Raw genomic sequence first — 57,469 nt, 5'->3', positions numbered from 1 at the left:
GGTTCTTGGACAGGGCGATCCGCTCGTCCCGGATGCGCATGTCATCCTCGCCCACGCGGATGGTGGTGATGATGTAGTCCGCGTCCTTTACGGCCTCCACCGGGTCCAGCGTCAGCTTGAAGTTCAGCTCCGGCCGCAGCTTTTTTACCAGCTGCGCAGCCATTTTGCCGTAGATATTCAGCTTGCGCTCGTCGTTGTCCATGAATACGATCTCGTCAAAGCCCAGCTCCTCGCTGCTTTGGGCCAGGCTCTTGGCCAGGAACATGGAACGGACACCGCCGCCGCCGATTACCGCAATTTTCATAAAAATCCCTCGCTTTTCAAAGGTTAATAATCCGCTTCATTCATCCGGAAGATCTTGTTGATGGCATAGACCGTCACGATGCCCGCCACGATCAGGACAACGCCCATCATATTGGCGTAGCCGTAGTTGTTGTCCGTCATGGAGGTTTTATAGAGATACAGAGGCAGGTTCAGCGTCATGTCTCCGGGGCCTCCGTTTGTCGTCAAGTAAATAAGCTCGAATTCCCGCAGCATGCTGGTGGCTGCCAGGATAACGCTGGTGCCCAGCACGGTGCGGATCAAGGGCAGGCGGATACGGAAATTGATCTGCATTTCCGTGGCGCCGTCGATCCGGGCCGCTTCGATCACGTCCTCCGGGATGGCCAGAAGGCCCGCCAGGACCACAATGATGATCATGCCCGTGTACAAAAGCCAGCTCCAGGTGACCGTGATAAAGGCGGAGTTCTGCTCGAAAAACCAGTTTTTCTGGAAGGTGGTGCCGGTGATCTGGCTGATAAGGGAGTTGATGAGGCCGTACTTGGGGTTGAACACGTTGATGAAGATAACGCCCAGTGCCGCCGCTGAGATAACATTGGGGATCATATAGATCGTTCTGAGCGCTTTCCAGCCGCGGCATTTCTTGGCAAGCATAAAGGCAATGACCGTACCGATGCCCACGTGGACAACAGACTGAAGCAAGACCCAGATGCCCGTGTTTCGGATGGCGGTCAGCATGCGGGCATCGTGCAGAAATGCGTTGATGTAGTTGTCAAGCCCCACGAACTCAAATACGCCTCCGGCCTTCCAGTTGAAGAAAGAGCTGCCGAACACCATGACCAAGGGGATCAGGTAGATCAGAGCAAAAAGAAGAAGGCAGGGGAGCAAAAAGATCGCCAGCTTCCATTTTTTAACTTTCATGTCCCGTCGCTCCATTTCCGCAGCCCGGGACAGGCGCCGCGGCGCCCGTCCCCAGGTGTCCCGCGGCATGCTTCGGGGGAAACATGCCGCGGGAGCTGCCGCATTTTAATCAGTTGATTCTGTGATGTATCCGGGGAAAGATCAGTTCTTGGCAGCCGCGTCGGTCAGAGCCTGGGCAAACTGCTCGGGCGTGATCTGGCCCTGGGCCAGCAGGGGATACTGCACGCTGATTTCGTCGACGACGTTGGCATACCACAGGCTCTGGAAGTCGTTGATGCAGTGGGTGGCGGCGTCGCCGTTGGCGATGACCTCGTTGACCAGGGGCTTGACCTTGTCAGAGGTGACGCCCTCCATGGAGGGGATGTCGCCGGTCAGCTCCAGCATCAGGCGCTGGCTGTCCTCGCTGACCAGGAACTTGACGAAGGTCAGCGCAGCCTGCAGGTGCTCTTCATCCTTGGAGGCGATGTTGAAGCCGATCTTGCCGCTGTTGTACATGACGCCGCCGGGATACATGGCGGTGCCCACCTTGTCGGCGAAGCCCTCTTCCACCAGGGAGGTGTCATAGAAATCGCTGACCATCCAGGGGCCGTTGGCGATCATGGCAGTCTCTTCCATGAAGAAGTTGCTGGCCGCGTTCTCATAGGCGCCGCCCACGGCGTCGGGAGTGGTGTACTTCTGGAACATCTTCTGGATGTTGGCGGCGGCCTCAATGAACTCGGGGGTGTTGTAGTTCTTGGGCAGGTTGGTGTTCATGAACTTCTCGCCCTCGTCGGTCTGGCCGATCATGGCGCCCAGCATCAAGGAGGTGACCCAGCCGGAGTCGGCGGTATCCATGGACAGGGGGGTGATGCCGGCGGCCACCAGCTTGTCGCACTGGTCAAAGAACTCGTCCCAGGTCTCGGCGGGCTTTTCGATGCCGGCCTTGGCGAACAGGTCCTTGTTGTAGAAATAGCCGATCACCTGGCGGGTGTAGGGCACACCGTAAACGGCGCCGTCACGGGAGTTGACTTCCCAGCAGATGTCGCTGCCGGCGGCCTTCAGCTCGTCGTCCAGGTAGGGAGTGAGGTCCACCAGCTGGTCCTTCATGGAGTCGATCAGGTTATAGCCGCCGCAGTTGAACGCGTCGGGCAGGGAGTTGGAGCTGTACAGGACCTTCATCTTGTCCACGTAGTTCTGGTCGCCGGCGATCTCCTCCACGGTGACCTTGATCTGGTCGCCGTACTGCTCGTTGAACGCGGCCATGCGGTCTTCGAACCAGGGAGTGTTGCTGTTCACGCCCACCCACATGCTGGGGAAGGTGATCTCCACGACCTTGCTGTCGGACGCGCCGCTGTCAGTGCTGGGCTCGCTCTTCTTGCCGCCGCAGCCGCTCAGCACGCCGAGCATCATGATGCCCGCCAGTGCCAGAGCCATTAACTTCTTCATTTTCATTGCCGTTCCTCCTAGAAAATTTTATTATATGCCGGTGGGGGCCACCAGCACGTTTAACCCTTGACGGAGCCCTCCACCATACTGCTGGTGATCTGCTCCTGCAGCAGGATGTAGATGATGATGCTGGGCAGGATGACCATGGTCAGCGCGGCGAACATGGCCGTGTAGTTGAACGAGAACTGGGACGTGAAATAGTTCAGCGCCAGAGGCAGCGTCCGCACGGAGGTGCTCTTGGTCAAAATCAGCGCGAACATGAACTCGTTCCAGGATGTGAGGAACTGCAAAATGGCGCCGGTGGCCAGGCCCGGCTTTGCCAGCGGGAACACGATGACGAAGAACGTCCGGAAAAATCCCGCGCCGTCGATGCAGGCGGCTTCCTCCAGCTCCTTGGGGATGCTTTGGAAATAGCTCTTGAAGATAAACAGCGAGGTGGGCAGGCCCAGGGCCGCATAGACCAGGATGAGGCCGGTCCGGGTGTCGAACAGGCCGATGGCCGTCATGATCTTGTAAATGGGCATCAGCAGCGCCGCCGTGGGGATCAGCAGCGACACCGACAGCAGCAGCGTGACGAATGTGCTGCCCTTGAACTTGTGCCGGGCCAGCACGTAGGCCGCCATGGACACCACCACCACGTTCAAAAGGGTGCTCAGCACCGAGATGATGATGCTGTTGCCGTAGAATTTAAAGATGGGGGCCATGTCCAGGGCCGCCTTGTAGCCGGAGAGGCTGAAGGACGAGGGCAGCGCGAAGGCCGAGGACAGGATCTCCTTGTTGGACTTAAAGGAGGACATGATGATCCAGATCAGCGGCCCGATGGAGATCACCACAAAAAATCCAAGGAACAAAAACCGCAGGACCCTCCAGAATTTTGGCGTTGTCTTCATGACTCTTCCTCCCGTCTTATACAAGTCCCCCGCTCCAGCAGCTTATAGGGAAGCGTATATTCCATATTTTCCATCTGCTTTTTGTCGTCCATGTTGCAGAGGGTGTTCAGCGTCCACTCCACCATTTTGTCAATGGGCTGGTAAATGGTGGTGAGCTTTGGCACCACCTTTTCGGAAATGGTGATGCCGTCAAAGCCCAGGACGGAGATGTCCCGGGGGACCCGCAGCCCGTGCTCGTCCAGAGCCGAGATGGCGCCGATGGCCGTTTCGTCACTGAAGGCGAAAACCGCCGTGAATGTTCTGCCGCCGCGCAGGGCCTTGCACATGGAGCGGTAGCCGCCCTCGTAGGTCAGCTCCCCGAATTCCACCATCCGATCCTCATCATAGGGCAGGTTGTATTCCTTCAGCGCCTGCTGGCAGCCGATGAGCCGCTGGGCGCCGGAGCTGAAGTGGTGGGTGTAATCCGCCAGGATCAAAAAGTCCCGGTGGCCCAGCTGCAGGAGGTATTTCATCCCCTCGTAAGCCGCGGCCATGTCGTTGATATGAACGTAGTCGCACCGGCTTTCGTAGGCGGCGCCGCCCAGCATGACGATCTTGACGTTTTTGGCCCGGATGTACCGGAGCATATCCGGCTCGATGTCCTCGTCCAGGTAAATGACGCCGCGGATGTACAGGTCCTTGAAAAAGGTCTTGTAGCTGTCATCTCCCGGGGTGGTGGGCAGGATGACGACCTTGCATTTGTATTTTGGCATCTGCTGGATGATCTCCTTGAGCACCTCGCTGAAATACCCCAGCTTGAGGTGGGGCAGCAGCACGATGATGGTGCCCTGGTTGCGCTTCGTGGTCCGGACCGGGACGTATCCCAGCTGGCCCGCCGCCGCCTCGATCTTTTTGGACAGCTCGGCGCCCACCACGGTGCTCCCGGAGAAATACCGTGAAACAGTGGCCGGAGAGACCTGCGCCAGCTTTGCAACGTCACGAATGGTAGCGCTCATTTCATGTCCCTCCTCGCTCGTTCCTTTGGTTATTTCGCATGGTTTGGAGATTTCGCGGGCAGCCCGCTCTGGTCCTTTTGCTGTTTTTACAATACCCAGCTGGGAAATGTTCGTCAACTTTATTTCACGTGTTTCACAGTTGTTTCAAATGTTTCTTATGAAAAACACGTATATTTTTTTCGCAAAAAAGCCGCTAAGTTCTGAAAAATTCGGCTAAAATATCACATTTTCAGACGCTTGAAACGATTAACTTTCCACTATGCCCGTGAAAACCAACCCTCCGCGGGGCTTTCCAAAGCAGGCGGGCCGGAAACAAACGCGAAAACGCACCGGGCAGGTTTCCCTGCCCGGTGCGTTTTTTCGGTTGGATAACGGGGGCTATGGCCGGATGAGCACCACGGAAACATCGTTGACGTTGGTGCCGGTGGGGCCGGTGACGATCAGGCCGCCGACGGCCTCCAGGGCGTGATAGGCATCGTTGTCCGCCAGCACCCGGTGGATGCGGATGCCCCGGCGCTCCAGCGCCGCGGCGGTGGTGCCGTCCACAAAGCCGCCGGCGGCGTCTGTGGGACCGTCGGTGCCGTCGGAGCCCACGGAAAAGACGGCCGTGTTGGTAAGGCCTTGAATTCCGTCGGCCGCGGCCAGGGCCAGCTCCTGGTTGCGTCCGCCCTTCCCGGTCCCCCGCAGGTGGACCACCGTCTCGCCGCCCGCCAGAAAGGCCAGCGCCCGGCCGTCGCTTGCGTGGCTGCGGGCGATGGAGGCCAGGAAGCTGCCGGCCTCCCTGGCCTCGCAGCAGAGCCTGTCCGTCAAGACAAGGGGCTCGTAGCCCAGGCGTCCGCAGGCCGCGGCCGCGGCGGCGCACAGCTCCCGGACGCTGCCGGTGATCCGGGTCTCCACGTTGTCCAGCTCCTTGGGGGTCTCGGTCCGCAGCAGCTCCAGAGCCCGGTCCGACAGGCGGAGGCGGTATTTTTCCGCGATGTCCAGGGCCTGGCGGCAGGTGGAGCTGTCCGGACAGGCGGGACCGGAGGCGATCATGTCCAGCGGGTCGCCGAGGATATCGCTCAGCACCACGGAAAAGACCCGGGCCGGCGCGCACAGCCGGGCGAAGCGTCCGCCCTTCACGGCGGAGAGCCGCTTGCGGATCACATTCATCTCCACGATGTCGGCGCCGCTGGCCAGCAACTGCCCGGTGATGTCCTGCAGCTCCCCGCCGGGAAGGAGGGGCTGTTCAAACAGCGCGCTTCCACCGCCGGAGAGCAGGAACAGCACCGTGTCCTCCGCCGTCAGTGCGCGCACCAGGTCCAAAGCGGCGCCGGTGCCTCGGAAGGAATTTTCATCCGGCACCGGATGGCCGGCCTCATAGCAGGTGACGCCGGGAATGGGGGCTTTTACATGGCCGTATTTGGTGACGACAACGCCCGCGTGGAGCCGGTCCCCCAGGCAGGAAACGGCGGCATGGGCCATCTGCCACGCTGCTTTTCCCGCCGCCACCAGCACCACCCGGCCGGGGAAGCTGCGCCCCGCCAGCGCCCGCCGGACCGCCTCGTCCGGTTGGACCGCCCGGATGGCCTGGTCAATGATCTGCTGTGCGTCTTCCCGTAAACACTGTTCCATGAGAACGCCGCCTTTCTTTCATTGGGATTGCAAGGTGCGCCCCGCAGGCGCGCTTACGGATTGACCACATTCTGGGGCTCGCCCTCCAGGAAGGAGCGGACATTGGCCTCGGTGCAGTCCATGATGCGCTGGCGGCTCTCCTTGGCGCCCCAGGACATGTGGGGCGTGATGATGCAGTTTTTGGCCTTCAGCAGCGGGTTGTCGCCCCGGATGGGCTCCGTGGACACCACGTCCAGACCGGCGGCGGCCACCTTGCCGGAGTTCAGGGCGTCGGCCAGGTCCTGCTCCACCACCATCTGGCCCCGGCTGTTGTTGATGATGATAACGCCGTCCTTCATCTTGGCGATGTTCTCCTTATTGATGATGCCGGTGTTGAAGGGGAACAGGGGCATCTGGAGGCCCAGAATGTCGGACTGGGCGAACAGCTCGTCCAGCTCCACGTATTCCGCCACCTTCCGTCCGGCCTCTGTGGGGCGGGCGTCGTAGGTGATGACCCGCATGCCCAGGGCCCGGGCGATCTCGGCGGTGTGGACGCCGATGTTGCCGCAGCCCAGCAGGCCGTAGGTCTTTCCCGCCAGCTCCATCTGGGGATAGTCCCAATAGCACCAGTCCTGGCAGTTCTCCCACTTGCCCGCGTGGACGGTGTCGCTGTGGTGGCCCACGTGGTGGCAGACCTCCAGCAGCAGCGCGATGGCGAACTGGCTGACGGAGCGGGTGCCGTACACAGGCACGTTGGACACGGGGATGTTTTTCTCCCGGGCATAGGCCACGTCGATGACGTTATAGCCGGTGGCCAGCACCGAGATGTATTTCATGTTGGGGCAGGCGTCCATCACCCGCCGGCTGATGGGCGTTTTGTTGGTGAGGACCACCTGTGCGTCGCCGATGCGGGAGATGATCTCCGCCTCGTCCGTCAGGCTGGTGCGGTCATAGATCGTCACGTCGCCCAGTTGGGAAAGACCATCCCAGCTGAGATCGCCGGGGTTTTCCGTATAGCCATCCAAAATCACGATTTTCATATCTGCAGCCTCCTGTTCGTTTGTGTGGGCAGCTTACAAGCAACTCTATTATAATAGAATGGATGTTGTAATATTTAAAAAAATATCATATAATTTTTGTAAAAATAACAAGGCTGGTGAGGACTGTGTATATCAGCAGGCAGAACGCCCGGAGCATTGTGGATGAGATGAAGACCGCCATCCACCGGGACATCAACATCATGGACGAAAACGGCGTCATCCTCGCCAGCACCAACCCCGTCCGCCAGGGGCAGGTGCACCAGGGCGCGCTGCGGATCATCCGGGAGAACCTGCCCTCCCTGGTCATCCGGCGGGACGCGCCGGAGGAGGGGGTCCAGCAGGGCATCAACCTGCCGGTCACCATCGGTGGCAGGCTGGAGGGCGTGATCGGCATTACGGGGGACCCGGATGAGGTCTCCGCCTTCGGCGACGTTATCAAGCGGATGACGGAGATCCTGCTGGAAAACCTCCAGCGGCAGGAGCAGCAGGCGCTGCTGGAGCGGGCCAAGAGCCTGTTTGTGGAAAACTGGCTGTTTTCCGAGGAACCGGATTGGGGGGAGCTGGAGACCCGGGGCCGCCTGCTGGGGCTGGACATCAACGATTCCTACACCGTGGCCCTCCTGGGCCTTGCGGAGCCGGATATCGGGAAAAAGACCCGGACGGAGGAACTCAGCGAGATGCGCAGCGGCTTGATCCTGCGGATGATCCGGAGCCGCATCCAGGACCGGCCGGGCAACTTCTGCGCCGTGATCCGCAGCCGGATCATCGTGCTTTTGTGCGGCGCCGACCGGACGGAGGCGTTTGCGACGGTCAGCGGCATCTGCCGGGACATTGAGGGCTATTACGGCCTGCGGACCAACGCCGGCATCAGCGACAGCTCCATGGCGCCGGCGGACATCCGCCGCTGTTATCTGGAGGCGAAGACTGCCCAGACGGTGGCTGCCCACTCCACCGACAGGCGGGTGGTGTTTTACGACCAGGTCTCTCTGGAGTTCATCGTGCAGAGCATCCCTCCCGCCATCCGGCAGGACCTGCGCAGGCTGATCTTCTCCGCCTGCACGCCCCAGGAGGAGGCGGAGTTTGCCCAGACCATCCGGGCGTATTTTGCGTGGGACGGAGATATTCAAACCTGCGCGGAGCACCTGTTCATCCACCGGAACACGTTTCAGTACCGGATGGACCGCATCAAGCGCAAGACCGGCTATAACCTAAAGGCACCGAAAGACGCCCTACTGCTCTATCTGACGCTGTAATAGAGGGCTCTCCGCCGGGCACGAAAAAGCCGCCGGACCTTGATAGGTCCGGCACAAGGACAACGCATAAAGAGTCTGCAAATCAGCGGCATGCCGTTTACGGTTAGCCCCAAAAGAAAATCAAATAGGATAGTTCACGAGCATAACACAAGGCCGCCAGTGTAATCTGGCGGCCTTGTGTTTGATCTACCCGTTTTTAATGCTGAGCCATTTAGCCATCTGACGCAGTTCTTCCAATGCGCCCTATTGTCCGCGCAGACTGCGAAAATCATGATCGCTTGTGGTGTAGGCATCCGCGTAAATGGATGCCTACACCACTGCTTCCCCGCCAAAAATCAGCTAATTTAGGGAAAAGTCCAGCTTTTTGCCTGTATCCCTCAAAAGTTACTTCATGCAGCGATACAGGAAGGTGACGATCTGCGCGCGGGTGCAGTCGTTGTTGGGGCTGAAGGTGGCGGCGGTAGTACCGGCGGTAATACCGTTCTCCACGGCCCACAGGACTGCATTGGCGTAGTAAGCGTCAGCCGCCACATCGGTGAAGGGATTCACGCTGCCGGAGGCAGGAGACTTCTGAGAACGCCACAGGAAGGTGACGATCTGGGCGCGGGTGCATTTTGCGTTGGGCGTAAAGGTGGTGTCGCTGGTGCCCTTGGTGATGCCGTTCTCCACAGCCCACAGGACTGCATCGTGATAGTAGCTGCCCTCGGCCACGTCGGTGAAGGGCATCGCATGGCTCTTGGGAGCGGGGCTGCCGGCGGCGCGCCACAGGAAGGTGACGGCCTGGGCACGGGTGCAGGTGGCGTTGGGAGAGAAGTGGGTGGCGTCGGTGCCGCCGGTGATGCCCTCCTTGGCAGCCCACAGGACCGCGTCGTAGTAGTAAGCGTCGGCGGAGACATCCACGAAGAAGTTCAGCATGGAGTTGTCCTCCATGAAGGTGGCCTTGACCGTGACCTTGGAGTCGGGCATGGTGAAGGTGTACTTGCCGTTACCCTTGTCCTTGAGCTTCAGCTCGTTGCCGTTCTTATCCGTGACGGTTAGGGTCTCCAGCGTGTAGCCCTTGTCGGGTTCGACCGTCAGGGTAACAACATCGTCTTCTTCCGCACTGGTGTTGTTGGCGGTGACTTTGCCGTTGACGCTGTCCTTGATGATGACGGTCTCGGCCGGCGCGGCGGCTCCGCCGCCACCGCCGCCACCGCCGGAGGGCGCGGAGTACTTGCTCCAGCCGATGGCGAAGGGAGACAGGCTGGTGACAGTAAACTGGATACCGGTCTTGGTCGTCGCGGGAGTGATGCGCTCGGTATCGCCGATCCGGTGGCCGTTCATGTTGGTGGTGAACATGTGGATGACGGTAAAGGTATAGCTGCTGTCCGTGTTGCCCAGGTCAGAATACGGGATGAACACGGTGATGCCGCCTGCGGGGAAGTGGTTTTTATCAGCCTCGACCCATGTGATGCCGTCCTCAGTATACTTCAGCACAATGTCGAACAGAGCCGTCTGGCTGTTGGGGACGTTGCTGTCGATCTGCTTTACCTCTGTACGCAGAGCATTCTGCAGTTCGGCAACAGTGGTGTACTTGTCTTGCAGCTCCGTGGGAACGGTACTCAGTTCCTCCGTGAATGCCTGGAATTCCAGAGCGGTGGCAGCCAGGGCGATGTCCTGCTTCACATTGGCCACGGTGATGGTATAGCTGCCGTTGCCGTTGTTCCGGATGGTCAGCTTGTTTTCGGAGCCGCTGGTGCCGGTGGATGTCAGGCAGTCAATGCCGTTGACCTTCAGCTCTGTCAGATATTTACCGCTGTCGGGGGCCACAGTGAAGGTCACGGTGCCCCGGTCACGGATCTCATAGGCGGTGCCGTAGTCCGAAGGCGTCTTGATGATGTTGCTGATGGTGTAGCCTATGCCGTTGTCCGGGATGGCGCGCATGGTCGCAGGAGTCTCAAACTCCACGGTGACTAGGGCGTTTTCTTTCAGAGCGTCGATCGTCAGGGTATTGGACAGGTTTTCCTGTACCACACCGTTGATCTTCCACTCCTTGACCATGTTGTTCTCAGCGGGTCTGGCTGTGAAGACCAGCGCGGAATTGCCCCAGACGTCCGCGGACTGTCCGGGCGTCAAGATCAGGGGTTTGCCGTCGACCACGACATTCAAGGAGCCGCCGCTGCCGATCACCTGGTAGCTGACGCTGTATGCCGTCATCTTGGCAAAGATGGCGTTGACGGTATGGACAGAGGTCACATTGCTCAGTGTCAGCGTCGTCTTGTCGGCGCTGATGGAAACGCCGTCCGTGCCGTTGGTGACAGTCTGGCCGTCCACCTGCCATGCCTGGATGTAATAGTAAGCGCCGGTGTCGGGGACAGCGGTAAAGGTGACGCTGTCGTCGTAAGGAACCGCGGCGGGAGATGCATCGTATCCTTCCGCGCTGATCGTGCCGCCCGCACTTTCATTGACGCTGTATGCCACCTCGTATTTCTCAGGCACCACCACCGCTGTCACGGTGGTATCGCCCTTGATGGTTACAGTATGGGTGTTGGAACGGCTCATTGTCGTTTTGCCGTTCACCGTCCAGCCGACGACGATATAACCGTCCTCAGCATTTGCGGTAAAGGTGACGCTCGTGCCGCCGGTCACGCCGTCGGTCACATCGGGCTCCGCGGAAATTGTGCCGTGGGCGGGATCTGTTACGGTAACGCCGTAGGTTCCGCCCACCAGGATCGCTTCGATCTCGTATTCGGTCCCCTCAGCCGCACCGGCAGGAACTGTCCAGGTGAAGGTGCTGCCGGTTTGGCCGCTTTGGTTTTTGCCATTGACCGCCCAGCCGCCCACGACATAGCCGTCATCGGGCACGGCGGTAAAGGTGACCTTCGTGCCGCCGCGGATCGAAGCGGAGCTTCCGCTGTATCCCGCAGCTTTCACGGTGCCGTCTTCGGCGCTCCAGGAAACGCTGTATTTCACCGGCCGGAAGGTCACTGCGATCCGCGCGCCGCTGCCGTCGGCAACGTGAGTGTAGGTCGTTTCTCTCTCGCCGCTCACAGCTTTGCCGTTCACCAGCCAGCTTTCCACCTCGTAGCCCTCATCAGGCTCAGCCGTCAACTGGACGCTCACGCCGCCATTGAGCAGGATGCCGTTGCCGGTGATGCTCCGCAGGACATCGTTTTCGCCCACAAGCGCACTGACAAGTTTGCCGTTTTCACCGGCGGAAGCAATGACCTTGCTGCCAAGATAGGTAAACTGGACCGTGACATCGGCATCCGCGCTGATGTTTTCAAGCACGAGCTTATCGTCGGCGCCCATGGGATGTGTGGTCGTTCCGTCCATCTCGACCGTCCATTCCTTCACGCAGTAATCCTCGTCCGGCTCGGCGGTGAAGGAGATCGTGGAGCCTTCGTAGACCTCATCAAACTCATAGACAGAAAACGAGGCCATATCCTTGCGGCTCGCGGAGGCGCTCAAAGTACCGTTTTTGCCGCCCTCTGCATCTCCGTTGGTATCCACCACGGAGTAGACGATGGTGTACTCTTTAAGGGCCGTCCATGCGGGCGTGATGGTCTGGTCCGCCTGCACATTGGAAATGGTATAGAACTTGTCGTCGGTGGAGCTGCCGTCGCCGTCGGTATAGTCGGCGTTGATACCGCTGCTTACCTCGTAGCCCTCGCTGGGCTTGAGGGTGACAGTGACCGTGGTGTTATAGTCCACATAGCTGCCATCGGTGATCGTCGCGTTGGCTGTACCGTCCTTGGTGCCGGTGACGGTGACCGTACCGCCCGCGGCGGAGTTGATGGTCACTGTGGGCTTGGCCAGGAAGGAGGCAGTGACGCTGAGACCGTCAGCCGGAACAGCCACGGCGTTCGCTTCCACGCTGCCATTGGCCTTGCCGGTATTCACAGCAGCGTCGTTGATGTTCTCCACCACATAGTCGTGATCAGGCGTGGCGGTGACGGTGATGGTGGTATTCGGGTCTACATAGCCGCCGTTATTGACGTTGGCGTCTACCGTGCCATTCACCGTTCCCTTGACGCTGATCGTACCGCCGGTGATGGAAGAAGCATCCCACGAGACCGTGGGCTTTTTAGCCACGGTGACGGTAACTTCGGTATCCTTCGTCAAGGTCAGCGTGGCGGAAGCAGGATCAGAAGCGCTTTGCTCGGCGTTCGTCCATGCTGTCACATAGTACTTTCCGTCCACTTCCAGATGGAAGGAAACCGGCGTATTGACCGCGTAGCTGCCGCCATTTGTCAAGTCGCGCCCACCGCTGGACGCGCTGAGGGTAGCCTGGTCGTCCGCGGCCAGCCCGGTCACCTTCCACGTCAGCGCATAAGTCTGCGCCACAGAGACCACGGCACGGACATAGAGCGTGCCGGTGCTGCCCTTGCAGCAGGTGTAGGTGGTGCCGGTGCTGCCGGAGGCGGAGGACCAGTTTGTGCCATCGGTGGAATACTCCCAGGAATTTACGGTATTGAAGCTGGAATCGTTGAAGCTTACGGTATAGGTGATGGCCTTGCCCTGCTCCAGCGCAGAACCGGAGGAGATCTGCTTGCCGTCAGCGTCCGTCATGGTGATGGTGCCGGCATTGACAGGATTCCCGCTGCCGTCCACAAAGACGGGCGAAGCCACCGTAAAGGTCTGCTTCGGCGTAAATTCCACATAGACCGTGTAGCTGTTTTCCGCAAGGTCGCTCAATGTCAGCACGTTTTCGCGGTAGGCCTCGCCGCTTTCAGGCCAGGTGTAGGTTTTGGCGGTCTCACCGTTGACTGCGACCTTCCATTCCTTGACCATCCGACCCTCGCCCGGCTCAGCGGTAAAGATGACACTGGCGCCGTAAGCAAGGCTGGCACCGGTCTGCACCGCAGTCCCCTGGCTGGTCTTTGCCGTCAGGCTTCCGTCACCGCCCGCGCTGTAAGTCACGGTGCTGACCTGATTGGTGAACTCCACTTCCACCAAAAGTGCGCCGTTGGAAACGTGTTTGGTGGTGTGGAAAGAGCTGATGGCCAGCACCTGGGTATTGTCACGCATACGCCAAGCAGAAAGGCCATAAATCCCATGAGGATATAGCCCAATGCCGCGTGGCTTCCAACAAGGCTTGCCGCGCCGGAGGCGTGGTGCACTTCACCTCCGGGGATGCTCGCCGTCAATCCAGGCATAAACGAGCCGATTCCAACGACCAGGATCAGACAGGCCGCCATGCAGATCATATCCAATGCGCACTGTTTCCTCCTTTGCCGTTCCCGTTTGATTTCCGTCGTCCGCTTATGAATCAATCCAGCGCGTTCTTCATTCGTCCGCATAGGTAAATCCCTCCTGTTCCAGGATCGCTTTCAGACTTTGCTTTCCACGGTAGACCAGCTTTGTGATCTGCCCCTCGCTTTGATTCATAACCGTTGCCGCATGGCGGTAGCTCATACCCTCAAGGTAGACCAGATAAAGAGCTTCCCGGTATTCCACCTTCAATTTTTCAAGGGCGTCATAGAGCTGGCGGCTGCGCTCGCTGCGGGAAAGCTCCGTGTCAGCCGGCACGCCGCTCTGCGGCTCAAAGTCCAATTCGTCAAAGCGCAGAAAGCTGAGCCTGTGCTTTTTCCTGTGGCGCAAGGCGAGATTTCGCGCCGTTTTATACAGATACGCCTTAAACGCTCCCGCACCCGTGATCGGGCGCTCTTTTGCAAAAATCTGTGAAAACGCTTCGATCATCAAGTCCTCGGCTTCGTGCATATCTTTGAGATAGCCATTGATGTACAGCGTCAATGCATCGCCGTATTTTTCAACCAGCAGATCGGCGGCTTTTTGCTCTCCGTCAAGATACCGCCGGTATGCGGTTTCATCTGAGATCATGTTTGCCGTCTCCCTTCGTGTTTTTTATGCGGGGGATCAGAGGGCTTTTCCGTGTCCGCCGGGAACGCCCGAAGCGGGACGCGCCGGGAATGCGTCCCTCGGCACAGGATCGGCTGACACGCCGTTCCGCCACGCCCCAGCGAAATATAATTCGACATAATATATTATATACGAATATCCGAAGCTTCGCAAGCGCAGACGCGAAGGCGGGAAACGTCGGTGAAGAAACGGGAGCCAGAACGCGGCAAGCAAAGCTTGCTTTGGGAAAGACCTTCATGGAAGGCAGTCCGCGGAGATCCACTATACCGACATCGGTTATGTGGGCAACGCCGATGGCTCACAGCTCCGGCAGGAAAGCACAGCAGATGCCCCGGAAACAAAAAGGCCCCGGCAGGCATCGTAAATACGATGTTCTGCCGGGGTATCCCCAAAACGATTTGTTGCCCTTGTCAGCTGGGACCTTGATAGGTCCGGCGGCTTTTGCCGCTTGAGATGTGTCCGGTGTCACTGGTCCACGCTGAGAAGCTTCAGGTTTTCCACGAACTTTGCCGCCAGGGGGCTGGGCGTATAGGATTTCTGGCAGATCCAGCCGATGGAAATGGGCTGGTCAAAGCCCTCGATGGGGCGCTTTTCAATGCCCAGGGCCTTGTTGCTGGGGGCGATGACGCCGATGCCCAGGTCGTAGCCGCCGCAGGTGGTCATCACCTGGAGGCTCTGGTACAGGTCGCTGATGATGTTCACCTTCTGGGGATAAAAGTCCACCGCCAGAAACTCCTCGTGCAGGATGGAGGGGGCGTCGGCGTCCAGGGCGTACATGATGCAGGGGTAGGGCTCCAGGTCCTGAAAGGTGACGGAAGCCTTGACCGCCAGGGGATGGCTGTGGTGGATGAACACGGCGGGGGTGCTGGTGAACAGCTCGTGGAAGGCAAGGCCGCTGTCCTCAAACATACGGCTCATGAACTTGCGGTTGTGCTCTCCCACGAACAGCACGCCCAGCTCGCTCTCCCCGCTCACCACCTGCTGGATGACATCGGGGTTCTGCCCCAGGAGCAGCTTGTAGGTGTAAGAATCCATACTGCATGTTTGCTGCAGCATGGACAAAGCGTCGATGACAAAGCAGTAGTGCTGGCTGCTGACCCGCAGCTCCCCGTGGGTGCTGCGGATGTCCCGCTTGAAGTGCTGGGTGATCTGGTCCGCGTCCTTGAGGAGGCGGTTTCCCATTCGGACCAGCTCCTCTCCCTCCGCTGTCAGCGTGATGCCGGCGCTGGAGCGAACGAATATGGTGATCCCCAGCTCCTCCTCCACGGCGCGGACCATTTTGCTGATGCCGGGCTGGGTGACATAGAGGGACTGGGCGGCCTTGCTGAAGGAACCGCATTTCGCGATCATGGCGATGTATTTCAGCTGCAGCAGAGTCATAGCGTTGGACCTTCCTTTCCCTGGCTGCTTCTATCATAGCGGATTTCTTCCCAAAAATCACCCACTTTGGTAAAAAATTCAAAATACTCCGCCGCCGGACAGCATGAACGAAAAGTTATGCAGGCGAGAACGTTTGGTTATTGGACAAATGTCCATGAATCGCGTACAATAAGCACAGTAATCCTATGGAATAGATATGATTTTAGAAAGACGAGATTTTGGAGGGGAATTTATGAAAAAGAACATCAAGGCAACAGACGTTCTGTTTATCGGTCTGGCGTTCTTCGCCACCTACTTTGGCGCCGGCAACTTGATCTTCCCGCCGATGCTGGGCCTCAAGAGCGGCTCCAACTGGGCCGCGGGCATGATCGGCATGCTGGCCTCCGGCGTGGGCCTGCCCATCCTGGCCATCCTCATTTTGGGCAAATGCGGCTCCGTGCAGAAGATCTCCGAGCATGTACATAAAAAATTCTACACCGTGTTTATCGGCATGATCATGATCCTCTGCTGCTGCGTCTCCATTCCCAGAACAGCCGCCGTGGGCATTGAAATGGGCCTGCAGGGCGTCTGGGGCGGAGCACCCTACCTGGTTTCCGTTATCATTTACTTCTTGATCGCCTTTTTCTTCGCCAAGGACCGGGGCTCCGCCCTGGACAAGGTGGGCAAGATCCTGACCCCCGTCATGACGGTCATCCTGTTGATCCTGGTCATCAAGGGCGCCGTCAGCCCCATCGGCACGCCTGCCGAGCCGGCGGTGGACAACGCGTTTTTGAACAGCTTCCTGGGCGGTTACAGCACCGGCGACGTGCTGGTGTCCTTCTTGATGGCCACGGTGTTCTTCAGCACCATCCGCAACAAGGGCTATGAGGGCGAGCAGCTGAAAAAGGTGAACCTGGGCGCCGGCCTGGTGGCGGCGGCCTGCCTGGCCATTATCTACGGCGGCCTGCTGTTCATGGGCGCCTGCGTCAGCGGCGAGTTCTCCTCCGACATCGGCAACGCCGAGCTGCTTTTGACGGTCATCCGGCGCAGCGGCGGCCAGATCGCCATTTACGGCCTGTGCCTGTCCGTCATCCTGGCCTGCCTAACCACGGCCATCGGCCAGATCACCGCCGTGGCGGACTTCTTCGAGACCGAGACCCACGGCAAGCTGCCCTACAAGATCCTGGTCATCATCGTTCCCATCGTCACCACCGTGGTGGCCAGCTTCGGCCTGGACACCATCGTCAGTCTCACCTCCCCCTGGTTCTCCTTTACCTATCCCATCGCCCTGGTGCTGATGCTGCTGGGCATTTTTGAAAAGTTCATCCCCAATGACGGCGGCTTCAAGGGTGCCACTTATTTCACCGTGGTGTACGCTTTCCTGGACCTGCCCGCGGAGTACGGCGTGCACATCGGCGTGCTGGATAAGCTCCTGGGCCTGATCCCCCTGTACAATTATGGCTTTGGCTGGGTGGTTCCCGCCGTGGCCGGCTTCATCATCGGCCTCCTCGTCTATCCCCGTCTGGGCAAGGCGAACCAGTGAGCCGACGGAAGACAATATCTGATTAAAAAATGGAGGGGTTTTCTATGTCTGTGCAGAAAAGTGACGAGACCAAATATATCCACACCGGCAACGGCGAGCTGTGCTATGAGCTGAACAAGGCGCTGACGGTGCCGGAGACCTTCCCAATCTACCTTTCCTCCGCCTATATCTTCGACTCCATCGAGCCCATCGACAAGATCTGCGACGAGGGCGCCCCGGGCTACGCCTATTTCCGCCTGGGCAACCCCAACGCCGACGCGGTCTCCCGCATCCTGGCCGAGGGCGACGGGGCGGAAAAGGGCCTGGTGTTCGCCTCCGGTATGGCGGCCATCACCACCTCCATCCTGGCCGTGGTCAAGCCCGGCGACCACATCGTGGCCTCCCCCATCATCTACGGCGAGGCGTTTTACTTCTTGAAATACGAGCTCAAGCGCTGGGGGGTGGAGACCACCTTCATCGACTTCAACACCCAGGACGTGGCGGATTACATCCGGCCCAACACCACCCTGGTCTACGCCGAGACCATTGCCAATCCCTTGATGTCCGTGCCGGACATGCGGCACCTGGCGGACGTGGCCCACGCCAACGGCGCCAAGCTGTTCATTGACAACACCTTCGCCACCTCCATCATCGCAAAGCCCATAAAATTCGGCGCGGACCTGGTGCTGTACAGCGCCACGAAGTACCTGGGCGGCCATGACGATATCGTGGGCGGCGCGGCCCTGGGCTCCGAGGAACTCATCAAGAAGATCAGCTTCTACCTGGGCCTGTACGGCCCCAATCTGGGCGCCACGGAATCCTGGCTGCTGGCCCGCAGCCTGCGGACGCTGCCTCTGCGGGTGAAGAAGATGTCCGAAAACGCCATGGCTCTGGCGAAGTTCTTCGAGTCCCACCCCAAGGTGGAAAAGGTCTATTACCCCGGCCTGGACTCCTCTCCCAGCAAGGCGCTGGCGGACCGGCAGTTTGAGGGCAACGGCTACGGCGGCATGCTGTGCGTCAACTTCAAGGGCGGCATGGCGGAGATCAACAAGCTCATCCAGAACCTGCAGATCGTCCGCTTCGTGCCCACTCTGGCCGGCGTGGGCACCACGCTGACCTATCCCCCCAAGGCCTCCCACCGGGATCTGAACCCGGAGGAGCTGGCCGCCATCGGCATCACCATGGGCCAGATCCGCCTTTCCTCCGGCCTGGAGAACACGCAGGACCTGCTGGATGATTTTGAGCAGGCACTGGATAAGCTGTAAGCAATTGGAAAATAGCCTGCCCTTGGCTGAAAAGATCGGAGGTAAAAAACTATGAGCCAATTGAAACTGAAGCATCCCGAATTTGACCCTCAAAGCGTGAAGTTTGACACGGTGGAGGTCCACGGCGGCGAGCCCCGGGACATGTACGGCGCCCTGATCCCGCCTATTTACCAGACGTCCACCTTCTACTTTGACTCCACGGACGACGCCGTGGAGGCCTGTGCCGACTACGCTGAGAGCTTTGCTTACAGCCGCATCACCAACCCCTCCCAGGATTACCTGGAGCAGAAGCTGGCGGCGCTGGAGCACGGCAAGGGCGCCGTGGCTTACGCCTCCGGCATGGGCGCGGTGTCCGGCGCCCTGTTCGCTCTGCTGAAAAGCGGCGACCACGCCATTTTCACCAAGGCCAAGTACTCCGGCACGGAGGACATCACCACCGACTGGCTGCCCCGGTTCGGCATCGAGTACGACACCTTTGACGCCGCGGACCTCAGCCAGCTGGAGCCGCTGATCAAGCCCAACACGAAGCTCATCTACATTGAGACCCCCGCCAACCCTACCATGGTCCTGGTGGACATCCAGGCGGTGGTGGACATCGCCAAAAAGCACGGCTTGAAGGTGTTCGTGGACAACACCTTCGCCTCGCCCTACAACACGAATCCCCTGGATTTCGGCGTGGATGTGGTCATCCACAGCCTCACCAAGTACATCGGCGGACACGGCGACCTGCTGGGCGGTGCCGTGATCTCCAACGACGTGGATTTCCTCCGCCAGTGCCGCCTGGGCACGCTGATGCACTTCGGCTCCGTCATCGCCCCCTTCACCGCCTTTTTGGTGTGCCGGGGCATGAAGACCCTGGGCGTGAGAATGCGGCAGTACAATGAAAACGCGCTGAAGATCGCCCGGTGGCTGGAGAATAACCCCAAGATCGAGACCGTCCGCTATCCCATGCTGGAGTCCAATCCCCAGTATGAGATCGCCAAGCGCCAGATGCGCGGCGGCAGCGGCATGATCAGCTTTGACGTGGCCGGCGGCCTGGAGGCAGGCAAAAAGTTCATCAACAGCCTAAAGCTGTGCACCCTGGCGGTGTCCCTGGGCGACACGGAGACCCTGGTGGAGCAGGCGGCCGCCATGACCCACACCATGATCCCCAAGGAGACCCGGGAGGCCGCGGGCATCACCGACGGCATGATCCGCATGTCCGTGGGCCTGGAGGACCCGGACGACATCATTGCCGACCTCAAGCAGGCCCTGGGCGACTGAACATCACACCCCGGAGCGGGCGCGGACCCGCTTTCAAACGGAGGCGAAGAGGACACAATGGGGTGTCCTCTCCGCCTCCGCCGCGCTTGTTGCCCGCAGTGCGGCGCCGCTGCCAAAAAAATAAGGCACATGTTGCAGAAGCCACTATTTATTGACGCCGCTTTTTTGTATATTATGTATAAGAATACCAGCGCCGTAATCTGTGTATCACGGCGAAAAATACGAAAAGGAGGCAAAAATATGCTATACCAGACCACGGAAGCCCATGAGGCCCTGCGGGCCAAAGTTCGCGCTTTCGCAGAGGCCGAGATCAAACCCATCGCGTTCAAGCTGGACCAGGAAAATCTTTTCCCCACCGAGGCTGTGAAAAAGCTGGGAGAAATGGGCTTGATGGGCATTCCCTATGACCCCGAATACGGCGGCGCGGGACTGGATGTGCTCAGCTACGCCATCGCTGTGGAGGAGCTGGCCCGGGTGGACGGCGGTGCCGGCGTCATCCTGTCGGCCCACACGTCCCTGGGAACCTTCCCCATCGTCCAGTTCGGAACGGAGGAGCAGAAGAGGAAGTACCTGCCCGACCTGTGCTCCGGCCGGAAGGTGGGCGCCTTCGGCCTAACGGAGCCTAACGCCGGCTCCGACGCCGGCGGCACCGAGACCACCGCCGAGGACATGGGCGACCACTACCTCCTCAACGGCGAGAAGATCTTCATCACCAACGGCGGCGAGGCGGACACCTACGTGGTCTTTGCCGTCACCACGCCGGACATCGGCACCCGGGGCATCTCCGCTTTCATCGTGGAAAAGGGCTGGGAGGGCTTCACCTTCGGCGACCACTATGACAAAATGGGCATCCGCTCCTCCGCCACCTGCCAGCTGAAGTTCCACAACGTGAAGATCCCCAAGGAGAACCTGCTGGGCAAGGAGGGCCAGGGCTTCAAGATCGCCATGGCCACTCTGGACGGCGGCCGTATCGGCATTGCCGCCCAGGCGCTGGGCATCGCCCAGGGCGCCTACGAGGCCGCCGTGGAGTACTCCAAGGAGCGCGTCCAGTTTGGCCGGCCCATCTGCCAGCAGCAGTCCATCGCCTTTAAGATCGCCGACATGGCCACCAAGCTCCGCTGTGCCCGGCTGCTGGTGTACAGCGCCGCCGACCTCAAGCAGGCCCACGCCCCTTACGGCATGGAGTCCGCCATGGCCAAGCAGTACGCCTCCGACATCGCCCTGGAGGTCACCAACGACGCCCTCCAGATCTTCGGCGGCAGCGGCTACCTCAAGGGCATGGAGGTGGAGCGGTTCTACCGGGACGCCAAGATCACCACCATTTACGAGGGCACCAACGAGATCCAGCGGGTAGTCATCGCCTCCCACATCCTGGGCAAGGCCGGCAAGGCGGAAAGCGCCCCTGTCCAGAAGAAGGGCTCCGAGACCGGCGAGCGCAAAAAGCACATCTTCCAGGAGGGCTCCGCCCAGGAGCGGGTGGACGCCCTGGTGGCGGCGCTGAAGAAGGACGGCCACGACTTCACCGTGGGCATCCCCATGGACACCCCCATCTCCCAGGCGGAGCGGGTGGTCAGCGCCGGCAGGGGCATCGGCGCCAGAGAGAATATGAAGCTCATCGAGGACCTGGCCAAGGCCGCCGGCGCCGCCGTGGGCTCCAGCCGTCCCGTGGCCGAAACGCTGCAGTATGTTCCGCTGGAGCGCTATGTGGGCATGTCCGGCCAGAAGTTCAAGGGCAATTTGTACATCGCCTGCGGCATTTCCGGCGCGGGCCAGCACCTCAAGGGTATCAAGGACGCCTCCACCATCGTGGCCATCAACATCGACCCCGGCGCCCGCATCTTTAAAAACTGCGACTACGGCATCGTGGGCGACGTCATGGAGATCCTGCCGCTGCTCACCGCCGCTCTGGACACCGGCGAAAAGCTGCCGGCTCCGCCCATGAAGAAGATGAAGCGGGCCGCTCCCAAAAAGACCGCCCAACCCCGGAAGATCTACATCTGCAACGGCTGCGGCCACGAGTACGACCCCGCCGTGGGCGATCCGGAAAACGACATCAAGCCCGGCACTGCCTTCAAGGACCTGCCGGAGGGCTGGGTGTGCCCCCACTGCGGCGAGACGGCGGAGCAGTTCATCGAGATCGAAGTGTAAAAAAGCGGCCTGAAAAGGAGGTATTTGTATGCATAATGTCCGTAAAGTCACCGAGGGCCTGTATTGGGTAGGTGCCAACGACCACCGCCTGGCCCTGTTTGAAAATATCCATCCCCTGTACCACGGCGTCAGCTACAACGCCTATGTGCTGCTGGACGAAAAGACCGTCCTGTTCGATACGGCGGACTGGGCCGTGGGCCGGCAGTTCATCGAAAACATCCAGGCCGTGCTGGACGGCCGGCCTCTGGATTACCTGGTCATCAACCACGTGGAGCCGGACCACGCCGCCTCCATTGAGGAGATTTTGTTGCGCTGGCCGGAGGTGAAGGTCATCACCTCTCCCAAGGCGGTCATCCTGCTGCACCAGTTCGGCTTCTCCTTTGCCGAGGGGCAGATCGAGGAGGTCCGGGAGGGCGACACCCGGTGCTTCGGCAGCCACACCATCGCCTTTGTGGCCGCGCCCATGGTCCACTGGCCGGAGGCCATGGTGTCCTTCGACACCACCAACGGCGTCCTCTTCTCCGCCGACGCCTTCGGCTCCTTCCGGGCTCTGGACGGCAAACTCTTTGCCGACGAGTTCGACTTTGACGGCGAGTGGCTGGACGACGCCCGCCGGTATTACACCAACATCGTGGGCAAGTACGGCCCCCAGGTCCAGGCGCTGTTGAACAAGGCGGCCAAGCTGGTGGGTCTGGACAATATCAAGTATATCTGCCCCCTCCACGGTCCCGTGTGGAGGAAGGACCTGGGCTACATCATCGACAAGTATGTCCACTGGGCCACCTACGAGCCGGAGGAAAAGGGCGTCATGATCGTCTACGCCTCCATGTACGGCAACACGGAGCAGGCGGCGGAGGTGCTGGCGTCCAAGCTGGCGGACCGGGGCGTCACCAACACCCGGCTGTACGACGTGTCCAGCACCCATGTCAGCTATCTCATCAGCGACCTGTTCAAATACAGCCACCTGGTACTGGCCTCCGTCACCTATAACCTGGGCATCTTCCCGCCCATGCACAACTTCCTGGCGGACATGAAGGCGCTGAACCTCCAGAAGCGCACCTGCGCCATCGTGGAGAACGGCTCCTGGGCGCCCCGCTCCGGCGCGCTGATGCGCAAGGCACTGGAGGACTTGAAAAACATGACGATTCTGGATGACGGCGTCACCATGGCTTCCTCCCTGCAGCGGCAGAATCTGGCGGACATGGACGCTCTGGCGGATGCTTTGGCGGCCTCTGTCAAGGAATGACTTTTTGAAAAAGGAATGCGGGACGCAAAAGCGTCCCGCATTCCTTTTTTCACAGGTATTTGCCCGGATGGACGATTTTTCCCTCCAAAGCGGCGGCGGCCGCCGCGGCGGGACTTGCCAGGAAGGTCCTGGCCTGGGGACTGCCCATGCGGGAGCCGCTGCTGTTGAACATCGCCGTGGTGTGGCGCAAGGATGTGTTCATCACCCGGGAGGCCCGGCAGTTCATCCGCTTCATGAAGTCCCGCATTGCGTAGCAACGGGCCGGAATCAGCGGAAATGCCGCGGCGCCGGTTTTCGTTTTGCACAAAATTTTTGACCGCTATCGTCCGTTCTTTGCCCTTTTCTGAAAAATACTTTTTTTGCCTTGACATCTGTTTTCAGCGGTAGTATCTTTTTTCCAACAATTTCAAACCGTCTCTGGTCCTTTGACCGAGACAATGGTAGAGGCGCAGCGTACATCAGTACCCACCGCTTCCGGAGCAGGAACTCCGGGTGGGGAAAGGGTCCGCTGCCGAAGTGAAGGGCGCTTCCTGCGGCGCGCTTTGCTGGGCCGTCAGAGAACATCTGGCGGACTGTCACAGTATGTGGAGCGCTATCATTGGCCGAAGCCTTCTTCCGGGAGGCAATTTGTGTGTTTTCAACGCCAGCCATGGATGTTCCGCAACATCCATGGCTGTTATTTTTTCCCAAAGCAGAGAAAGGAAGAACGTTATGAACATGAAAAGAGTATTTGCCCTGCTGCTGACCCTGGCCATGGCGCTGAGCCTGGCCGCCTGCGGCGCCAAGAAGGAAGAGGCCCCCGCCGAAGCGGCCGAAGCTCCCGCCGAAGAACGCCGGCAGATCCGGGTGGGCATGGAGTGCGCCTACGCCCCCAACAACTGGCAGGAGGACACCGCCACGGACTTGAACGTGCCCATTGAGAACCTGCCCGGCTTCTACGCCGACGGCAACGATGTGCAGATCGCCCGCCACATCGCCGAGTATCTGGACGCCGACCTGGTGGTGGTGAAGCTGGCCTGGAGCGGCCTCATCGAGGCGCTGAACCAGGGCCAGATCGACATGATCATCGCCGGCATGGCGGACACCGAGGAGCGCCGCCAGTCCATCAACTTCAGTGAGCCCTATAAGACCACCGAGTACGGCCTCATGGTCAACGGCGACTCCGAGTACGCCGGCGCCACGTCCCTTTCCGACTTCGCCGGCGCCAGCGTCCTGGGCCAGAAGGACACCATGCTGGACACCGTCATCGACCAGATCGAGGGTGTCAACCACCTGCCCGCCGTGGACAGCGTGCCCAACCAGATCGCCCGCCTGGAGCAGCGGACCTGCGACGCCATTGTGGTGAACATGGAGAACACCCCCGGCTACCTTGCCACCAACCCCTCCTTCAAGGTCATCGAGTTCGCTGACGGCGAGGGCTTCACCCTGGGCTTCCGGGGCTCCTGCGTGGGCCTGCGGAAGGACGACACCGAGCTTCTGGACCAGGTGAACGCGGCTCTGGCGGAGCTCAGTGAGGAAGACCGGGCCGACATCCTGGCCGCCGCCAACGAGCGCCAGCCCAAGTGATGGCCATGAACAACACCCTCTCTTCCCTGTGTGCCATCCCCGGCGACGCCGCGGGATGGCTGCGGGGCCGGGTGTCCGCCCTGCGGCGCTTCGCCGGGGCGGACCACCCCTATGTCTATCTCTCCGGCAGCGCCTTGTCCCTGGCGGCGCTGCTGGTATACCTGTGCTCCCGGCGGTACGGCTTCTTTCTGAGCCGCACCGCTTTGGCCTGGGGCGCCCTGGCCCTGTGCGGCCTTTTCTGCCTGGTGTCTCTGGCGGCCCTCGTGAGCAAGCTGCGGCTGAAGCGCCGCTACCGCTCGCAGTCCCGCTTCTGCGCCCCCGCCGCCCGGCGGGCGGCCCGGTACGCCTCTTACGTTGTCTGGGCCGTGGCGGCCCTGGTGGCGGCGGACCGGCTCCATGTGCTGAGCCAGGTGGTTCGGGAGGTGACGGCCATGGACAGCAACCCCAGCCCCTTCTTCCAGGCCATGGTGTACATGTTCTACAACAGCCGCGCCCTGTTCCTGCGGGGCCTTTGGACTACGCTGCGGCTGGCCTTCTTCGGCACCATCTTCGGCTTTTTGCTGGCGGTGGGACTGGTGTTTCTCCGCATCCAGACGCCTAATAAGCGGGACCGGGACCATGTGAAGTTCGTGAAGATCCTGTGCAGTCGCTTCGCCGCCCTGTACGCCACCGTCATCCGGGGCACTCCCATGATGCTGCAGGCCTTTATCATCTATTACGCGGGCTTCAGCCTGTTCACCGCCCACACGGACCTCTCTGTCACGGAGATCAACAACGTCTGGAGCTTCTTCATCGCGGGCCTCACCACGGTGTCCTTAAACTCCGCCGCTTACCTGTCCGAGGTGCTGCGAGGCGGCGTGGAGTCCATCGACGCCGGCCAGACGGAGGCGGCCCGGTCCCTGGGCATGAGCCCCTGGATGACCATGATGAAGGTGGTGTTCCCACAGGCACTGAAAAACTCCATCCCCGCCATCGGCAATGAGATGATCATCAACATCAAGGACTCCTCCGTGCTCAACTGCATCGGCGTGGTGGAGCTGATGTACGCGGCCACCAGCGTCGCGGGCATCTACTATAAGAACCTGCCCAACTACGTCTCCGCCGCCATCATCTACCTCATCATGACCTGCTGCATCAGCGCCCTTTTGAATTACCTTTCCGCCCGCCTCAGCCTCAATACCTACCGGGGCGTGCCCAGTTCCAATTAAGGAGGTCAGACCATGGAACCGATTCTTTCCATCCGGGGACTGGAGAAGTCCTTCGGCCCCCTAAAGGTCCTCAAGGGCATCGACCTGGACGTGCAGAAGGGTGAGGTGGTGTGCATCATCGGCGCCTCCGGCTCCGGCAAATCCACCCTGCTGCGGTGCTTGAACCTGCTGGAGGAGCCGGACAGCGGCCACATCTGGTTCGGCGGCCAGGACTTGACGGACCTGTACGCCGACCTGGACTGCCTGCGCCAGCGCATCGGCATGGTGTTCCAGAGCTTCAACCTGTTCAACAACAAAAATGTGCTGGACAACTGCACCCTGGCCCCCATCTCCGTCAAGCACATCCCCCGCGCCCAGGCGGAGGAGACCGCCATCCGGCACTTGAAGGCCGTGGGCCTGGGGGACTTTGTCCACGCGGATTCCCGCCGCCTCTCCGGCGGCCAGAAGCAGCGGGTGGCCATCGCCCGGGCGCTGTGCATGGAGCCGGAGATCATGCTCTTTGACGAGCCCACCTCCGCCCTGGACCCGGAGATCGTGGGTGAGGTGCTGGATGTCATGAAGAACCTGGCCAAGGAGGGCATGACCATGGTGGTGGTCACCCACGAGATGGCCTTTGCCAAGGAGGTCAGTGACCGGGTGGTGTTCATGGACCAGGGCGTCATCCTGGAGCAGGGCGCTCCGGCGGAGGTGTTCGGCCATCCCAAGGAGGCCCGCACCCGGGAATTTTTGAGCCGCTATCTGGAGGACAAAGGCATATGAGAGACATTCTGGATTTTTTCGCCCACGAGGACGATTTCCCCGACCTGGACAGCGCCGGCGCCGCGGAGCGGCTGAGCCGGGCCGTCCAGTGCCGCACCGTCAATTACGCGGACCACAGCCTCACCGACTTCGGCGAGTTTGACAAGCTCCACGCCCTCATCCGGGACAGCTACCCCCACGTCATGGCCGCCGGCACCTTTGAGGTCATCGGCCACCACAGCCTGCTCATCACCCTGCCCGGCAGCGACCCGGCCCTGCGGCCGTGCCTGTTCATGTCCCACCAGGACGTGGTGCCGGTGGTGGAGGGCACAGAGGACGACTGGACCCACCCTGCCTTCTCCGGCGCCATTGCCGGCGGCTACATCTGGGGCCGGGGCACTCTGGACATCAAAAACCAGGTGTTCGGCTGTTTGGAGGCGGCGGAGTACCTGCTCTCCCACGGCAAGACCTTTGCCCGGACGGTGTATCTCTCCTTCGGCGACGACGAGGAGACGCTGAACCTGGGCGCCCGGGCCTTGGCGGAGACCCTGCAAGGCCGGGGCGTGACGCTGGAGTTCGTGCTGGACGAGGGCGGCGGCAAGATCGAAAGCGGCGCCCCCTACGGCGCGCCGGACACGTACCTCTCTCCCGTGGACCTCATGGAAAAGGGCTACGCGGACCTGGAGCTGTCCGTGAAGAGCCGGGGAGGACACTCCAGCCGGCCCTTCGGCGGCACCTCCCTGGGCCATTTGAGCCAGGCCATCGCCCGCATCGTGGAAAACCCCTTCCCGGTGAAGCTGACGCCGGTGATGGTGGGCGCCTTCCGGGCCCTGGCCCCTTACATCACCGAGGAGCCCCTAAAGTCCCTGGCGGAGGATGTGGAGGGCAACGCCGGCGCCATCGCGGCCATCTGTGCCCAGCGGCGGGAGCTGTTCCCCTTCGTCACCACCACCATCGCCCCCACCGTCATCCGGGGCAGCAGCGCCGCCTGCAACGTTATGCCCCAGGATATGAGTGCCGTGGTGAACTTCCGCATCGCCGAGGGGGAGACCGTGGAGGAGCTCCTGGCCCATGTCCGTGCCGCCATCGGCGACGAGACGGTGTCCTTGCGGTTCCTGCAGGCCAACGACCCCTCCGCCACCGCCCGCACCGACGGCTATGGCTACGCCAAGCTGACGGAGGCCATGGGCCGGTATTTCCGGGACGTGGTGTTTGTGCCCTCCCTCACCGCCGGCGCCACTGACGCCCACCACTATGAGATCATCTGCGACACCTGCCTGCGGTGCAGCCCCTTCATGGCCCCGCCGGAGGATGTGGCCCGGGGCGTCCACGGCACGGACGAACGGATCTCCCTGCGGTCCTACGCCCAGGGCATCCGGGTGCTCATCCATCTGATGGACATTGCCGCCATTGCCCCTTGAGCATTCGCAGCGCCTTCGGAGAAATCCTCCGAAGGCGTTTTTTCGACGGAGAAGGGGTTTGTTCCCGCTGGATTGCCAGAAATTTTCCCTTTCTGGCAAATTACAGGGACGCTCGACAGATTCCGGCAGAATATCTCTTTCATTTTGTGTATGATAGGAGCATCACATCCAACATCTTGTGCCATTTTCAGAAAGGATGGACTCCATATGCAAATCATTTCCAAAGAGTATTCCCTGCTGTTCAATGCCGTGACCGATGCGGAGGAGACCCTGGCGCAGCTGCGCCAAATGCTCATAGACGCCCAGCGCCGGGCGGAGGAACTTTATCTGGACCAAGGGGAAGACGGCACCGCCCTCCGGGAGCCCCACTGATTCATTGCCCACCGGCACCGCCGGCGGGCAATGTTTTCTCCGCTGACGCGTTGCATCCCGCTTTCCGGTGGGGTACAATATCCTTGCATGCCGCGCTGTTCCGGCGCGGCTGCGCATGCTATTTGATTTTATTTCATGTAAGGAGAACCACTATGCTGCACATTGGCTGTCACCTGTCCTCATCCAAGGGCTTTTTGGCCATGGGCCGGCAGGCCCTGGCGCTGGGGGCGGACACCTTTCAGTTTTTCACCCGGAATCCCCGGGGCAGCAAGGCCAAGGAGCTGGACCCGTCTGACGCGGCGGCTCTTATGGATCTTCTGGCGGAGCACCGCTTCGCCCCCATCATTGCCCACGCGCCCTATACCTTGAACCTGTGCGGGGCGGAGGAGAAGAACCGCGCCTTCGCCCGGGACACCATGGCGGATGACCTTGTCCGCCTGGAGCACCTGCCGGGCCAGTATTATAATTTCCATCCCGGCAGCCATGTGGGCCAGGGGACGGAAACGGGCATTGCCCTCATCGCCGATGCCCTCAACGCCATCCTGCGGCCGGACCAGACCACCACCGTCCTGCTGGAGACCATGGCCGGCAAGGGCAGCGAGGTGGGCGGACGGTTCGAGGAGCTGCGGGAGATCCTGGACCGGGTGGAGCTCAGCGGCAAAATGGGCGTGTGTCTGGATACCTGCCATGTCTCCGACGCCGGTTACGACATCTCCGGCGACCTGGACGGGGTGCTGACAGAGTTTGACCGGATCATCGGCCTGGACCGGCTGAAGGCCATTCATCTCAATGACAGTAAAAACCCCATCGGCGCCCGGAAGGACCGCCACGAGCGCATCGGCTTTGGCTGCATCGGCCTGGAGGCCTTGACCCGGGTGGTCCGGCACCCGGCTCTGCGGGACCTGCCCTTCTGCCTGGAGACCCCCAACGAGCTGCCGGGCTATGCCGGGGAGATCGCCCTCCTGCGCCGCCAGGCGGAATTGTAAAACAAAAAAACGCCTCTGCCGCGGCAGAGGCGTTTTTTTGCAGGTCACTTGTTCGCGTTCTCTTCCGAAGCGGCCAGACCGTCCAGCCACGCCCGGCCCACGGCGATCTGCCGCCGCACCTCCGTGGGAGCGGTGCCGCCGAAAGACACGCGGGCGTCCACGCAGGCGCGGATGCTGATGTCGCCCAGGGATTCCCTGGTGACGCGGCTGTCGATGGCTTGCAGGTCCTCCGTTGTCAGGTCCTGGAGGGCACAGCCCTTGTGCTCGCAGGCCTTCACCATGCGGCCCACGATGGAGTGGGCCTCCCGGAAGGGGGTGCCCTGCTTGGCAAGGTGCTCGGCAATGTCGGTGGCGTTCAAAAAACCCTTGTCCAGCTGCTTTTCGATCTGGTCCATGCGGAACTCCGTCTTGTCCAGCATTTTGGTAAAGATGTCGATGCAGGCCTTCCAGGTGTCCACGGCGTCGAACAGGCTCTCCTTGTCCTCCTGGAAATCCTTGTTGTAGGCCAGGGGCGTGCCCTTCATGACCGTCAGCAGCTGCATGAGGTCGCCGTACACCCGGCCCACCTTGCCCCGGATGAGCTCCGCCATGTCCGGGTTTTTCTTCTGGGGCATGATGCTGCTGCCGGTGCAGAAGCTGTCGTCAATGGCAATGTAGGAAAACTCTGAGGAGTTCCACCAGGCGAATTCCTCCGCCCAGCGGGACAGGTGCATCATGGAAATGGAGGCGTCACTGAGGAATTCCAGGCTGTAATCCCGGTCACTGACGGCGTCCATGGCGTTTTCACAGGGGGCGGCGAAGCCCAGCAGCTGGCTGGTGAAGTGGCGGTCGATGGGCATGGTGGTCCCCGCCAGGGCGCAGGCGCCCAGGGGGTTATAGTCCATCCGGGCCAGGGTCTGGGACAGCCGCTCAATGTCCCGGCGGAACATCTGGAAATAGGCCATGAACACGAAGCCCAACGTGATGGGCTGGGCGTGCTGGAGGTGGGTAAAGCCCACGGTGATCTTGTCGGCGTAGGCCTCCGCCTTGTCCAAAATGACGCGCTCCAGGCGGCAGAGACTGTTCAAAATCTCGCCGATCTCCTTTTTCAGGTACAGGCGGCCGTCCACCTGGCACTGGTCGTTGCGGCTGCGGGCGGTGTGCAGCTTTTTGCCCACGTCGCCGATGCGGGCGATGAGGCGGCTCTCCACACCCATGTGGATGTCCTCGTCTTCCACGGTGAAAACGATCTTCCCCGCGGCGATGTCCGCCCGGATGCCCTCAAGACCGGCAATGATCTGGTCCCGCTCCGCCTCCGTGACGATGCCCTGCTTGGCCAGCATCGTCACGTGGGCGATGCTGCCGTCAATATCCTCGTTGTACATCCGTTGGTCAAAAAAGATGGACGCGTTGAAATGTTTTACCAGGTCGTCCATGTCCTTTTCAAATCTGCCGCCCCATAAGCTTGCCATGGCTGTTCTTCTCCTTTATCGGTTCTCATTCCGGTGGAATGTGATCTGTCGATTTGACGTTTGCAGGCGGTTGATGCCTGATATGAATAATAATACGATATATACCGGAAAACGTCAATAATTTATTCATATTTTTTGAAATTTATGCATTGCGACGGGCGCGCCTCCGCAAACGCGGCCCTGGGCTGTGCATAAAACGAAGGAAGCGGGAGAACGCGCGGCGCGTCCTCCCGCTTCCTTCGTTAAGGGGGGAAAAGCAAACACTTACAGCTGGGCAAAGGCCTGCTGGAAGTCGGCGATGATGTCCTCGGGGTTCTCCAGGCCCACGGAGATGCGGACCAGGCCCTCGGGGATGCCCGCCTCCTTCAGCTCCTCGGGGGAGTAGGCGGAGTGGGTCATGGAAGCCGGGTGCTGTACCAGGGTCTCCGCGTCGCCCAGGGACACGGCGATGGTGGACAGCTTCAAAGAATTCACCAGCTTCATGCCGGCGGCCTTGCCGCCCTTGACCTCAATGGAGATCATGGCGCCGAAGTCCTTCATCTGCTTCTTGGCCACCTGGTGGTTGGGGTGGGACTCCAGGCCGGGGAAGTACACCTTCTCCACCTTGGGCTCGGCGGCCAGATACGCCGCCAGCTTCCGGGCGTTGTCGCAGTGGCGCTGCATCCGGATCTCAAAGGTCTTGAGGCCCCGCAGGATGAGGAATGCCTCCTGGGGACCCAGCACGGCGCCGGTCATGTCCTTGAGGCCGAACATCTTCACCTGGGTGATGAACTCCTTGGAGCCGGCCACAAAGCCCGCAACCACGTCTCCGTGGCCGTTGATGTACTTGGTGGCGCTGTGGACCACCACGTCGGCGCCCAGGGCCAGGGGCTGCTGGAGATAAGGGGTGGCGAAGGTGTTGTCCACCACCACCTTGATGTCCTGGTTGTAGGCGTGGGTCAGCTCCGCGATGGCCTGGATGTCGGCGATCTTCAGATTGGGGTTGGCGGGAGTCTCCAGGTACACGGCCACGGTGTTCTCCTTCAGAGCCTTGCGGACCTCCTCGGGGTCGGAGGAGTCCACAAAGGTGACCTCCACGCCGTAGCGGGTCATGCCGTGGCTCAGCAGGGCGAAGGTGCAGCCGTACAGGGTGCCGTCGGCCACGATGTGCTTGCCGGCACCGGCGAGGGTCCAGAGGGTGGCGGAGATGGCGCCCATGCCGGAGCCTGCGGCGGCGGCAGCCTCGGTGCCCTCCAGCCCCGCGACCTTTTCCTCGGCCAGAACGGTGGTGGGGTTGCCCAGACGGGTGTAGATGTAACCGTCGCTCTCGCCGGCGAAGCACCGGCCGCCCTCCTCGCAGGTGTCAAAATAGAAGGTGGAGGTCTGGTAGATGGGCATGCCCAGGGAGTGGTAGCCCCGGTCCTTCGTTTCACCGCCGTGGATGACCTTGGTGCCGAAGCCGTTTCCAATATTGTGAGACATGATGAAGACCCTCATCAAGCTCCAGATGCTGCTGCAATTCAAGCTGGAAAACGTCCGGGAGCTGGCGCCCTGCTGCACCACCACCAGCACCACGACCACGACGACCACCACCTCCACCACCTCTACCTCCACCACCACGACCAAGTGCCGCCGGGGCTGCTGCCTCATGGGGACCGGGCGGGGCTGCGTGGAAAACTGCAGAGATCCCTTCCGGGGCCGGGGCGTCTGCCTGCATGTCTTTCTTCCGTGGGAGGACAGCCGGGACCGTAATGTGCGATATACCGTGGGCAGCGAGCGGGATGGACTGTATTTCTGCGCCTCCGGCCGGGAGGTGCGTCCCACCTGCCCGGACCGGGCGGGAGAGCCGCTGCTGCTGCGGGGCACAGGCTGCCTGGTGTGCGGGCCTGCGGCGGCAGGGAAATTGAAGAGCCGGTGGCCTATTCGCTGTCTGTCCGGGAGGAGCCGGAGGGGCGCCTTTCCATCCGCATGCGCCTGCGGACATCCAAATTTTCCCATGACAGCGGGCCGGTGCGGATGCATGGCCTGCGGATGGGGGAGTGCCGGTGAGCCGCCGGGGGAACGCGCAAAAACAGGGCGCCGCTTTCGCGGCGCCCTGTTAAGTGCTTGCGGGCTTGGGGCGAACAGAGGCGCTGCCCTTTGTTCGCCCAGGGTATTATCGCTCACTGATCAGCCAGCTGTCCTGGAAAATCAGATCGTCTACATCCCGGTTGTCTTTCATCTTGATATCCTCCTTCGCAGTTGCTTACCTGCCAGTATATGCGCCGGAGGCGGAAAAATTGCACGGAAACGTGCGGCAGGAGAAAAAGTTTTCAAAAAGAAACGCGCACCGGAAGGCCCTTCCGGTGCGCTGGTGCGTTATTTGCGTCTGCGGCCGCCGCCCCGCTTGCCGTCGATGCTGCGGTTGAGGTCAGCCATCTTGCCCTCGGAGGAGGTCAAAAACTGCTTGAGCTTGTCCTCAAAGGATTGGTCCCCGGAGGGGGGCAGCGGCTGCTGGCGGGAGGCGAAAGCGGGCCGGCTCTGCTGGGGAGTGGGCCGGGCTGCGCCGCCGGCAGGCCGGGGGGACGCGGGCCGGGCACCGCCGTTCATGCCGGGACGGGGCCCCCGGGGGGCCGGGCGTTCCTGGGGCGGCAGCGCCTTTTTAATGGAAAGATTGATCTTTCCGTTCTCTGCGGACAGGACCAGCACCTTGACGGTCTGTCCCTCCTGCAGAAAGTCATGTACGTCGTTGACAAAGCTGTTGGCGATCTCCGAGATATGTACCAAACCGGACTTCCCACTGTCCAGGGCGACGAACGCGCCAAATTTGGTGATCGAAGTCACCTTGCCTTCTACAATGCTCCCAACCTGAGGCTCCATACGGTATTTTGTTTCTCCTTCCGGTGATTTTCCGCGGCCGTCGAGCCGGACGCGGCATGAAAATAAAAAGGGCCGGTGCTGGCGCAAGCGGGGGAGCGGAACGCCACCCTCGTCGCCCGGCACCGGTCAATTGCTCGTATCGTAAAACACACGCTCGCCAGGATAGACAAGTCCCAGCTCCTGCCGGGCGATCTCCTCCATCTTCTCCTGGGTCCCGCCCTGGGCGATGTCCGCCGACAGAGCGTCATTCTCCAGCTGCTTTTCCTGGACCTTTTCGGCCAGGGCGGCCTTTTCCGCCTGGGCGGCGCGGACCTGTCCCTGGAGGCTGAACAGCTGCCAGCCGATGCCGGCCAGAAGCAGAAGGACCAGCAGCTTGGTCAGAAGGCTGGCGCGGGCGTGCTGCTTTTTTGTTTTTGCTGCCTTTGCCACAGGACCTGCCTCCCTTGCCATGAAACACTTTGTGTCCATTTTTTATTATTGTATAGCATTTCCCCGCAAAATAAAAGAGATTTTTTCCGCGGAGCGCTATTTTTTTGCAAAAATTTTCGGCCCAGTGGAGGGGCAGGGACATCAGATGCAGAAAAAAGGCCACCGTATCCACCCAAAAATCCCACAGGGGACGCAGCAGCGGGGACAGCAGGCAAAAAAACAGCACCGCGCCTCCCAGGGCGCCCAGCACCACATACCCCCGCAGCAGGCCGTCCGCCCGGCGGAGGGTGAAGAAAAACAGCCCGGTGCCCACGGCCAGGCAGTACAGGGTGTCCCACAGGGCGGTGGAGCGGGGCAGCCGCAGCCGGAAAGAGCGCAGCAGGTCGTACAGCAGTCCCGCCGTCAGACCCAGCAGCACCGACTGGCCGAACAGGGCCAGCTGCCGGGAGATCTGGATCTCCATGGGCCTTATCCGAACAGCCGGCGGAGGAAGCCGCCCTGCTCCCGGCCGCCCTCTTCGTAGGTGACGGAGTCGATGCGGCCGTCCACATGGAGCTCGCCGCCGTCCAAAGAGAGCTTTCCGATGTGCAGGTCCTCGCCGGTGACCACCAGCACGCCGGCGGAGGTGGACATGACGATGCCGCTCTCGTCGAACCGCTCCACGTCCTCCACCCCGGAGACGGTGAGCTTTTCCCGGCCCACCAGCTCCAGCCGGTGGCCGGCGGCGGGCATATCAGTATAATCGTTCATTTCATCGTCCCTCCCCTGTCCCCATCATATGGGCGGGCGGGGCGAAATATTACCGGCCGACCTCCCGGTACAGCGTGACGGCGTCGGCCTGCTTCACGGTCTCCTGCACGGACACCACCTCCACGGTCAGCGTCCGCTGGCCGAAGGACAGGGTGATCCGGTCGCCCACCTTCACGTCGTAGCTGGCCCGGGCGGGCTTGCCGTTGACGCTGATGAGGCCGTTGTCACAGGCCTCGTTGGCCACGGTCCGCCGCTTGATGAGCCGGGAGACCTTCAAAAATTTATCCAAACGCATGAAATGACCTCCAAACAAGGACTGCCGGCACATCGTGCCGGCAGCTCCTTTTCATGATAGGCAAACGCCCGCTCTCACTTGGAGATGCTGTCCTTCAGAGCCTTGCCGGCCTTGAACACGGGCACCACGGAAGCGGGGATCTCAATGGACTCCTTAGTCTTGGGGTTGCGGCCGATGCGGGCGGCGCGCTTCTTCACCTCAAAGGAGCCAAAGCCCACCAGCTGGACCTTCTCGCCTTCCTTCAAGGCGGCGGTAATAGCGTCCAGGGTGGCGGAGACGACCGCCTCGGCCTCCTTCTTGGAGACATCCGCGGAGACGGCGACAGCATTGATGAGTTCGGCTTTGTTCATGGAACATATCCTCCTGAAATTTTAAAATTCCGATTTATTTCTTAACGCGAACGCGATTAAGACTTCTCTTTTGCTTTGGCGGCCTGCCACAGCGCCAGGAGCTCCGCCTCACCGCAGGCGGACAGGGGCTTGTCCGCCGCCTCCTCCACAAAGCGGAAGCGGCTGGAGAACTTGTCGCAGGAGCGGTGCAGGGCGTCCTCGGGGTCCACGCCGGCCATCTGGCCGATCTTGGCGGCCATAAACAGCACATCCCCCAGCTCCTCCCGGAGACCGTGGGGGCTGTCCGCCGCCCGGCCGGATTCCATGGCGGAGCGGAGCTCCCGGACCTCCTCCTCCAGCTTGTCCAGGGCGCGGAGGGGGTCGTCCCAGTCAAAGCCCGCCTTGGCGGCTTTTTTCTGGACCTTTTCCGCCCGCCACAGGGCGGGCAGGGTGTGGGGCACGGATTCAATGGCGTCGGACGTGGAGTCCTGGCCCTTTTCCGTGCGCTTGAGGGCCTCCCAGTTCACCAGCACCTGGTCGGAGTTGTCCACGTGGACGGTACCGAACACATGGGGATGGCGGTACACCATCTTCTGGGCCACGCCGTCCACCACGTCGGCCATGGTGAAGCGGCCGCGCTCCTCCTCAATGGTGGCGTGAAACACCACCTGCATCAAAACGTCCCCCAGCTCCTCGCACATGTCCACCGGGTCGTCCCGGTCCAGGGCGTCCAGGGCCTCATAGGTCTCCTCCAGAAAATTCCGGCGGATGGACTGGTGGGTCTGCTCGGCGTCCCAGGGGCAGCCCCCCGGGGAGCGGAGAAGCCGCATGATGTGAAGAAAGTCCTCCCAATCATAGCGGCGCTTACACTGAAAATCTACCATACATTGCCTGCCTTTGCAAGATAATTCATTGAAAAGAATTGGGTTTTCCAGGAAATTCCTTACTTCAAGTGCAGAAGTTTAATAAGCGTTTCCCCCTTGGGGATGGAACGCACGTCGTCGGCCCGGAGAATGCGCAGGGCAATGACCAAAATGCCGTACACCACCACGCCGGCGCCGATGCCTGCCATAACGCCGGCGGCGTTAGCCGTGTAGACGCCGAGACCGCGCAAGGCCCGGTCCACAAAGCCGTGGACCGCCCAGGCGGAGGCGCCCATGAGGGCCGTGGCCACCACGGGCTTGAAAAACAGCTGCAGGTAACGGGGCTTTTTCGGGGAGTATTTCCGCACGAAAAACAGGTTCAGCCCCACAATGACCATGTAGCAACACAGGGTGGAAATGGGGGCGCCGTGGATGTTGATGCGGGGATCGCCCACCAGGATATAGTTCATCACGATCTTCGTGACGCCGCCGGCGATGACGGTGAAGATGGGGATGCGCTCTTTGCCGTAGGTCTGCAAAATGGCGTTGGTCAAGATCATGATGCAGATAAAGATGAGGGCGAAGCCCAGGACCCGCAGATGGGGACCCGCCGCCAGCGCGTCGTCCCGCTGCATGGGCAGCACCAACAGCTCGATGGGGGTGGACAACACGGAAAGACCCACGCCCGCCGGCAGGGCCAGGATGGCGATGAGGCGGAAGGCGGAGGAGATAATGCGGTCGGCCTCGGCGTGGTCCTTCCGGGCCATGGCCGCCGCCGCGAAGGGGATGAGGCTCATGGTGACGGGGTAGACGAAGGAGGCCACCATGTTGGGCATATCCATGGCCATGCTGTACTGGCCGTACAGCTGGGAGGCCTCCGCCTCCGCCAGGTGCAGCCCGTTTTGCAGCTGGCCCAGGACGATCTTCGTGTCCAGGATGTTGATGATGCTCATGGCGGAGTTGCTGAGGGTGATGGGGATGCCGATGACCAGAATGCGCTTCATCAGCGCGCCGCTGCCGGAGGGCACATCCAGGGAATCCGTGCGCTCCCGGTGGGTCAGCAGGTAACCGATCAAAAACAGCATGGAGATCACGGTGCCGATGGTGACGCCGAAGATGGCGCCGGCGGCGCCGGCATCCAGGCTCATGCCGACCTTCAGCACGTACCAGGCCAGGGGCAGGCCGATGCCCAGCTTGCACAGGGCCTCCAGCACCTGGGAGGCGGCGGTGGGCTTCATATTGCCCTGGCCCTGGGTATAGCCCCGCATGCAGGCCAGCAGGCACACGCAGAACACGGCCGGGGCCAGCGCCTGAATGGGCAGGCGGGCCATGTCGTTGTTCATGAAGCCCGCCAGCTGGGCCGCGCCGAAGAACATCAGCAGGGACCCTGCCAGGCCCAGACCGAAAAACAGCCAGATGGCGGTGTGGAAGATCTTGCGCTTTTCGTTGTCCCGGCCCTGGGCGTGGGCCTCGCTGGTCATTTTGGAGATGGCCAGGGGCAGGCCGGCGGTAGAGATGGTCAGCAGCACGTTATAAATGTTGTAGGCCGTCTGGAAATACGTTTTTCCCTGCGCACCCAGGATGTTGTTCAGCGGGAGCTTATAAAAGGCTCCGATGATTTTGACAAGGACCACGGCGAAAGCCAAAATGGCGGCGCCGCCTAAAAAGGACTGCTTTTTTTGATTCGACATGAAAATTTTACCTCGAAATCATAGAAAAAATGCGCGGGGACCAATTTTACTTTATGGCGGGGAGGGGCGTCTTATAACCGGGCCAGGCACGCCTTTACCAGGGCGGAGAACCGGGGCCCCGCCGCCTGCCCGGCGGCGATGACCTCCTCCCCGGAGAGGGGCTGGTCCAGGACGCCGGCGGCCATGTTGGTGCACAGGGTAAAGCCCAGCACCTGCATGCCGCAGTGGGCGGCCACGATGGCCTCCGGCACTGTGGACATGCCCACGGCGTCGGCGCCCAGCAGCCGGGCGGCCCGGACCTCGGCGGGGGTCTCGTACTGGGGGCCGGGGAAGTACATGTACACGCCCTCCCGCAGGGGGATGCCCAAGGCCTTGGCGGCCTGCCGGGCCACGTCCCCCAGAGCGGGGGTGTACACCCGGCTCATATCCGGGAAGCGGGGGCCAAACTCCTCCACATTGGCGCCGCACAGGGGGCTGACGCCGAAGAGCTTGATATGGTCGGTGATGAGCATGATGTCACCCACGGAGAAGTCCCGGTTCACGGCGCCGGCGGCGTTGGTGACCACCAGGGCCTCGGCCCCCAGCAGTCGCAGCACCCGCACGGGATACGCCACATCCGCGAAAGACCAGCCCTCGTAGGTATGGAGCCGGCCCTGCATGACAGCCACCGGCTGGCCGGCCAGACGGCCGAACAGGAAGCGGCCCTTGTGGCCGGGGGCGGTGGAGAACTTCATGTGGGGCACGTCGGCGTAGGGAACAACGATGGGGTCCTCCACGGCGTCCCCCAGGGCGCCGAGGCCGGAGCCCAAAATCAGCAGGACCCGGGGGCGGAACTCCCCCAGCCGCTCCCGCAGGGCCTGGGCGCTGGCCTCGTATTGGGCGTAGGTGTACTGTTCCATACCGCCGCCTCCTTTACAGCTTTCCGCCGCATTCCCGGCAGAACAGGTCGCCCTCCCGGACAGGGGCGCCGCAGCTGCCGCAGCGGGGAGCGGCCGGCTCCGTCTGGCGGCCCAGCAGCTCGTTCAGCTCCGCCAGGCGGGCGTTGAGCTCGTCGATCTCCTGGAGCTTGCCAAGGAGCACATCGGAATCCGTGGGGGTGCCGGTGTGGGTGGCGTAAATCATCTCACCCACCGACTTGAGCTGCTCATTTACCTGGGCCTTCAGTTCCGCGGCCCGGATGTTCAGCTTGGCGGTGGACAAGAGCGCCTCCGCCCGCTTGCCTACGCCGTAAGCGGCATCAGCGGCGGTGTCGCTTACCTGTCCGGCGGTGCGCTGGATGGCGCACAGCAGCTCCTGCAGCGTTTCGTTCATGAAAAAAACCTCCTGACATGGCGGGCGGAAAGCCCGTGAAATAGAAGAGGGGACCGTTCAGTGGTTGTCGTAGGCGGAGCCGCCAATGAATTCCCGGGCCAGGGAGTCCGGGGCCACGGATGCCTCGTCCATGGCCTCAATGCGGTCAAAGGCCGCCAGCATGTCGTCCACCACCGGATATTTGCCGGGGCCCACCGCCTCCAGCAGGGGGACGGCCAGGGGCTTGAGGACGGCGAACTCAAAGGCCAGGGAGGAGTCGAACATCAAATCGGCGTTTTCCTTGTAGGGGGAGATATACAGCTTCTCGCCCCGGCGGACATTGGGCCACAGCTTCAGCGTGAAGGCGGCGTCGCTGCCCCGGAACTGGAAGTCCCGGACCAGGCGGCGGCACAGCCGCAGCCAGGCGTGCTGAAAGACCACCTTTCCCTCGTCGTCCACCAGGTTGCTGCGGGCGGCGATGTACAGCTTGAAGGCCCGGGGGTTCCTGCCTACGATGATGTCGTTGAGGGCGTGGATGCCCTCGAAAATGGCCAGCTCGTCGGGCCCCAGGCGCATAGGATGGGACAGCGTGTCGGAGCGCATCTGCCGGGCGAACTCGTATTTGGGCACGTGGATGGTCTCACCCCGGTCCAGCATGGAAAAGTGCCGGCTCAGAAGGTCCACATCCAGGCAGAAGGGGGACTCGTAGTCCACGGCACCCTCCCGGGTCCGGGGAGTGGTCTCCGGGTCGAAGGTGTTGAAATAATTGTCCATGGAGACAGTGTGAGTCTCGATGCCCAGCCTTTCCAGGGCCTCCTCGATCTTCAGCGCCGTGGTGGTCTTGCCGGAGCCGGAGGGGCCGGACAGCAGGATGACCCGGGACGTGCTGCGGTGGTCGGCGATCTTTCTCGCGGCGGTCTCCACCTTTTTGGCGAAAGCGGCGTCACATTCTTCGGCAAAGCCGGCGGGGTCGCTGCGGATGGCGGCGTTCAGGCGGGAGAGGGAATAGGCCATGATCACTGGGCTCCTTTCAAAGACCGGTAGAAGGCGGCGAAGGCCGCCTGGTTGGCAAGGCTCTTTTCGGGACGCTCCGTGTATTCCCGGGGATATTTCAGGTTGAATACACGCTCGATGTGGTTGGTGCCCGGCTCCACCATCTTCGTGGACCCGCCGGCGCCGAAGGACAAAATGGAGCACAGCTCCGACATGATATAGATGTTATACAGGCACTGGGCGCCGCTTCGGCTCCAGCCGATGTTCTCAAAGCTGCCGGACATATACTTCTGCCGGTACAGGTAGTAGGGGGCGAAGCCGGCGGAGCGGAGGGTGGGGGCGGCGTAGTCCAGCATTTCCGCCACCGCCTCCGGGGCGGGGACCCGCAGTCCCTCCAGCAAAATGCGGCTGCCCTTTTTCAGCGCCAGGGTGTGGACGGTGACATTGTCCGTGCCAAAGGCGATACAGGCGTCCAGGGACCGGCGGAAGCCCTCGGGGGTGTCCTCCGGCAGGCCGGCGATGAGGTCCATGTTCACGTGGGGGAAATCGTACTTTGCCACCAGCTCCATGGCGGCGGACAGCTCCGCGGCGGTGTGGCGGCGGCCGATGGCCCGGAGGACATGGTCCTCCATGGTCTGGGGATTCACAGACACCCGGTCCACCCCGTGGGCCTTCAAAACCGCCAGCTTTTCGGCGGTGATGGTGTCGGGCCGGCCGGCCTCCACGGTGATCTCGCCGCAGCAGGACAGGTCAAAGGATTCCTCAAAGGCCGTGAGGACCCGGTCCATCTGCTCCGCGGTCAAGGTGGTGGGGGTGCCGCCGCCCATGTAAAAGGCGCGGCACCGGAGGCCCTGCTCCCGCACCATGCGGCCGCCGGCTTTGATCTCCTCCACCAGGGCGTCCACATAGGGAGGCACCAGGGAAAAGCTCTTTTCCACCGACTGGCTCACGAAGGAGCAGTAGGCGCAGCGGGTGGGGCAGAAGGGAATGCCCACGTACACGGCCATGTCCCGGGGATCTAAGTCCCGGGCGGCGTAAAGGGCCTGGGCGCCGGTCTCCGCCGCCAGAGCGGCCCGCTCCGGGGTGACGAAGTATTCCCGCTCCAGCATGGCCTGGGCCTGGGCGGGGGTTTTCCCCTCCGAAAGGGCCCAGGTGACGGGCTTGTCGGGCCGGACGCCGGTGAGCATGCCCCAGGGGGGATTCACGCCGGTGAGCTGTCGGGCCGCCAGGAAAAAGGCGGCTGCGATGGCGTGGCGCCGCTGGCCCTCCTTTTCAAAGTCCGTGCCGGAGAGGGGACAGTCATAGCTGTACGGCAGGGCCTTGCCGCGGCAGCTCAGCTCCACGGTCACGTGGCAGCGGCTCTCCTCCTCCCGAAGAGACACGATGGCCCAGGTGCCGTCCCCGGGCAAAATGGGCTCATAGACGGGCTTTTCCCCGGGGAACAGGTTCATGAGGCTCTGTTCCACCACATACCGCTCGTCGTGGCCTCTCAATTCCAGTTTCATATCTGTTCCTTATCCGTTCATGGCCTGGCGGAGATAGGGGTTCCAGGCCCGCTCCCGCTCCAGGGTGCTGGGCTCCATGTGGCCGGGGTACACCTTCAAGTCCCCCGCCAGGCTCCCCAGCCGCTTCAGCGAGGCCAGGATCTTGTTCACGCTGCCGCCGGGGAAGTCCGTCCGGCCGCAGGAGCCGGCGAATAACGTGTCTCCGCAGAAGAGGACATCTCCGCAGCGGAGGGTGACGCCGCCCTCGCTGTGGCCGGGGGTGGCCAGGACGGAGAGGGTCAGGCCGCCCACGGCGACGGTGTCTCCCTCGTCATAGTTCCTGGTGCCCGCCACCGGGGGGAACAGCTGCCGCAGGTACGCGTCGTCCCCGTACTGGTCCCGGCGGTTGAGGTACACGGGCACCTGGGGCCACTTGGCCTGGAGGTCCGCCACGGCGCCGGTGTGGTCATAATGGCCGTGGGTCAGCAGGATGGCAACGGGTGTACAGCCGCTTTCCTCCACGGCGGCGGCCACCTCCAGGGGGTCTCCGCCGGGGTCGATGACGGCGCAGCGCTTTTCAGTTTCGTCGCAGAGGATATAGCAGTTGGTGCCGATGGGGCCCACCTGCAGGGATTTGATCTCCATAATGACCTCCTAAAGGGCTCAAGGCCGGTCCGTGTCGAAAAGGATGGTGACGGGACCGTGGTTTAAAGAGTCGACCTCCATCTTGGCGCCGAACTCCCCGTGCTCCACGGTAAAGCCCCGCTGGCGGCAGTGGGCCATGAAGTCCTCGTACAGGGGGATGGCCAGGTCGGGCTTGGCGGCGCCGGAGAAGCCGGGGCGGCGGGAGGAGGTGTCGGCGTACAGGGTGAACTGGGAGATGACCAGGAGGCTCCCGCCCACCTGCTCCAGGTTTAGGTTCATCTTGTCGTTTTCGTCCTCAAACACCCGCAGGTTGCAGATCTTGTCCGCCAGCTTCACGGCGGTGTCGTGGGTGTCGTTGGGGCCCACGCCCAGCAGCACCAAAAACCCCTGGCCGATCTGGCCGTTGACCTTGCCATCGATGGTGACGGAGGCGTGGTGGACACGGGTAACAACAGCACGCATGTTCGTTCTCCTTTTTCTAAATCAGTCAAAAGTCAATGAATGTTCCATGATATTTTGCCGGGACATATGCCTGGCAAAATATTCTTTGCAGTCCGCCGGTGTGCCGGTGCAACGCGTGCGGCGCAGCGGACTGGGGGGAGATTCTCAAGAGGGGTCTTCCCCCTCTTGATAGCTATTATCCCGCGGGCCGCGTGACCTTCAGCACGCCGGAGATCTGGTTGAGCTTGTTCATAATGGCCTGGAGCTGCACGCCGTCCCGGATGCAGATCTCCAGCCGGCAGATGGCGAAGCCATCCTCGGTGCTGCGGGTGTTGATGCCCAGCACAAAGGTATTGGTGGTGGACAGGGCGGCGGAGATGTCCAGCAGCAAATTGGCCCGGTCCTTGCAGATGACGTCCAGGGTGGTGGGATAGCTCTCATTGGTGTCGGAGCCCCAGGTGACCTTGATCCAGCGGCCCTCCTGGCCGGGGGCGGTACGTTTGGCCAGGGCGGCGTTGGGGCAGTCCGCCCGGTGGACGGACACGCCGTAGCCCCGGGTGATGAAGCCCACGATCTCGTCGCCGGGGACGGGGGTGCAGCACTTGGAGAATTTCACCAGACAGTTGTCCAGCCCCTCCACGATGATGCCCTGCTCGCTCTTCACCCGCTTGGGAGCGGGAGAGTGGACCTCCTCCGGCTTGGCGGGCTTGGATTCGGCCAGCTCGGCGGCCTGCCGCTCCGCCTGCTGCTTGGCGATGCGCTGCAGCTCGCCCTGCATGCGGCTGACAGCCTTCTGGGCGGTGAAGCCGCCGTAGCCGATGGCGGCGTACAGGTCGTCCAGGGTGGGATAGGACACCTTTTTCAGCAGCAGCGGCAGCGTGTCCGCGGCGATGACATCCCGCATGGCGATGCCGCAGTGCTTCAGCTCCGCTTCGAAGGCGGAGCGGCCGTTGGCGATGTTTTCGTCCCGCTTCTCCTTTTTGAACCACTGGCGGATCTTGCTGCGGGCCTCGCTGGACTTGGCGATGTTCATCCAGTCCCGGCTGGGGCCCTTGGCGGCCTTGGAGGTGAGGATCTCCACAATGTCGCCGTTTTTCAGCACGTAATCAAAGGTGACGATGCGGTTATTGACCTTGGCGCCCACCATGTGGTTGCCAACGGCGGAGTGGATGGCGTAAGCAAAGTCGATGGGGGTGGCGCCGGCGGGCAGGTTCTGCACGTCGCCGTTGGGGGTGAACACGAACACCTCGTCGGAGAACATGTCGATCTTCAGCGAGTGGATATACTCCTCGGCGTCGGCACCCTCCTGGTTTTCCAGCAGGCGGCGGACCCACTCGTAGCGGCCCTCGGTGCCGGCGCCCTGGCCGCCCTGCTTGTATTTCCAGTGGGCGGCCACGCCGTACTCGGCCACCTCGTGCATCTCCCGGGTGCGGATCTGCACCTCGAAGGGGATGCCGTCTCCGCCCACGACGGTGGTGTGGAGGGACTGGTAGCCGTTGGGCTTGGGGGTGCCGATATAGTCCTTGAACCGGCCCAGAATGGGCTTGTAAATGTCGTGGATGACGCCCAGCACGTTGTAGCAGTCGCCCACGTTTTCCACAATGACCCGGAAGGCGAACAGGTCGAAGATCTCGTCCAGGGACTTGTTCTGGTTGAACATCTTCCGGTAAATGGAGTAGGGGTGCTTCATGCGGCCGTAGACGATGTGCTCGATGCCCAGCTCGTTGAGCCGGTCGTCGATCTGGACCTGGGTGCGCTGCATGAAGGCCTCGTACTCCTGGCGCTTTTCGTCCAGCTTGGAGACGATCTCCTCATAGCCGATGGGGTCCAGGTATTTTAAAGACAGGTCCTCCAGCTCCCACTTGATGCGCTGCATGCCCAGGCGGTGGGCGATGGGGGCGTAGATCTCCATGGTCTCCAGGGATTTTTGCTTCTGCTTGGCGGGAGACTGGTACTCCATGGTCCGCATGTTGTGGAGTCGGTCCGAGATCTTGATGAGGATGACGCGGATGTCCTTGCTCATGGCGATGAGCATTTTCCGCAGATTCTCCATCTGCTCGTCTTCCTTGGTGGCGTACTGGATGCGGGTCAGCTTGCTGACGCCCTCCACCAGGTTGGCGATGGTGGGGGAGAACAGCTTCTCCACGTCCTCGTGGGTGGCGGGCGTATCCTCGATGACGTCGTGGAGCAGGGCGGCCATGATGGACTCGGAGTCCAGCTTCTGCTCCGCCACGATCTGGGCAACCGCCAGGGGGTGGATGATATAGGGCTCCCCGCTTTTGCGCTTTTGGCCGTCGTGGCACTTGTCGGCATATTCGAAGGCCGTCCGGATCTGGGCAAAGTCCGCGGCGGGGTTATACATCCGTATGGTTTTTTCCAGATTTTCGTACTGTTCCTGAATGGTCATGCAGCGTCACCTCAGTTCCGATTGGCCGCGCCTCCGCGCAGCCGGGAGAGATAAGGGGAGGCGAACAGGTCCACCTTCCCCTGGATGGGATTGAGACAGAGGGTCAGCCGGCCGCCCTCCTGGTTCATGGACAGCAGCCCCCGCTCGTCAAATACCCGCAGGGCCAGGCCTGCCCGGAGGAAGCTCTCACCGCCGCCGGCCTGGGCGGCCAGCTGCCGCAGGAAGGGCAGCAGGTCCTCCTCCGCCTTTCCCTGGCGGAGCCGCCGCTCCAGCAGCACCCAATAGGCGCCGAACTGCTCCCGGGAGGCGTTCAGCCGGGAGGTCTCCTGGGCGGTGAGGGGCCCGCCGGCCACCAGCCGGTCCAGAAGCTCCAGGTCCGCCGCCTCGTGGCGGCTGGGAGTCAGGGAGGGGCGGATGTCGATGAGCTGCAGCTGCAGTGTGGTGTTGCCCCGGAAGGTATTGGCCTGGAGGTAGAAGGCCGCGTCCACCCGCATGCCGGCGGCGACGCCGCACTCCTCCTCCGTCACGGAGAAGAAAATAGCGTCGAACCGGCAGGTGCCCTTGGACAGCCGCAGCTTCAGATGCTTGCCCTGGCCAACGGACTGGACGGCGTCCACCGTGGCCCCCAGCAGAGCGAAGGTGGGCCGGGGATTCCCGGCGCCGTATGGCTCCAGCTGGCTCAGATGCTCCACCTCCGACAGCGACACGTCGCCGGGACAGGTGATGGCGGCGTCGATGTCCAGGGAGGAGACGGGCAGCTCTCCGCCGGAGGCGGAGCGGACATAGCGGTTCATCCGCTGGCGGAAGGCGTCGATGTTGCCCTCCTGAATGGTAAAGCCCGCCGCCAGCTCATGGCCGCCGAAGCCGTCCAGCAGGTCGGCGCAGGACTCCAGGGCGGCAAAGAGGTTGAAGCCGCCGTAAGAGCGGCAGGAGCCCTTGCCGGTGCCGTCCTTCAAGTGGATCATAAAGCTGGGACAGGAGTATTTTTCACTGAGGCGGGAGGCCACGATGCCCACCACGCCCTGGTGCCAGTTCTCGCTGGAGAGGACCAGGGCGGAGCGCTCCTCGCTGCGCAGGCTTTGAATCTTGCTGACGGCGTCGGCGCAGATGGCCTGCTCCACCGCCTGGCGCTCCCGGTTCAGATCGCACAGCTGCCGGGCCAGCTCCTCCGCCCGGGCGGGGTCGGAGGTCTCCAGCAGGTCGGCGGCCAGGTCCGCCTTGCCCATGCGGCCGGCGGCGTTGATGCGGGGGGAGAGGACGAAGCCGATCTGGATGGAGGTGATGGGCTTGCCCAGGAGGCCGGACTCCTTCAAAAGGGCGTGGACGCCCACAAAATCCGTGTGGGGCAGGGCCTCCAGGCCGCAGGAGACAATGGTGCGGTTCTCCCCCTCCATCCGCATGACGTCAGCCACCGTGCCGATGGCCGCCAGGGTGCAGTACCGGGCGAACAGGGCGTCCTCCCGGTTTTCGCCGCCCAGGGCCATCACCAGCTTCAGCGCCACGCCCACGCCGGCCAGGTGCTTGAAGGGATAGGGGCAGTCGGGGCGGTGGGGGTCCACCACGGCCACGGCGTCGGGCAGGGTCTCTTTACATTCATGGTGGTCTGTCACCACCACGTCCATCCCCAGGGAACGGGCGAAGGCCACCTCTTCGTTGCCGGTGATGCCGCAGTCCACGGTGATCATCAGCGTGGCGCCCTGGTCGTGCAGGCCCTGGATAGCGTCGCAGGAGAGGCCGTAGCCGTCCTCGATCCGCCGGGGAATGTAGCGCAGGCAGTTGACGCCGCAGCTTTTCAGATAATCCAACAGCAGCACCGTGGAGGTGATGCCGTCCACATCATAGTCGCCGAACACCGCCACGGTCTCTCCGCCGGCGATGGCCCGCTGGATACGCTCCACCGCCTTGTCCATGTCCCGCATGAGCATGGGAGAGGTGGTCAGAGAGCGCTCCCGGTCCAGAAACTCCGCGGCCTCCTCCGCGGAGGAGATGCCCCGGGCGGCCAGCACCGTGGACAGCAGGTACGGGTATCCGGCGCCCCGCAGGAGGGCTACATCCTGCTCTTTCGGCGTGCCGATGGTCCACTTTTTGAATTTCACAGGCGTTCCCTCCTTTCATTTGGGTATAGAAAGCCACAATAACTATTCCATTATAGCAGAACAGGGCTGCCAGGTAAAGAAAAAATGTGGCCGCAAAACTCTGAAATTGCAGCGCATCTTCGGCGTTCGACAGGCTTTGTTTGACTGATCTGTCAAATTTTGATACAATGCCGCTGTGGAATTTCCACGGAGAAGGAGAAACAATGACATGAAACGATTCCTTGGCCGATCTTTATCCTGCCTGCTGCTGGCGGCGCTGCTGATCGGCGCCGTGCCCGCCGGCGCCGCGTCCGCGGGATTTACGGACGTGCCGGCAAACAGCTGGGCGGCGGATGACATACGCCGCTGCGTGGAGCTGGGCCTGTTCCAGGGAGAGACCCCCACCCGCTTCGGAATGGGCCGCCAGATGACCCGGGCCGCGTTCACGGTGGTGCTTTGCCGCCTGTTCGGCTGGCCCATGGAGACGCCGGAGCGGGGCACCTACGCCGACGTGCAGGACACCGGCGTCTGGTATTACAGCGCCGTGGAGACTGCCTACGCCCACGGCGCCATCACCCGGCAGACGGAGAATTTCCGCCCCCAGGACCCCATCACCCGGGGGGAGATGGCGGTCATGCTGGTGCGGGCCCTGGGGTGGGGCACCGTGGCCGGCCTCGCCCAGGACCTGCCCATGCCCTTTACGGATGTAGCCACCAACGCGGGCTACATCTCCATGGCCTATGAGCTGGGCATCATCAACGGCACTTCCGCCACCACCTTTTCCCCGGACCGTACCGCCACCCGGGAGCAGGCGGCGGTGATGCTCATGCGGGTGTACGACAAGTACCACAGCGCCGCGCCGGCTCTGGCGGGCACCGCCGCCGGCACCGCCGCCGGGGATTGGAGCGGCTATGAGGCGGTGGCTATCACCGGAGGCCGGGTCTCCTATGCCGCCGGCAGGGTCCAGGTGACGCGGCCCGCCCCGGAGCGGGAGGCGTCGCTTCTGGCCGCCGCCCGGGACAGCGGCGCCAAGGCGCTGCTCCATGTCAACGGCGGCAGCTCCGCCCTCCAGGGGAAGCCCCTGGAGACCGCGTCGGCACTGGCCCGGGCGGTGGAGGACGGCGGCTATGACGGGCTGTACCTGGACCTTCCCCAGCTGGCGGACAGCCGCCGGAGCGCGCTGACGGAGACGGTGGCCGACCTGCGGTCCGCCCTGGGTGGGAAGCTGCTGTATGTGACGGCGGAGGCCCCCGTCTGGCAGGGCAAGGCGTACAGCGCCTATGACTACGCCGCTCTGGCGGCCTCCGCGGACCGGCTGGTGCTGCGGGTGGCGGCCTACGAAAAGGAGAGCGGCGGCTTTACGGCGGCGCCCCTGGAGCCGCTGGAAGAGGTGTATTACGCCCTGGCGGAGCTGAAGGGCACCGTCCCGGCGGAGAAGCTGTCGCTGCTGCTGACCACCACCGGCAGCCAGTGGAAAAACGGCAAACGGACCTTCGACGCCGACGCCGGTGAGATCGAGGCGCTGCTGGCGGACGGGAAGAATACGGAACAGTATTACGCCAACCGCTACGCCTGTGCCTACCTGGTGCGGACGGAGCAGAAAAACACCGTGACGGTGTGGTATCTGGACCGCCAGGCGGCCCAGGCCCGGCGGCAGCTGGCCGCCTTCTTCGGCGTGGACCAGATCTGGCTCAGTGACCTCGGCTCCGTGTCCGACCAGATGCTGGCGGGATTGCAGTGAGAAGACGCCTGCGTGCCGGAAGGCACGCAGGCGTTTTTCGGGAAGAGTGAAACAAGAGGAGGGCCCAGCCCTCCTCTTGCTTTATGTTGTTTTACAGGTATTTCTGCATGCCATCGGTGGCGGCAGAAGCCTCCGCGCTGATGGTGGTGGTGAACTTGATACCGTTCTGCTCGCCGAAAGAATCCAGCCAGTTCAAGAAGGTCTCGGTTTCGCTGCACACTTCCCCGCCAACGATCTTGCAAAGATTGTCGATAAACACATGGGAGATGTCATAGTTACCAGCATACAGGCCGCTGATAAAGCCGCGCAGCAGATCATAGCTGCACAGCCGGTATTCCTGCGCGTCGATCAAACGGATATGATAATGAATATCGTACATCATGTTGCGGTTGGCCTCAATGCAAACCACGTTGCCGGGCTCGTCCTTCGCCGCGTTGTTGATCAGTTCGATGAGCTGCTTGGTCTTGCCGGAACCCTTGACGCCCATGATCAGTCTGACCATAATAAATCACTCCTGTCTCACTAATAAAATCGCCGGGGGAAATGGATAGATTGCTATTGTCAGCATACCATAAGAATTTGCAAAAGACAATGCAAAAAAGCAAATTCAAACTTTGTTCATAATGTAATATTGACAGATGTCCGTCATCTGCCGGATAGAGCGCCGCGGTTACTCCGCCAGCTTGGCCTCCAGGTCCGCCTTGCGATCCTCGTAACCGGGCTTGCCTCCCCATGGGACCGGTCCCATGGGGGCCCCTCTGATAGGACTTGACCTGTCGGGAATGAATCCCGCCAGGTCCGAGGTTTTGGCCGGGGCCAAAACGCTCGTACGCCGCTTCGCGGCGGCTCCTGGGCAAGCGGCACTGGAAAAACGCCGCGGTTACTCCGCCAGCTTGGCCTCCAGGTCCGCCTTGCGGTCCTCGTAACCGGGCTTGCCCAGGAGAGCAAACATGTTTTTCTTATAGGCCTCCACGCCGGGCTGGTCGAAGGGGTTCACGTCCAGCAGATAGCCGGACAGGCCGCAGGCGTACTCAAAGAAGTAGATGAGCTGGCCCAGGGCCTCGGCGGTCTTGCCGTCGGCCTCCACGATGATGTTGGGCACGCCGCCCTCCGTGTGGGCCAGGAGGGTGCCCTCCATGGCGCGGTCCCGGATGAAGTCCATATCGGTGCCGGCCAGGAAATTCAAGCCGTCGCCGTCGGCCTCGTCCCGGGGGACGGCCAGACGGTTTTCAGAGGGACCCAGGCGCACCACGGTCTCGAACATGAGGCGCTTGCCCTCCTGGATGTACTGGCCCATGGAGTGGAGGTCGGCGGTAAACTCCACGCTGGCGGGGAATAAGCCCTTGTCGTCCTTGCCCTCGCTCTCACCGTACAGCTGCTTCCACCACTCCAGCATGAAGCGGAAGGCGGGGTCGTAGCAGGCCAGCAGCTCCACGGAGCGGCCGGAGCGGTACAGCTCGTAGCGGATGGCGGCGTAGCGCCAGGCGGGGCAGTCGTAGGAGGGCTCGGCGCAGCGGTCCATCATCTGGGCGGCGCCCCGCATGAGGGCGTCGATGTCCACGCCGGTGACGGCGATGGGCAGCAGGCCCACGGCGGTCAGCACGCTGTAACGGCCGCCCACATTGTCGGGCACCACGAAGGTCTCCCAGCCCTCGGCGTCCGCCAGGGATTTCAAGGCGCCCCGGCTCTTGTCGGTGGTGGCGTAAATGCGGCCCTTGGCGCCCTCCTTGCCGTATTTCTTCTCCAGGGCCTCCCGGAAGAAGCGGAAGGCCACGGCGGGCTCCGTGGTGGTGCCGGACTTGGAGATGACGTTCACGGAGAAGTCCACGTCCGCCACCAGGTCCAGGACCTCCTGCAGGGCGTCGGCGGACAGGCCGTTGCCGGCAAAATAGACGTTGGGGGTGTTCTTCTTTTTCAAGTTGTAGTTGGGGGAGCACAGGCAGTCGATGACGCCCCGGGCGCCCAGGTAGGACCCGCCGATGCCGATGACCACCAGCGCCTGGGAATCGCTCTGGATCTTGGCGGCGGCCTTCTTGATGCGGGCGAACTCCTCCCGGTCGAAGCTGCGGGGCAGGTGGACCCAGCCGGTGAATTCGCCGCCGGCGCCGCTGGCGTTCTGAAGCTTTTCGTGGGCGTGCTTCAAGCGGGGGGCCAGGGCCTCCTCGTAAGGCATGGGCAGGAAGGATTTCATATGGAACAACTTGACATCCAGCATGTGAACAAGTCCTTTCTTTTGTTTTGGCGGTCTGGCCGCCTGTGGGAATATCTTGTAAAAAGTATACCATTCCCGAAGGACAACAGCAAGAGAAAACCGTCGTGTTTTGACAAAATCCCCTCACCCCGCCAAAAAAGCTATGCGCAGCAGGCGCACCAGCATCTGGGAGAAGGTGATGCGGGGAACGGTCTCGCCCGCCAGAATGGGGATCTCCGCCACGGTCTCCTCCCCGGCCGTCACGGTGAGGGTCCCCAGCCGGTCCCCGGCCGCCACCGGCGCCGACGCGGACCCGGCCAGCTCCACTGTCTGGGTCAAGGCGCCGGCCTTGGACTTTTCCAGCAGCAGCACATTTCCCTCCCCCAGCACCGGCTGCACGGTGGCCTGGGTCCCCAGCTCCACCGGGATGGGAGGCAGGGCCTCCTCCGGGACGATGGCTTTCAAGGCGTAGGTGGAAAAGCCGTAGCTGAGGAGGCTTTTGGCGTCCTCAAACCGCTGGGCGGAGGTGGCGTCCTTCATGATGACGGAGATGAGCTCCATGCCGTCCCGCTCCGCCGTGGCGGACAGGCAGTACAGGGCGCTGTCGGTGGAGCCGGTCTTGAGGCCCGTAGCCCCCTCGTAAAAGCGGATGAGCTTGTTGGTGTTCACCAGCTGCGAGGCGCCGTTTCGCAGGGTGTCCATCCAGATGGTGGTGTAGCGGCGGATGTCCGGGTGGCGGAGGACCAGCTCCCGGCTCATGAGGGCGATGTCGTAGGCGGAGGTGAGATGCCCCTGGGCCGGCAGGCCGGTGGCGTTTTGAAAGGTGGTGTCCGCCATGCCCAGCTCCGCCGCCCGCTGGTTCATCCGCTCCACGAAGGCGTCCTCGCTGCCGGCCACCTGCTCCGCCAGGGCCACGGCGCAGTCGTTGGCGGACACCACGCACACGGCCTTGAGCATGTCGTCCACGGTCATCTGCTCATTTTCCTTCAGCCAGATCTGGCTGCCGCCCATGGAGCAGGCGTGGGCGGAGGCGGTGACCACGGTGTCATAGCTGAGCTGGCCGCTGTCGATGGCCTCCATCACCAGCAGCAGCGTCATGATTTTCGTGACGCTGGCGGGCTCCAGGCGGGCGTGCTCGTCCTTGGCGAACAGCACGGTGCCTGTCTCCTTTTCCATCAGCAGCGCCGAGGGCGCCGACACCTCAATGGCGCCGGCGCCGGTGGTCAGCACCAGGACCGCACCCAGGGCAGCAAGGAATTTTTTCATGGTGATCCCCCTTTGCATCGTTGGTAAAACCTATGACGCCGGAGGCTCGTTCATGACAGGCCGACATTTTTCGGGTTGCAATTTCCAAAGAGGTCTGCTATAATACCCACCAGACACGCGGCTATAGTTCATCGGTAGAACGGCAGCTTCCCAAGCTGCATAGGTGGGTTCGACTCCCATTAGCCGCTCCAGCTCGTCGCAAGCGTCATATCGCTTGCGACGAGTTTTTATGCTCTGCATTAAAAACTCGTCTCGCACTCATTTTGCTGCTCCTCGCTTTCGACTGCGATTCGCTTTGCTGGATTCGCAGTCGAGGAAGAATATCCAAATTGTCCATGCGTTATATGTCGGAGCAAAGTCCGCTTTGCTCCGACGTTCTTTTATTCCTGCGGAACAAAAGAGCGTCATCCGCCCGCTCCCTTGCTCCTCCTTTCCAACCGCGATCCGCAGCGCAGCCGTTGGCGGCTTTGCCGCCTTACGGATGCGGCGTGCCCCTTGCGGGTGCTGCGCTGGGCTCGCGGCCGAGTGAGGGGACGGCGTTCAAGATGGCGTTTTGCCGCATTGGCATATCAAAGAAGCCGCCTCCGGGATGAAAGTCCCGGGGGCGGCTTTTGGCCGGAAGCTCAGCCGTTGTAATTTTTCATGCGCCAGACGATGGCGGCCACCTGGCCCCGGGTCAGCGTGTTGCTGGGGCGGAAGGTGCTGGTGCCGCCGGAGAAGTAGCCCTCCACGATGCCGGCGGCGCTGAGCGCCTGCACGTACACATCGGAGGTGTCAGTGAAGGGCTTGACGCTGGAGAGCTCCGAGGTGCTCAGCTCCATGGCCTTGGCGGCGATCTGGGCCACCGCCAGACGGGTGATGGGCGCGTCCAGGTCCACGGTGCCGCTGACGAGCTTGTCGCTCTTGGCCTTGGTCAGGTAGCCGCTGGCCCAGTGGGTGCCGGTCTTTTCCTGGACGGGATAGCCGGCGGCCAGCATGATGAGCTTCAAGGCCTGGCCGTAGGTGACGGTGTTGTTGGGCCGGAAGGTGCCGTTGGAATAGCCGTCAATGACGTCGGCGTCGCACATCTCCACCACGTACTTGTAGCACCAGGTGGAGGAGGTCACGTCAGAGAACTTGGGGATGGAGTTCACCACGCCCAGGGAGAACTTGCCCATGCCGATGGCGTTGCCGGCGGCGTTATAGGCCACATACGGGATCTCCACGGAGCCGGTAAAGCCGCCGGCGGGGACAAACTGCAGGTTGGAGATCTGGCTGGAGCCGCTGCCGTACGTGTACAGGGCAGAGGTGTCGGCCTTGGTGCCGTTGGTCAAGCGGACGGTGCCCTGGGCGGCGGTGGGCAGGCTCAAAAGACGGATGCTGCCCAGGGACAAGCCGGTGCCCTTGGACACGGCGCCGGAGATGGCGCTGGCGGGGAAGGTAACGGCGGTGCCCTTGGGAGTGACGCCGTAGACCTCGGACATGGTGTCCAGGGTGACGCTGAGGAGGATGCTGCCGGACACGGACTTGGAGCCGCTGCCGTAGGCGGTGAAGGAGATGCTGGGGCAGTAGTTGAAGCCGTTGGGGATGAAGGTCAGCTCACTGAGGGCGTAGTCCTTGGTGCTGCCGGGGCTGAAATAGAACTTGTAGTCCTTGCAGTTGTCATTGGTCAGCCGGACCTTCTCGCCGTACTTGCTGGCGCCGTAGTAGTCATAGTACAGGCTGCCGGAGGAGGGCAGGGCGGTGAACTTCACGTATTCCAGATTGCTGCTGGGATAGGATTTCTTCAGGAACCGGGCGAAATCGTTGTGGTTGAGCTGCACGGAGCTGCTGTAGGTGGTGTAATAGCGGATGTCCGCGGCGCCCTTGCCGGAGATGGAGGTCCCGCCGCCGGCGTCCTTTTCCCCCTCGGGGGAGATGACCAGCACGCCATCCAGGTAGTTGTCCTCGTCGTACCAGGCTCGGAACTCCAGGCTCAAGGCCTCGTCAAAGTCGTCGTCCGCCACAAAGCTGAGGCTGTCCAGGGCGTAGTCGCCGTAATCGTCGGAGCTGTAATAGAAGGGCTCGTCGGTGAGGTCCGTCTTGGAGAACTTTTCCTCCTCCTTGCCGTCGTAATCATAGTAGATGGCGCCGCCGGCGGACTTGTAGGAGTTATCGGGATAGAAGGTGACGTAGCGGACGGTCTTGGAGTACTCCTCCTTGAAGAACTTATTGAAGTCGGCCCGGTCAAACGCCACCTCGTCGCCGGGGGCCACGGTGTAGCTGATGTCGCCGTCTTCCTCGTCGTCCTCCACGTCGCCGATGCGGATCTCCAGGACGCCGTCCAGGGTCTCGTCGTCGCCCTGCAGGGTGAACTCCAGGGTCACCACTTCGCCGTCGGCGTCCTCGTCCGCCAGGAAGGACAGCTTATTCAAAGGATAGTCGCCGCTTTTGGAGTATTCGAACTCGTAGTCGTCCAGGGTGCTCTTGGTGATTTTTTCCTCGTCCTTGCCGTCGTAGTCGAAATACAGAAGGCCGGTGGAGGAGGAGAGGTTGTCGCTGTCGGTAAAGACCACGGAGCGGAAGGTGTCATCGTCGTATTCGTCCTCGAAGAGCTCCTTGAATGCCGCGCGGTCAAAGAGGATCTCGTCGTCGGGCTCCACCTCCATCACCAGGTCCGCCTTGCCGGAGGAGGAGCTGCTGCCCTTGCCGATCTTCACCGCCACCGTGGCCTTTACGTCATCATCGTCGCCGTAGAGGACGCAGTCCAGGGTGATGGTGTGGCTGGAGGCATCCTTGGCAGCCACGAAGCTCAGACTGTTGATGGGGTAGTCGCTGTTTTTGGAATACTCGAACTCGTAGTCCTCCATGTCGCTCTTGGTGATCTTCTCCTCTTCCTTGCCGTCATAGTCAAAGTAGAAGGAGCCGCAGGCGCTTTTATAGCTGCTGTCCGGCTTGAAAACCACATAGTCGAAGCTGCCGCCGCAGACATCCTCGTACAGGTCCTTGAAGTCGCCCCGGACAAAGGTCACGGTCTCGCCGGCGTCCACCTTATAGGTGATGTCGGCGCTGGAGGAGCTGGACGAAGAGGTGGTGGAGACGCTGCGGCCGCAGGTGTCGCACTTGTTGTCGCGGTTGCGGTCGATGTGGCCGCCCTCGTTGATCTTGTAGCCGCAGGTGGTGCACTCCTTCCAGTGGCTGGAGGCGCTGCTCTTCCAGCCGGAGAAGGTGTGGGTCACCCGGACCTGCTGGGCGCCGCAGACGGAGCACTCCTTCCAGTGCTCGGTGGTGTTGTATTTATATGCGGAGGCGAAGGTGTGCTTTGCCTCCTCGGTCCCCGTGCAGCCGTTGACGGTGCACTTGCGCTGGTGGTACGTGTCATCCAGCGAGACCCATGCGCCCCAGTCGTTGTGGCTGCAGCTGACAGCCAGGGCGGCGGGCATCATGCCGCCCACCAGGGTCAGGGCCAGCAGAATGGCCGGCAGTTTCTTCGTGAAAAAGCTTTTCATGACTTCCCTCCATTGTGATCGCGTTTGCGGGTTGCTTTCTTCCTACCTGTACCATATCGGAAAAGCCCCTTCAAATCATGAACAAATTATGAATAAGCGCCCCTTTCCGGAAGATGGAAAAATATTTTTTCCGCCCCTTTCCGCCGCGGACGCCGGGAAGGAGGAAAATCGGCGGAAATTTCCGCGGTTATGCACGTTTTTCTTTACAAAAATAGTTTCCTTCGTTATAATACTATGGCTAATGAAATTCAGTGAATGGAGAATCGCCATGGCTTTGATCGAGTACGATGAATACAAGCAGAAGCTCCGGGACCTGGGACCCGAGCTGGACAAGCTGTCCGCCGCTCTGGATATCGACAGTGCCCGCCAGGAGGCGGAGCGCCTGGAGGCGGAGACCGCCCAGGACGGCTTCTGGAATGACCTGGAGCGTTCCCAGAAGGTGCAGATGCGCCTCAAGCAGCTGCAGAATAAGATCACCCGCCAGGAGAAGCTTATCGGGGAGTGGGAGGATCTCACCGCCCTTTGTGAGATGGGCCAGGAGGCCGAGGACGAGGAGCTGCTTGCCGAGCTGAAGGAGGGCTTTGCCGTCCTGGAGGAGAAGGTGGAGGAGACCCGGATGACCACCCTGCTCTCCGGCGAATACGACAACTCCAACGCCATTTTGCAGTTCCACGCCGGCGCCGGCGGCACCGAGGCCCAGGACTGGGCCCAAATGCTCTACCGCATGTATACCCGCTGGGCCGAGCGCCATGGCTTCGTCTACAAGATCCTGGACTACGAGGACGGCGACGAGGCCGGCATCAAGTCCGCCGCCATCTCCATTGAGGGCGAAAACGCCTATGGCCTTTTGAAGAGTGAAAACGGCGTCCACCGGCTGGTCCGGGTTTCCCCCTTTGACGCCAACGCCCGCCGCCAGACCTCCTTCGCCGCCATTGAGGTTATGCCGGAGATGGAGGACGACGACTCCGTGGAGATCCGGGAGGAGGACATCGAGATGCAGGTCTACCGGGCCTCCGGCGCCGGCGGCCAGCACGTCAACAAGACCTCCTCCGCCGTCCGCCTCATCCACAAGCCCACGGGCATCGTGGTGGCGTCCCAGCAGGAGCGCAGCCAGTTCCAGAACAAGGACAACTGCATGAAGATGCTGCGGGCGAAGCTGTTGGAGCTGAAGGCCCAGCAGCACGCGGAGAAGATTTCCGACATCAAGGGCGTCCAGATGAAGATCGAGTGGGGCAGCCAGATCCGCTCCTACGTGTTCATGCCCTACCAGATGGTGAAGGATACCCGCACCGGCTACGAGACCAGCAACATCGACGGTGTCATGGACGGCGACCTGGACGGATTCTTAAACGCCTACTTGACGCAGCTGGCCACCGGCGAGCTGAAAAAGTAAGTCGATGTGGATGGTCTCCGCCGCGAATGCGGCGCACAAGCGTTTTGCGGAGCAAAACCTTGAAATGGGCGGGCTCCG

Annotated in this window: 47 protein-coding genes, 1 tRNA gene, 1 pseudogene and 1 riboswitch (1 of these 50 cut by a window edge); of the genes and pseudogenes, 17 read left to right on the top strand and 32 right to left on the bottom strand. The window is 61.8% G+C overall.

From position 1 onward, the window contains the following. From ACTQ4R_RS08285 to ACTQ4R_RS08255, 7 genes are all read right to left on the bottom strand, one after another. Window positions 1-304 carry the beginning of a family 4 glycosyl hydrolase gene (locus ACTQ4R_RS08285; RefSeq protein WP_441627621.1) on the bottom strand. It extends 1,064 nt beyond the left edge of the window, so 304 of the gene's 1,368 nt are visible here — the first part of the coding sequence; it begins with the start codon at window positions 302-304; its stop codon lies off the left edge, out of view. A 23-nt stretch (window positions 305-327) separates the two neighbouring features. After that, a complete protein-coding gene (locus ACTQ4R_RS08280) occupies window positions 328-1,200 on the bottom strand; it encodes a carbohydrate ABC transporter permease (RefSeq protein WP_441627619.1) in 873 nt (290 codons plus the stop codon). A gap of 141 nt (window positions 1,201-1,341) precedes the next feature. Next, window positions 1,342-2,631 carry an ABC transporter substrate-binding protein gene (locus ACTQ4R_RS08275; protein WP_441627617.1) on the bottom strand — a complete coding sequence of 430 codons (1,290 nt, stop codon included), beginning with the start codon at window positions 2,629-2,631 and terminating at the stop codon, window positions 1,342-1,344. Window positions 2,632-2,684: 53 nt separating this feature from the next. Continuing rightward, complete coding sequence (locus ACTQ4R_RS08270; protein ID WP_441627615.1) at window positions 2,685-3,515, bottom strand: carbohydrate ABC transporter permease; 831 nt, start codon at window positions 3,513-3,515, stop codon at window positions 2,685-2,687. Further along, a complete protein-coding gene (locus tag ACTQ4R_RS08265; RefSeq protein ID WP_441627613.1) occupies window positions 3,512-4,510 on the bottom strand; it encodes a LacI family DNA-binding transcriptional regulator in 999 nt (332 codons plus the stop codon). Before ACTQ4R_RS08265 ends, ACTQ4R_RS08270 begins: the two co-directional genes overlap by 4 nt. A gap of 378 nt (window positions 4,511-4,888) precedes the next feature. Then, a complete protein-coding gene (locus tag ACTQ4R_RS08260; protein ID WP_441627611.1) occupies window positions 4,889-6,124 on the bottom strand; it encodes a glycerate kinase type-2 family protein in 1,236 nt (411 codons plus the stop codon). Window positions 6,125-6,177: 53 nt separating this feature from the next. Next, the gene (locus tag ACTQ4R_RS08255; protein ID WP_441627609.1) at window positions 6,178-7,143 is read right to left on the bottom strand and encodes a D-2-hydroxyacid dehydrogenase; all 966 of its coding nucleotides are present in this window, start codon (window positions 7,141-7,143) and stop codon (window positions 6,178-6,180) included. A gap of 125 nt (window positions 7,144-7,268) precedes the next feature. On the opposite strand from ACTQ4R_RS08255, the gene ACTQ4R_RS08250 reads away from it, so the two are divergent. Beyond that, window positions 7,269-8,396, top strand: a complete 1,128-nt coding sequence (locus ACTQ4R_RS08250; RefSeq protein WP_441627607.1) for a CdaR family transcriptional regulator — start codon at window positions 7,269-7,271, stop codon at window positions 8,394-8,396. Window positions 8,397-8,780: 384 nt separating this feature from the next. Here the strand turns inward: ACTQ4R_RS08250 and ACTQ4R_RS08245 are convergent, their stop codons facing one another. The 3 genes from ACTQ4R_RS08245 to ACTQ4R_RS08235 all read right to left on the bottom strand — a co-directional run bounded on the left by ACTQ4R_RS08245 (window position 8,781) and on the right by ACTQ4R_RS08235 (window position 15,638). Beyond that, window positions 8,781-13,406, bottom strand: coding sequence for an InlB B-repeat-containing protein (locus ACTQ4R_RS08245; RefSeq protein ID WP_441627605.1), 4,626 nt, complete (start codon window positions 13,404-13,406; stop codon window positions 8,781-8,783). A gap of 258 nt (window positions 13,407-13,664) precedes the next feature. After that, a complete protein-coding gene (locus ACTQ4R_RS08240; RefSeq protein ID WP_441627604.1) occupies window positions 13,665-14,219 on the bottom strand; it encodes an RNA polymerase sigma factor in 555 nt (184 codons plus the stop codon). A gap of 504 nt (window positions 14,220-14,723) precedes the next feature. Next, window positions 14,724-15,638 carry a LysR family transcriptional regulator gene (locus ACTQ4R_RS08235; RefSeq protein WP_441627602.1) on the bottom strand — a complete coding sequence of 305 codons (915 nt, stop codon included), beginning with the start codon at window positions 15,636-15,638 and terminating at the stop codon, window positions 14,724-14,726. A 232-nt stretch (window positions 15,639-15,870) separates the two neighbouring features. Here ACTQ4R_RS08235 and brnQ point away from each other — a divergent pair, with 232 nt between their 5' ends. The 12 genes from brnQ to ACTQ4R_RS08175 all read left to right on the top strand — a co-directional run bounded on the left by brnQ (window position 15,871) and on the right by ACTQ4R_RS08175 (window position 29,352). Beyond that, window positions 15,871-17,160: a branched-chain amino acid transport system II carrier protein gene (brnQ, locus tag ACTQ4R_RS08230; RefSeq protein WP_441627600.1), complete on the top strand. Its 1,290-nt coding sequence runs from the start codon at window positions 15,871-15,873 to the stop codon at window positions 17,158-17,160. Between the two features lie 44 nt (window positions 17,161-17,204). After that, window positions 17,205-18,404: a trans-sulfuration enzyme family protein gene (locus ACTQ4R_RS08225; protein ID WP_441627598.1), complete on the top strand. Its 1,200-nt coding sequence runs from the start codon at window positions 17,205-17,207 to the stop codon at window positions 18,402-18,404. Window positions 18,405-18,455: 51 nt separating this feature from the next. After that, entirely contained in the window at window positions 18,456-19,667 is a 1,212-nt protein-coding gene (locus ACTQ4R_RS08220) for a trans-sulfuration enzyme family protein (protein WP_441627596.1), read from the top strand. 240 nt (window positions 19,668-19,907) lie between these two features. Next, window positions 19,908-21,815, top strand: a complete 1,908-nt coding sequence (locus ACTQ4R_RS08215; RefSeq protein ID WP_441627594.1) for an acyl-CoA dehydrogenase family protein — start codon at window positions 19,908-19,910, stop codon at window positions 21,813-21,815. Window positions 21,816-21,843: 28 nt separating this feature from the next. Continuing rightward, window positions 21,844-23,061 carry an FprA family A-type flavoprotein gene (locus ACTQ4R_RS08210; RefSeq protein WP_441627592.1) on the top strand — a complete coding sequence of 406 codons (1,218 nt, stop codon included), beginning with the start codon at window positions 21,844-21,846 and terminating at the stop codon, window positions 23,059-23,061. A 59-nt stretch (window positions 23,062-23,120) separates the two neighbouring features. Next, the gene (locus ACTQ4R_RS08205) at window positions 23,121-23,315 is read left to right on the top strand and encodes a hypothetical protein (protein ID WP_441627590.1); all 195 of its coding nucleotides are present in this window, start codon (window positions 23,121-23,123) and stop codon (window positions 23,313-23,315) included. A 179-nt stretch (window positions 23,316-23,494) separates the two neighbouring features. Beyond that, window positions 23,495-23,664, top strand: a riboswitch (Lysine riboswitch). 108 nt (window positions 23,665-23,772) lie between these two features. Further along, window positions 23,773-24,627 carry a transporter substrate-binding domain-containing protein gene (locus tag ACTQ4R_RS08200; protein ID WP_441627588.1) on the top strand — a complete coding sequence of 285 codons (855 nt, stop codon included), beginning with the start codon at window positions 23,773-23,775 and terminating at the stop codon, window positions 24,625-24,627. Further along, window positions 24,627-25,835 (top strand): amino acid ABC transporter permease, encoded by a 1,209-nt coding sequence (locus ACTQ4R_RS08195; protein WP_441627686.1) that lies wholly within the window; start codon window positions 24,627-24,629, stop codon window positions 25,833-25,835. The genes ACTQ4R_RS08200 and ACTQ4R_RS08195 overlap by 1 nt, the downstream gene beginning before the upstream one ends. 12 nt (window positions 25,836-25,847) lie before the next feature. Next, window positions 25,848-26,594: an amino acid ABC transporter ATP-binding protein gene (locus ACTQ4R_RS08190; RefSeq protein ID WP_441627587.1), complete on the top strand. Its 747-nt coding sequence runs from the start codon at window positions 25,848-25,850 to the stop codon at window positions 26,592-26,594. After that, window positions 26,591-27,994: a M20/M25/M40 family metallo-hydrolase gene (locus ACTQ4R_RS08185; RefSeq protein ID WP_441627585.1), complete on the top strand. Its 1,404-nt coding sequence runs from the start codon at window positions 26,591-26,593 to the stop codon at window positions 27,992-27,994. Before ACTQ4R_RS08190 ends, ACTQ4R_RS08185 begins: the two co-directional genes overlap by 4 nt. A 207-nt stretch (window positions 27,995-28,201) precedes the next feature. Then, the gene (locus ACTQ4R_RS08180) at window positions 28,202-28,366 is read left to right on the top strand and encodes a hypothetical protein (RefSeq protein WP_441627583.1); all 165 of its coding nucleotides are present in this window, start codon (window positions 28,202-28,204) and stop codon (window positions 28,364-28,366) included. Between the two features lie 152 nt (window positions 28,367-28,518). Continuing rightward, window positions 28,519-29,352, top strand: a complete 834-nt coding sequence (locus tag ACTQ4R_RS08175) for a deoxyribonuclease IV (protein ID WP_441627581.1) — start codon at window positions 28,519-28,521, stop codon at window positions 29,350-29,352. A 44-nt stretch (window positions 29,353-29,396) separates the two neighbouring features. Here ACTQ4R_RS08175 and argH read toward each other — a convergent pair whose 3' ends face one another. Continuing rightward, window positions 29,397-30,803 carry an argininosuccinate lyase gene (argH, locus tag ACTQ4R_RS08170; protein WP_441627579.1) on the bottom strand — a complete coding sequence of 469 codons (1,407 nt, stop codon included), beginning with the start codon at window positions 30,801-30,803 and terminating at the stop codon, window positions 29,397-29,399. A 264-nt stretch (window positions 30,804-31,067) separates the two neighbouring features. Then, window positions 31,068-32,264: a methionine gamma-lyase gene (gene megL, locus ACTQ4R_RS08165; RefSeq protein WP_441627684.1), complete on the bottom strand. Its 1,197-nt coding sequence runs from the start codon at window positions 32,262-32,264 to the stop codon at window positions 31,068-31,070. Window positions 32,265-32,660: 396 nt separating this feature from the next. Between megL and ACTQ4R_RS08160 the strand changes: the two genes are divergently transcribed. Continuing rightward, entirely contained in the window at window positions 32,661-32,831 is a 171-nt protein-coding gene (locus ACTQ4R_RS08160) for a hypothetical protein (protein ID WP_441627577.1), read from the top strand. 309 nt (window positions 32,832-33,140) lie between these two features. Here ACTQ4R_RS08160 and ACTQ4R_RS08155 read toward each other — a convergent pair whose 3' ends face one another. The 16 genes and pseudogenes from ACTQ4R_RS08155 to recJ all read right to left on the bottom strand — a co-directional run bounded on the left by ACTQ4R_RS08155 (window position 33,141) and on the right by recJ (window position 47,354). Beyond that, window positions 33,141-33,641 carry a S1 RNA-binding domain-containing protein gene (locus ACTQ4R_RS08155; protein WP_441627575.1) on the bottom strand — a complete coding sequence of 167 codons (501 nt, stop codon included), beginning with the start codon at window positions 33,639-33,641 and terminating at the stop codon, window positions 33,141-33,143. Window positions 33,642-33,767: 126 nt separating this feature from the next. After that, window positions 33,768-34,070, bottom strand: a complete 303-nt coding sequence (locus tag ACTQ4R_RS08150) for a septum formation initiator family protein (protein ID WP_441627573.1) — start codon at window positions 34,068-34,070, stop codon at window positions 33,768-33,770. Window positions 34,071-34,281: 211 nt separating this feature from the next. Further along, a pseudogene (gene yabQ, locus ACTQ4R_RS08145) lies at window positions 34,282-34,533 on the bottom strand (spore cortex biosynthesis protein YabQ); the annotation flags it as partial. 5 nt (window positions 34,534-34,538) lie between these two features. Beyond that, window positions 34,539-34,820 (bottom strand): YabP/YqfC family sporulation protein, encoded by a 282-nt coding sequence (locus ACTQ4R_RS08140; protein ID WP_441627571.1) that lies wholly within the window; start codon window positions 34,818-34,820, stop codon window positions 34,539-34,541. 49 nt (window positions 34,821-34,869) lie between these two features. After that, window positions 34,870-35,115, bottom strand: a complete 246-nt coding sequence (locus ACTQ4R_RS08135) for an RNA-binding S4 domain-containing protein (RefSeq protein ID WP_441627569.1) — start codon at window positions 35,113-35,115, stop codon at window positions 34,870-34,872. Window positions 35,116-35,189: 74 nt separating this feature from the next. Then, window positions 35,190-35,465: an HU family DNA-binding protein gene (locus tag ACTQ4R_RS08130; protein ID WP_441627567.1), complete on the bottom strand. Its 276-nt coding sequence runs from the start codon at window positions 35,463-35,465 to the stop codon at window positions 35,190-35,192. A gap of 56 nt (window positions 35,466-35,521) precedes the next feature. Beyond that, the gene (gene mazG / locus ACTQ4R_RS08125; RefSeq protein ID WP_441627565.1) at window positions 35,522-36,328 is read right to left on the bottom strand and encodes a nucleoside triphosphate pyrophosphohydrolase; all 807 of its coding nucleotides are present in this window, start codon (window positions 36,326-36,328) and stop codon (window positions 35,522-35,524) included. 59 nt (window positions 36,329-36,387) lie between these two features. Continuing rightward, window positions 36,388-37,998, bottom strand: coding sequence for a putative polysaccharide biosynthesis protein (locus ACTQ4R_RS08120; RefSeq protein WP_441627563.1), 1,611 nt, complete (start codon window positions 37,996-37,998; stop codon window positions 36,388-36,390). A gap of 71 nt (window positions 37,999-38,069) precedes the next feature. Further along, on the bottom strand, window positions 38,070-38,897 hold the full coding sequence (locus tag ACTQ4R_RS08115; protein ID WP_441627561.1) for a purine-nucleoside phosphorylase: 828 nt from the start codon (window positions 38,895-38,897) through the stop codon (window positions 38,070-38,072). A gap of 13 nt (window positions 38,898-38,910) precedes the next feature. Next, window positions 38,911-39,309, bottom strand: coding sequence for a zinc ribbon domain-containing protein (locus ACTQ4R_RS08110; protein WP_441627559.1), 399 nt, complete (start codon window positions 39,307-39,309; stop codon window positions 38,911-38,913). Between the two features lie 57 nt (window positions 39,310-39,366). Then, window positions 39,367-40,302 (bottom strand): uridine kinase family protein, encoded by a 936-nt coding sequence (locus ACTQ4R_RS08105; protein WP_441627557.1) that lies wholly within the window; start codon window positions 40,300-40,302, stop codon window positions 39,367-39,369. A gap of 2 nt (window positions 40,303-40,304) precedes the next feature. Further along, on the bottom strand, window positions 40,305-41,786 hold the full coding sequence (gene hemZ, locus ACTQ4R_RS08100; RefSeq protein WP_441627555.1) for a coproporphyrinogen dehydrogenase HemZ: 1,482 nt from the start codon (window positions 41,784-41,786) through the stop codon (window positions 40,305-40,307). A 9-nt stretch (window positions 41,787-41,795) separates the two neighbouring features. Continuing rightward, window positions 41,796-42,410: an MBL fold metallo-hydrolase gene (locus ACTQ4R_RS08095; RefSeq protein WP_441627553.1), complete on the bottom strand. Its 615-nt coding sequence runs from the start codon at window positions 42,408-42,410 to the stop codon at window positions 41,796-41,798. Window positions 42,411-42,428: 18 nt separating this feature from the next. Next, a complete protein-coding gene (dtd, locus tag ACTQ4R_RS08090; protein WP_441627551.1) occupies window positions 42,429-42,872 on the bottom strand; it encodes a D-aminoacyl-tRNA deacylase in 444 nt (147 codons plus the stop codon). A gap of 175 nt (window positions 42,873-43,047) precedes the next feature. Further along, a complete protein-coding gene (locus ACTQ4R_RS08085) occupies window positions 43,048-45,258 on the bottom strand; it encodes a RelA/SpoT family protein (protein ID WP_441627549.1) in 2,211 nt (736 codons plus the stop codon). Window positions 45,259-45,269: 11 nt separating this feature from the next. Continuing rightward, the gene (gene recJ, locus ACTQ4R_RS08080; protein WP_441627547.1) at window positions 45,270-47,354 is read right to left on the bottom strand and encodes a single-stranded-DNA-specific exonuclease RecJ; all 2,085 of its coding nucleotides are present in this window, start codon (window positions 47,352-47,354) and stop codon (window positions 45,270-45,272) included. A 208-nt stretch (window positions 47,355-47,562) separates the two neighbouring features. Between recJ and ACTQ4R_RS08075 the strand changes: the two genes are divergently transcribed. Then, window positions 47,563-49,074 (top strand): S-layer homology domain-containing protein, encoded by a 1,512-nt coding sequence (locus ACTQ4R_RS08075; protein ID WP_441627545.1) that lies wholly within the window; start codon window positions 47,563-47,565, stop codon window positions 49,072-49,074. Window positions 49,075-49,165: 91 nt separating this feature from the next. Here the strand turns inward: ACTQ4R_RS08075 and ACTQ4R_RS08070 are convergent, their stop codons facing one another. The 3 genes from ACTQ4R_RS08070 to ACTQ4R_RS08060 all read right to left on the bottom strand — a co-directional run bounded on the left by ACTQ4R_RS08070 (window position 49,166) and on the right by ACTQ4R_RS08060 (window position 52,531). Further along, the gene (locus ACTQ4R_RS08070; protein ID WP_441627543.1) at window positions 49,166-49,576 is read right to left on the bottom strand and encodes a hypothetical protein; all 411 of its coding nucleotides are present in this window, start codon (window positions 49,574-49,576) and stop codon (window positions 49,166-49,168) included. 378 nt (window positions 49,577-49,954) lie between these two features. Continuing rightward, the gene (locus ACTQ4R_RS08065; RefSeq protein WP_441627541.1) at window positions 49,955-51,289 is read right to left on the bottom strand and encodes a glucose-6-phosphate isomerase; all 1,335 of its coding nucleotides are present in this window, start codon (window positions 51,287-51,289) and stop codon (window positions 49,955-49,957) included. Between the two features lie 120 nt (window positions 51,290-51,409). Further along, complete coding sequence (locus tag ACTQ4R_RS08060; RefSeq protein ID WP_441627539.1) at window positions 51,410-52,531, bottom strand: D-alanyl-D-alanine carboxypeptidase family protein; 1,122 nt, start codon at window positions 52,529-52,531, stop codon at window positions 51,410-51,412. Window positions 52,532-52,648: 117 nt separating this feature from the next. Between ACTQ4R_RS08060 and ACTQ4R_RS08055 the strand changes: the two genes are divergently transcribed. Beyond that, window positions 52,649-52,722, top strand: a tRNA-Gly gene (locus ACTQ4R_RS08055). Between the two features lie 432 nt (window positions 52,723-53,154). On the opposite strand, the gene ACTQ4R_RS08050 is transcribed toward ACTQ4R_RS08055, so the two are convergent. Then, complete coding sequence (locus ACTQ4R_RS08050) at window positions 53,155-55,998, bottom strand: S-layer homology domain-containing protein (RefSeq protein ID WP_441627537.1); 2,844 nt, start codon at window positions 55,996-55,998, stop codon at window positions 53,155-53,157. 268 nt (window positions 55,999-56,266) lie between these two features. On the opposite strand from ACTQ4R_RS08050, the gene prfB reads away from it, so the two are divergent. Then, window positions 56,267-57,391, top strand: a complete 1,125-nt coding sequence (gene prfB, locus ACTQ4R_RS08045) for a peptide chain release factor 2 (protein ID WP_441627535.1) — start codon at window positions 56,267-56,269, stop codon at window positions 57,389-57,391. Window positions 57,392-57,469: the final 78 nt, after the last annotated feature.

This window comes from Dysosmobacter sp. Sow4_B12, assembly GCF_052116665.1.
Taxonomy (GTDB): Bacteria; Bacillota; Clostridia; order Oscillospirales; family Oscillospiraceae; genus Oscillibacter.
This window is presented reverse-complemented; position numbering and strand designations above follow the sequence as displayed.

Excerpts from the sequence above, each read along its gene's own strand:
- ACTQ4R_RS08280 (WP_441627619.1), bottom strand. The coding sequence starts at position 1,200 with ATGAAAGTTAAAAAATGGAAGCTGGCGATCTTTTTGCTCCCCTGCCTT.
- ACTQ4R_RS08275 (WP_441627617.1), bottom strand. The coding sequence starts at position 2,631 with ATGAAAATGAAGAAGTTAATGGCTCTGGCACTGGCGGGCATCATGATG.
- ACTQ4R_RS08270 (WP_441627615.1), bottom strand. The coding sequence starts at position 3,515 with ATGAAGACAACGCCAAAATTCTGGAGGGTCCTGCGGTTTTTGTTCCTT.
- ACTQ4R_RS08265 (WP_441627613.1), bottom strand. The coding sequence starts at position 4,510 with ATGAGCGCTACCATTCGTGACGTTGCAAAGCTGGCGCAGGTCTCTCCG.
- ACTQ4R_RS08260 (WP_441627611.1), bottom strand. The coding sequence starts at position 6,124 with ATGGAACAGTGTTTACGGGAAGACGCACAGCAGATCATTGACCAGGCC.
- ACTQ4R_RS08255 (WP_441627609.1), bottom strand. The coding sequence starts at position 7,143 with ATGAAAATCGTGATTTTGGATGGCTATACGGAAAACCCCGGCGATCTC.
- ACTQ4R_RS08245 (WP_441627605.1), bottom strand. The coding sequence starts at position 13,406 with ATGCGTGACAATACCCAGGTGCTGGCCATCAGCTCTTTCCACACCACC.
- ACTQ4R_RS08240 (WP_441627604.1), bottom strand. The coding sequence starts at position 14,219 with ATGATCTCAGATGAAACCGCATACCGGCGGTATCTTGACGGAGAGCAA.
- ACTQ4R_RS08235 (WP_441627602.1), bottom strand. The coding sequence starts at position 15,638 with ATGACTCTGCTGCAGCTGAAATACATCGCCATGATCGCGAAATGCGGT.
- brnQ (WP_441627600.1), top strand. The coding sequence starts at position 15,871 with ATGAAAAAGAACATCAAGGCAACAGACGTTCTGTTTATCGGTCTGGCG.
- ACTQ4R_RS08225 (WP_441627598.1), top strand. The coding sequence starts at position 17,205 with ATGTCTGTGCAGAAAAGTGACGAGACCAAATATATCCACACCGGCAAC.
- ACTQ4R_RS08220 (WP_441627596.1), top strand. The coding sequence starts at position 18,456 with ATGAGCCAATTGAAACTGAAGCATCCCGAATTTGACCCTCAAAGCGTG.
- ACTQ4R_RS08215 (WP_441627594.1), top strand. The coding sequence starts at position 19,908 with ATGCTATACCAGACCACGGAAGCCCATGAGGCCCTGCGGGCCAAAGTT.
- ACTQ4R_RS08210 (WP_441627592.1), top strand. The coding sequence starts at position 21,844 with ATGCATAATGTCCGTAAAGTCACCGAGGGCCTGTATTGGGTAGGTGCC.
- ACTQ4R_RS08200 (WP_441627588.1), top strand. The coding sequence starts at position 23,773 with ATGAACATGAAAAGAGTATTTGCCCTGCTGCTGACCCTGGCCATGGCG.
- ACTQ4R_RS08195 (WP_441627686.1), top strand. The coding sequence starts at position 24,627 with ATGGCCATGAACAACACCCTCTCTTCCCTGTGTGCCATCCCCGGCGAC.
- ACTQ4R_RS08190 (WP_441627587.1), top strand. The coding sequence starts at position 25,848 with ATGGAACCGATTCTTTCCATCCGGGGACTGGAGAAGTCCTTCGGCCCC.
- ACTQ4R_RS08185 (WP_441627585.1), top strand. The coding sequence starts at position 26,591 with ATGAGAGACATTCTGGATTTTTTCGCCCACGAGGACGATTTCCCCGAC.
- ACTQ4R_RS08180 (WP_441627583.1), top strand. The coding sequence starts at position 28,202 with ATGCAAATCATTTCCAAAGAGTATTCCCTGCTGTTCAATGCCGTGACC.
- ACTQ4R_RS08175 (WP_441627581.1), top strand. The coding sequence starts at position 28,519 with ATGCTGCACATTGGCTGTCACCTGTCCTCATCCAAGGGCTTTTTGGCC.
- argH (WP_441627579.1), bottom strand. The coding sequence starts at position 30,803 with ATGGCAAGCTTATGGGGCGGCAGATTTGAAAAGGACATGGACGACCTG.
- megL (WP_441627684.1), bottom strand. The coding sequence starts at position 32,264 with ATGTCTCACAATATTGGAAACGGCTTCGGCACCAAGGTCATCCACGGC.
- ACTQ4R_RS08155 (WP_441627575.1), bottom strand. The coding sequence starts at position 33,641 with ATGGAGCCTCAGGTTGGGAGCATTGTAGAAGGCAAGGTGACTTCGATC.
- ACTQ4R_RS08140 (WP_441627571.1), bottom strand. The coding sequence starts at position 34,820 with ATGAACGATTATACTGATATGCCCGCCGCCGGCCACCGGCTGGAGCTG.
- ACTQ4R_RS08135 (WP_441627569.1), bottom strand. The coding sequence starts at position 35,115 with ATGCGTTTGGATAAATTTTTGAAGGTCTCCCGGCTCATCAAGCGGCGG.
- ACTQ4R_RS08130 (WP_441627567.1), bottom strand. The coding sequence starts at position 35,465 with ATGAACAAAGCCGAACTCATCAATGCTGTCGCCGTCTCCGCGGATGTC.
- mazG (WP_441627565.1), bottom strand. The coding sequence starts at position 36,328 with ATGGTAGATTTTCAGTGTAAGCGCCGCTATGATTGGGAGGACTTTCTT.
- ACTQ4R_RS08120 (WP_441627563.1), bottom strand. The coding sequence starts at position 37,998 with ATGTCGAATCAAAAAAAGCAGTCCTTTTTAGGCGGCGCCGCCATTTTG.
- ACTQ4R_RS08115 (WP_441627561.1), bottom strand. The coding sequence starts at position 38,897 with ATGGAACAGTACACCTACGCCCAATACGAGGCCAGCGCCCAGGCCCTG.
- ACTQ4R_RS08110 (WP_441627559.1), bottom strand. The coding sequence starts at position 39,309 with ATGAACGAAACGCTGCAGGAGCTGCTGTGCGCCATCCAGCGCACCGCC.
- ACTQ4R_RS08105 (WP_441627557.1), bottom strand. The coding sequence starts at position 40,302 with ATGGCCTATTCCCTCTCCCGCCTGAACGCCGCCATCCGCAGCGACCCC.
- hemZ (WP_441627555.1), bottom strand. The coding sequence starts at position 41,786 with ATGAAACTGGAATTGAGAGGCCACGACGAGCGGTATGTGGTGGAACAG.
- ACTQ4R_RS08095 (WP_441627553.1), bottom strand. The coding sequence starts at position 42,410 with ATGGAGATCAAATCCCTGCAGGTGGGCCCCATCGGCACCAACTGCTAT.
- dtd (WP_441627551.1), bottom strand. The coding sequence starts at position 42,872 with ATGCGTGCTGTTGTTACCCGTGTCCACCACGCCTCCGTCACCATCGAT.
- ACTQ4R_RS08085 (WP_441627549.1), bottom strand. The coding sequence starts at position 45,258 with ATGACCATTCAGGAACAGTACGAAAATCTGGAAAAAACCATACGGATG.
- ACTQ4R_RS08075 (WP_441627545.1), top strand. The coding sequence starts at position 47,563 with ATGAAACGATTCCTTGGCCGATCTTTATCCTGCCTGCTGCTGGCGGCG.
- ACTQ4R_RS08070 (WP_441627543.1), bottom strand. The coding sequence starts at position 49,576 with ATGGTCAGACTGATCATGGGCGTCAAGGGTTCCGGCAAGACCAAGCAG.
- ACTQ4R_RS08065 (WP_441627541.1), bottom strand. The coding sequence starts at position 51,289 with ATGCTGGATGTCAAGTTGTTCCATATGAAATCCTTCCTGCCCATGCCT.
- ACTQ4R_RS08060 (WP_441627539.1), bottom strand. The coding sequence starts at position 52,531 with ATGAAAAAATTCCTTGCTGCCCTGGGTGCGGTCCTGGTGCTGACCACC.
- ACTQ4R_RS08050 (WP_441627537.1), bottom strand. The coding sequence starts at position 55,998 with ATGAAAAGCTTTTTCACGAAGAAACTGCCGGCCATTCTGCTGGCCCTG.
- prfB (WP_441627535.1), top strand. The coding sequence starts at position 56,267 with ATGGCTTTGATCGAGTACGATGAATACAAGCAGAAGCTCCGGGACCTG.